This window comes from Promicromonospora noduliphila, from assembly GCF_056951025.1.
In genome coordinates, this window is sequence record NZ_CM167806.1 from 5,552,160 (window position 1) to 5,609,830 (window position 57,671).

A 57,671-nucleotide genomic window follows, 5' to 3' on the forward strand; every position below is an offset into this window, starting at 1 on the left:
CGCCGTCGAGCTCGTCGGGTTCGGCCCGGGGGACGGCATGCTGCTGCCGCTCGGAGACGCGGAACGCCACGGTGGCGACCACGCCGACGATCACACCAAAGATCCCGGCGGCCAGCACCGGTACCCCGGAGATGATTCCGTCCACATCTCCAGGGTAGGTCGACGTTTCAACCGCTGATCGACGCCAGCGGGCCGTCGAGCGATCGTGTCGTCTACTGTTCATGTCGGGGAGGAAGAGCGTTAACCTCCCAGTACATCGCGACGTCGAGCCTTGGCGGGTGCGGGCGGTAGCTGTGCCGTGCGCCGATCCCGGACGTGTCCGGGCGGGCGGCCCGGCCGCGCGTCGGTCCTCCCTGCCGGACGGCGGCGTGACAGCGGACGTGAGGCGTCCGTGCGCCCCGAGTGCGAGAGGAATCCGATGCGACAGATCTTCGAGGCCGAGCTCCAGCAGGTCGGAGACGACCTGACCGAGATGAGCAGGCTCGTCGAGTCCGCCATCACCCGTGCCGGTACGGCGCTGCTGGAGGCCGACCTCCAGCTCGCCCAGGAGGTGATCGCCTCCGACAAGACCATCGACGCCATCGAGGACTCGCTCGACGAGCGGTGCGTGCACATCCTGGCGCAGCAGGCCCCGGTCGCCACCGACCTGCGGATCGTGGTGAGCGCGCTGCGGATGAGCTCCTCCCTGGAGCGGATGGGCGACCTCGCCCGCCACGTCGCCCAGGTCGCGCGGGGCCGCTACCCCGCGCAGGCGATCGTGCCGGAGGCGCGGGACACCTTCGAGAAGATGAACGAGGCCGCCGTGCGCGTGGCCCAGCGCACCACCAAGCTGCTGGCGACCCGCGACCTCGAGGTGGCGGAGGCCATCGAGCGCGACGACGACCTGCTCGACGAGCTGCACCAGGAGACGTTCAACAAGCTCCTGGCGCCCGAGTGGCAGGGCACCGTCCAGGAGGCCGTCGACGTGACCCTCGTCGGCCGCTACTACGAGCGGTTCGGCGACCACGGCGTGTCGGTCGCGCGCCGCGTCACGTTCCTGGTCACCGGCGACTTCGGCGACGAGACGTCCACCGCGCGGTAACACCGCCGCGCGGAGCGCCGCACCCGCCTGTCAGGCGCTCAGGTCACCGCGGTGACCTGAGCGCCTGACACGTTTGTGGGTGGGTCAGCGGCCCTGGTTCGCCACGGCGGCGATGGCGTCCTTGGCGGCCTCGGGGTCGAGGTACGTGCCGCCCGGCTGCACCGGCGCCAGGGTCTCCTCGTCCAGCTCGTAGACCAGCGGGATGCCCGTCGGGATGTTGAGCCCCGCGATGGCCTCGTCGGAGATGCCGTCGAGGTGCTTGACGAGGGCGCGCAGCGAGTTGCCGTGCGCGGCGACCAGGACGGTCTTGCCCGCCTTGAGGTCAGGGACGATCTCGCTCTCCCAGTACGGCAGCGCGCGCTCCAGCACGAGCTTGAGGGCCTCCGTGCGGACGACGGGGGCGTCGGCATAGCGCGGGTCGGCGTCCTGGCTGAACTCGGAGCCCAACTCGATCTCCGGCGGCGGCACGTCGTACGAGCGGCGCCAGAGCATGAACTGCTCCTCGCCGAACTCCGCGAGCGTCTGCTTCTTGTCCTTGCCCTGCAGCGCGCCGTAGTGGCGCTCGTTGAGGCGCCAGCTCCGCTTGACCGGGATCCAGTGCCGGTCGGCGACGTCGAGCGCGAGGTTCGCCGTCATGATCGCGCGGCGCAGCAGCGACGTGTGCACGATCTCCGGCTCGACGCCGGCCTCCTTGAGGAGCTCGCCACCGCGCCTGGCCTCCTCGATGCCCTTCTCGGAGAGGGCAACATCCACCCAGCCGGTGAACAGGTTCTTCGCGTTCCACTCGCTCTCGCCGTGGCGGAGCAGCACGAGGGTGTAGGTCATGGTTCCCATCCTGCCGCACTTTCCGGCACGGGCCGACGGCGGTCCGGCGGGCGGGCAGCCGCTGCCCTACGTCCCGGCGTGGCGCTTCCGCGCGCGCTCGTAGACGTCCAGCATCTCGTCGGCCGCGCGGTCCCAGGCGAACCGGGCCGCCGACTCCCTGGCGCCGGCGGCGAGGCGGGCGCGGCACTCGTCGTCGTCCAGGAGGTTCTTGAGGATCAGGGCCCAGCTCTCCGGCTCGTGGTCCGGCACGAGCACGCCGGAGACGCCGTCCTCGACGACCGTGCGCAGCCCACCCACCGCCGCGGCGACCACCGGGGTGCCCGAGGCCTGGGCCTCGGCCGCGACCAGGCCGAACGACTCGCTGTGCGACGGAACGGCCACCAGGTCGACCGCCCGGAAGTAGCTCACCAGCGTCCGCTGCGGCACGGGGGGCCGCACGCGCACGTGGGCGGCCACACCCTCCTGGTGGGCGAGCGCCTCGAGCTCGCGGACGGCGGTCGGCCGCCCCGAGGCGCCGCCGAGCACGACGAGCAGCGGCGGCTGCCCGCCGTCCTGCTGCCACACCGGCTCCCCCAGCGCCCGCACCAGCACGTCCGGCCCCTTGAGGAGCTGCACCCGCCCGGCGAACAGCACGATCTTCCGGTCCACCGGGAGCGCGAGGCGTTCGCGCAGCTCGGCCACCTGCCGTTCGTGTTCGGCCGGGTCCGGCTCCGCGGCCTGCCGGTCCCGTTCGGTCGGATCCCGCTCCACGGCCTCACCCGGCGAGGTCCCCGCTCCCCCGCGGAACCTCGCGGAGTCCCCGAGCGGCAGCGGGGTGAACACCTCGAGGTCGACGCCGGGCTGCACCACGCGCACCAGGTCGGGGTCGGCGTGGTAGTCGCGCACCAGGTCGGCCGCCTCCTGGTCCGTGCTCGCGACCAGCGCGTCGGCCTCCGCGACCACCTGCTCCTCGCCGATGACCCGGCCCTGCGGCTCCGGCACGTCCCCCGGGGCGAGGGCGGCGTTCTTCACGCGCGCCATGGTGTGCATGGTGTGCACCAGCGGCACGTCCCAGCGCTCCGCCGCGATCCAGCCCACCTGGCCCGACAGCCAGTAGTGCGTGTGCAGCACGTCGTACCAGCCCTCCGGGCGGTGCGCCTCGGCGCGCAGCACGCCCGCCGCGAACGCGCAGAGCTGGCCCGGCAGGTCGTTCTTGTCCAGCCCCTCGTACGGCCCGGCGGGCACGTGGATCACGCGCACGCCCGGCTCGGCGTCGGTCACCTTGGGCTGGGCCGACGACGTCGCCCGGGTGTAGATCTCCACCTGCGCGCCCCGCCGGGCCAGTGCCCTGGACAGCTCCAGCACGTACACGTTCATGCCGCCGGCGTCGCCCGCGCCGGGCTGCTCCAGCGGCGAGGTGTGCACGGAGACCATCGCGATCCGGAGCGGACGGCGCGCGTCGGGCTCGCCGAGGTCGGGCGGCAGGCTGTCGCGCATCAGGCCGCCACGACGCAGGCCGGCGCGGGCAGCTCCAGTCGGTCGATGATCTCGCCGGCGCCCGTCGCGGGGTCGAGCCGGACGGCGAGCAGCTCGCCGGCGTCCTGCGCGGCCACGACGACGAGCTCGCCGCCCTGGCCCGCAGCCTCGCCCTGCCCCGTCTGCCCCGCGATCTCGCCCAGGACCGCGTGGTGGCGCGGCCAGGCGCCCGCGCCGAGGTCGACGTCGCCGACATTCTCGATCGTCAGGTGCCCGATGTCCTGAGGCCCCTGCGCAGCCCCGGGACGGGGCGACGACGCCTCGCCGGAGGCGGCGCGCACCCGGAGCACCGCCAGGACGTCGGGGCCGCGCACCCCCACGTGCACGAGGTCGCCCGAGACGGTGAGGTGCGAGGGGTACCCGGCGGCGCCGTCGGGCATGGTGCGGCCGGTGATCGCCACCGAGCCGACGTGGTCCAGCCGGCCCGGCCCCGACGGGACCAGGACGTGCAGGCGGCAGTCGAGCTCGCCGACCACGAGGACCGTGCCGTCGGGCAGCTCGACCAGGTGGCGCGGGCCCGTGCCGGGCGGCAGGACGGCGGCCACGTGGCCGCCGGACGCCTCCGACTCCGGCGCGTCCGCCGTACCGCCGCCGTCGAGCGGGTAGGTGCGCAGCTCGTCGGTGCCGAGGTCGGCCACCAGCACCCGGTCCCCCCACACGTGCGCGAAGTGCGCGTGCGAACCCTCCTGCCGGTCGACGACCGGGCCCGACCCCGTGTGCCCGAACGTGCGCGGCGCGCCGAGCGTGCCGTCGCCGGCCAGCGGCACCACGGCGGCCACGCCGTCGCCGTAGTTCGCGACCCAGGCCGCCGTGCCGGTGGTGACCACGTGGCACGGGCTCGAACCGCCCGAGGCGACGGTCCCGACGGACGCGAGCGACCCGGCGTCGGACACGCGGAAGGACGTGACGGCGCCCGGCTCGGTCTCGGTCACCGCGAGGAGCGTGCGCCCGGAGGGGTCCAGCGCGAGGAACGACGGCGACGCGACCCGCGTGACGAGCTCGCGGCCCGTGAACCTGCCGTCGGGGCCGATGCCGACGCGCCAGATGCCTTCACCGGTGCCCGGCCCCTCGCCCGACGTCGGATAGGTACCGATCCACAGGGCGGCGGCGGGGGTAGTCATGCGAACAGCCTAGTGACGTCCGGCCGGTGCTCCGGCCGGAACGCACGACGCCCCGGCTGCCCCTGTCCGGGGCGCCGGGGCGCACCATACGTCGTGATCGTCGCGGTCGGCACCGCCGGCGCGGCCGCGATCTGCTGACCGCGGCGAGGTCAGGCGTTGGCCTTCGCGTAGGCGTCCTGGACCTCTGCCGCGATGCGGCCGCGGTCGCTGACCGTGTAGCCGTTGGCCTTGGCCCATTCCCGGACCGCGGCGGTGTCGCTGCCGGAACGGGACCGGCGCGTGGTGGTGGCGGTACGTGCGGCAGGCGACTTCACCTTGCGCGCGTGGCCGACCCACGAGGCAAGTGCGTCACGCAGCTGAGCCGCGTGCTCGGCATTGAGGTCGATCTCGTAGGAGACGCCGTCGAGGCCGAAGTTCACGGTCTCGTTGGCGGCACCGCCATCGATGTCGTCTTCAAGAACGAGCTGAACCTTCTGAACCATACGGGTACTTCCCTTCCGCGCCACAAATTCCGGGGTTAGTTCGCGAGCATGCCGCACTCAATATTGACATGTCAATAATGGGCATGTGCCACCACTCACGAAAACTTCACCCCCTGCGGTGAAGTTCGCGGATTTGATCTGCGAAGGCCGGTACGGATAACCTCGGCGCGGCGGATCAGCGCGAAGGCGAATTCTCCGTGTTTTCTGCTGCCGCCGCCATGGCCTCGCGATCCATTCGCTCGAGAGCCTGGCGCTCGTCCCGGTCCGCCCGGACGATCTTGCGCATCGCAAACCAGAACAGCAGGCCGACACCCACCGAGGGCGTGAGCCCGGCGAGCACCGCGAGCGTCGTATCCATCACAAGATCCTCACAAACTCATCTGCACGGGGTTTGAATCGTCAGGCCTGCGGCTTCACCAGCGGGAAAAGGATCGTCTCCCGGATACCCTGGCCCGTCAGCGCCATGAGGAGGCGGTCGATGCCCATGCCCATTCCGCCCGAAGGGGGCATCGCGAATTCCATCGCGGTCAGGAAATCCTCGTCCAGCAGCATCGCCTCGTCGTCGCCGGCCGCGGCCATCCTGGCCTGCGCCTCGAAGCGCTGCCGCTGGATCACCGGGTCGACGAGCTCGGAATAGCCCGTGGCCAGCTCGAAGCCGCGCACGTACAGGTCCCACTTCTCGACCTGACCCTTTTCCGTGCGGTGGTCGCGCGTGAGCGGCGACGTCTCGACGGGAAAGTCGCGGACGAACGTCGGCGCCGTCAGGTGGTCGCCCACCCGGTGCTCCCAGAGCGTCTCGACGAGCTTTCCGTGATTCACGATCTTCTTGTTGCCGACCTCGACGTCGAGCCGCTCGGCGATCTTCTCGAGTTCCTCCGCCGAGGTGTCGGCGGTGATCTCCTCACCGAGGCTTTCGGAGAGCGAGTCGTACATGCGCAGGTTTGCCCATTCTCCGCCCAGCTCGTACTCGGAACCGTCCGGAAGCGTCACGAGCGTGCTGCCGAGAACGTCCAGCGCCGCAGTCTGCACCAGATCCTGGGTCAGGGCGCCGATGGTGTTGTAATCGCCGTACGCCTCGTACGACTCAAGCATCGCGAACTCCGGCGAGTGCGACGAGTCGGCACCCTCGTTACGGAAGTTCCGGTTGATCTCGAACACCTTCTCGACGCCGCCGACAACCGCCTTCTTCAGGAAGATCTCAGGCGCGATGCGGAGGAACAGCTCCAGGTCGTACGCATTCATGTGCGTCGAGAAAGGCCGAGCGGACGCGCCGGAGGCAATGGTCTGCAGCATCGGCGTCTCGACCTCGAGAAAGCCGCGCCGGTGGAAGTTCTCCCGCAGGGAGCGCACGACGCCGGCGCGCAGGCGCACCATGTCGCGCGCGGCGGGGCGCGCGATGAGGTCCACGTAGCGCTGCCGGACGCGCGCCTCCTCGGACAGGTCCTTGTGCAGCACCGGGAGCGGCCGCAGCGCCTTGGCCGCCATCTGCCACTCGTCGGCGAAGACGCTCAGCTCGCCCCGCCTGGACGCGCCGATGCGGCCGTGCAGGAACAGGTGGTCGCCGAGGTCGACGTCGGACTTGAAGGCGGCGAGCGCCTCCTCGCCGAGCACGGCGAGGCTCAGCATGCCCTGGAGGCGGTTGCCCTCGCCGTCCTGCAGCGTGACGAAGCACAGCTTGCCGCCGATGCGGATGAACACGACGCGGCCGGCGACGCCCACGACGTCGTCCGTCTCCTGGCCGGCCTCCAGGTGCTCGTACTTGGTGCGGATCTCCGCGATGGTGTGCGTGACCGGGACGGTGACCGGGTACGCCTCGGTGCCGCGCGCCAGGAGGCGCTCACGCTTCTCGCGCCGGACCCGCAGCTGCTCGGGCAGGTCGTCGGGCGGCGGGGCGGCGGCACTCTCGGCAGCCGGGTTCTCGGTGGTCACGGAGGCGATTCTATCGGGGGTACAAGCTCAAACTTTCCGGTGTGACGCACGGCGCTCGGCCGCGGGCGACGCGTGGCGCCCGGCTGAGCGAGCCGGGCGCGTGGCCGGGTGAAGGGCGGCGTCTCGCCGCGCGGGCCATATGGTTCAAGCCCGCAGGTCCAGGGCGAGGTCGAGGATCGGGGCGCTGTGCGTGAGGGCGCCGACCGACAGGAAGTCCACGCCCGTCGCCGCGATCTTCCGCGCCCGCTCCAGCGTGATCCGGCCGGTCGCCTCCAGCTCGACGTGCGCGGGGACGCCGTCGTGCCCCTCCCGCGCGCGGACGGCGGCGACGGTCTCGGCGAGGAGGTCCGGCTCCATGTTGTCCAGCAGGAGGAAGTCCGCGCCGGCGGTCAGGGCTTCGAGGGCCTGGGCGGTCGTGTCGGCCTCCACCTGGACCTGCACCTCGGGAAACCTCTCGCGCACGGAACGGATCGCCGCGGCGACCGACCCGGCGGCGACGACGTGGTTGTCCTTGACCATGGCGACGTCGTACAGGCCCATGCGCTTGTTGGTGCCGCCGCCGGCCCGCACCGCGTACTTCTGCAGGGCACGCAGGCCCGGCGTGGTCTTGCGGGTGTCGAGCACCTGCGCGCCCGTGCCCGCCAGCTCCCGGGCGAAGGCACAGGTGGCGGTGGCGACGCCGGACGCGCGGCTGGCCAGGTTGAGCAGGGTGCGCTCGGCCACGAGCAGCACCTGCGTGCGGCCCGCCAGGCCGGCCAGCACCTGGCCGGCCGCGACGGCGTCGCCGTCCTGGGCGTGGAAGGTCACGGACGGGGCCGCCAGGCCGAGCCGGGCCGCCACCTGGTCCAGGACCTCCTGCACCACCACGAGGCCCGCGACGACGCCGCCCTCGCGCGCCACGAGCTCCGCCACACCCGTGGCCGACGGCGGGATGGTCGCCTGCGAGGTCACGTCGCGGCCCGGGGCGGGGCCGAGGTCCTCGTCGAGGGCGGTCTCGACTACCCCGGCGACCCAGGCGGCGTCGAGGCCGGGGGTGACGGTCGAGGGGGTGGGGAAGACGGGGAGGGTGCTCACTGGGTCACCGTATCTGCGGGGGCGGTGGCGGGTGCCCTCGGCGTGGCGACCAGGCAGGTGTCCGTGACCGACCTAACCTTTCCGACGTGCGGATCGCGGTACTCGTCGACGGTCTGGAGTCCACCCGCCAATACCACGCCGACGACGGACGATCCATCCTGGAAGCGAGCGCGAAGCTCACGGCGATCGGCAAGCCGGTGTCCGTCAGCATCATCAGGGACCGGGAAAGCTCGGCCACCCTCGCCACGCTGCCGCAGTCGCCCTACGACGCGCTCGTCATCGCCTCGAACGCGATCCGTCACGCGGACGGGTATGTGGCCAGGGCCGTTCGCGAGCACGCGGAGCAGGTCACGTCCTTTCTCGACCAGGGTCGGGGCCTCATCCTGCTGCACCAGTACACGACGGCCGACACGCAGATCACGACGCCGGACGGCACGGCGCTGCAGTTCGCACGCCGACGCGACGAAGCGGCGCGCCCCCGGATCACGGCGCAGGACAGCCCGGTGGTCAACTACCCCTTTCCCGTCGACCTGACCGCCGAGCTCAGCGCGACCGGACAGCTCGGTCAGCTCGGGTCCTGGCTCTCGGTCCCCGAGTCGGTGCTCCCGGAGTTCGATCCGGTGATCGAGAGCGGCACCGGGGAGACCCTGCTCGCCGTCTCGGCGGCGCACCTGCGATGGCGAGTCGTGGCCTCCGCACTCCCGCTCGACTGGCACGAGGCCACCGGTCTCCTCGCGAACTGCATCGAGTACGCCTGCGTCGGTTCCCCTGAGCTCGTGATCTGGCCCTCCGGTGACGGCACAGCCCTCGGCACGGCCCTTGGACACCTCAGAACCGCCCACCGGATTCGTACGGCCGACCCCGCCGCCGGCTGGCTGCGCACCCGCCGCGTGCTGCACGTCGTCTCCCCGTCCGACGCCGCGGACACCGGTTCCTACCGGGAGGCGACTCGCGGAGGCGCGCTGCTGCTCGCGACCGACCAGACGGGCGAGGCCGGAACGGTCCGGCTGACCGGTCAGGTCGGCGCGCGCCAGTACGTGCTCGCGCGGGACTTCTTCGCCGCCGACCCCGCCTCCGTCGTCCGCCACGGCAGGCTGGACCCCTTCCCGACCCGCAACGTCGTGGTCGCCGCGCGGTACTTCTGCGAGAACGTCGCCGAGTCCGGCACCGAGCGGTGGGATCCCCGGCACGATCGCGAGCTTCGCGCTCGGCTGGGTTCCCTGTTCTACGACGGCATGACCCTCTCGTCGGTCCTGGCCGTGATACAGGTGCTCTGCGCGGCCGACGCTCCCCGGCCGATGGTGGAGGACGCTCTGGCGAGGGCCCGCCTGCTCAGCCCAGGAGACGCGCTGTCGGACGTGCTGCTCGCCGCCTGCGAGGCCGCGTCGGGCGACGGTACCGTGCAGTCCTTCGCCGACGGCCTCGAAGGCCTGGACCTCGACGAGCTCAGCGCGCCCGACCTGCTCCGCGTGCTCGACTGGGTCGGCTGTCTCGTCCTGGTCCTGAAGCTCGACTCGGCGACGCCAGACCTCAGGTCCCAGACGGCACGGCTCGTCAGTGCCCTCGCGCGGTTCGGTGACGACGACGTCTGGCTCAGCCACGAGGGAACGGCCACCGTCGCCCTGGCCATCGCCGCGGTGGCGGTGGCGCCGTCCGACCTCCGGCCGGCCGCGCGGGCCGTCGCCGTGCTGCGCTCGGAGTACGAGACGACGATGGCCTCCGGCACCAACGTCAGTGCCGCGGCGCGGTACGGCCACGCGCTGGCGGCCGTGGAGGAGCTCGCGCCGTTCGTCCTCGACACCCTTCTGGCAGCGACCGCGGGCGCGGCCAGGCACCCGTCGGCCGCTGCGCCCGTCGAGGACCACCGGCCCGCGGCCGCGCTGGCAGCCCGGAACCGCTCGCTCACCGCGGCACTCGAACAGGAGCGGAACAACCTCAGCCGGCTGACGCCGGTCTTCGTCGTCGGCGCCGTCGTCTGCTGGCTGGCCGCCCTCGCGGTCGTAGGCGCCGGGGCGAGCGTCCTCGTCCTCCTCTGGCGGTGGCCCGACATCGCTCAGCTCACGACCGTCCCCGGAGTCCTCGGCTGGCTCCTGCTCGTCGGCGGGGTCGCCTGGCTGCTGGACCGGATGGGCATCCTGCCCCAACGCCTCGGAGCACTCGGCTCACGGCTGCGGGCCGGCGTCCGGCGCCGGCTCCGCGGCTGAGTCCGCGCGCTCTCCGTAACCGCCGCCTCCGGGCGTCTCGATGACGAGGACGTCGCCCGCCCCGAGCCGGACGGTGTCCCGGCCGCCCAGCGCCTCGGCGCCGCCGTCGGCCCTGCGGACCAGGTTGCGCCCCAGCGCGCCAGGGCTGCCGCCGGCCATCCCGTACGGCGGGACGCTCCGGTGCCCGGTCAGCACGCTCGCCGTCATCGGCTCGCGGAACTCCAGCTCGCGGACCACGCCGTCGCCCCCGTGCCAGCGACCCGAGCCGCCGGAGCCGGTCCGGATACGGAACTCCCGCACCAGGACGGGGAACCGCGTCTCGAAGACCTCTGGATCCGTCAGACGGGAGTTCGTCATGTGCGTCTGCACCGCCGAGGCTCCGTCGAACCCCTCCCCGGCACCGGAGCCGGACGCGATCGTCTCGTAGTACTGCCGGGTCGCGTCGCCGAAGGTGAGGTTGTTCATGGTGCCGGAGCCCTCCGCCTGCACCCCGAGCGCCCCGTACAGGGCCCCTGTGATCGCCTGGCTCGTCTCGACGTTGCCCGCCACCACGGCCGCCGGGTAGTCCGGCGACAGCATGGTGCGCGGCGGAATCACGATCTCCAGCGGCCGCAGGCAGCCGTCGTTGAGCGGGATGTCGTCCGCCACGAGGGTGCGGAACACGTACAGCACCGCCGCCGTCGCCACCGACGACGGCGCGTTGAAGTTGGTCGCCAGCTGCGCAGACGTCCCGGTGAAGTCGATGGTGGCCGTCCGGGACGCCCGGTCGACACGCACGCGCACCGCGATGGTCGCGCCGTGGTCGGTCTCATAGACGAACTCCCCGTCGGTCAGGGTGTCGATCACCCGGCGGACCGCCTCCGCGGCGTTGTCCTGCACGTGCCGCATGTACGCCTGGACGACGTCGAGCCCGAACTGCGCCACCATCGCGCCGACCTCCTCGACCCCCTTGGCGTTGGCGGCGACCTGGGCCCTGAGGTCGGCGAGGTTGGTGTCGACGGCGCGGGACGGGTACCGGGCGGAGGCCAGGAGCGCCCTGGTCTCGTCCTCGCGCAGCCTGCCGTCGGCGACGAGCAGCCAGTTGTCGAACAGCACGCCCTCCTCGTGGATGTCCGTGCTGGTCGCGGGCATGGAGCCCGGCGCGATCCCACCGATCTCCGCGTGGTGGCCACGCGAGGCCACGTAGAACAGGATCTCCGTGCCGTCCGCCGAGAACACCGGCGTGATGACCGTGACGTCGGGCAGGTGGGTGCCCCCGTGGAACGGGTCGTTGACGGCGAACACGTCGCCAGGGCGCATCGAGCCGCGCCGGCGTGCGATCACCTCCTTCACCGACGTCCCCATGGACCCGAGGTGCACTGGGATGTGCGGCGCGTTCGCCACCAGGTTGCCGTCCGGGTCGAACAGTGCGCAGGAGAAGTCCAGCCGCTCCTTGATGTTCACGGACTGGGCTGTGGCCCCCAGCCGGGCCCCCATCTGCTCTGCGATCGACATGAACAGGTTGTTGAAGATCTCCAGCATCACCGGGTCCGCCGCGGCGGAGACGTCCGCGCCCGCGCGCGGCGCCGTCCGGCGCGCCAGAAGGTGGCCGGCGGCGGTGACCTCCGCCCGCCAGCCGCCGGCGACGAAGGTGGTCGCGTTCTCCTCCGTGATCAGCGCGGGCCCCGTCACCGTCTGCCCCGGCAGCATGCGCTCGCGGCGGAGCAGGGAGCACTCCCACCAGCCGCCGTCTGCGAACACCCGCACGGTCTCGGCGGTGCTCCCCCCGGCGTCGGGGCCGACGGCGGCCGCCCGGGGCCCGGCGTCGTCCGCTCTGGGCGGGACGAGCTCGGGCCGGCTGCCGCGGGAGACCGCCTCGACGGAGAGGGCTTCGACGACCAGCGGGCGGTCCAGCAGGAACGAGTAGATCGACCGATGGGTGCGTTCGAACTCTGCGGTCATCTCGGCGACGCCGGACAGGCGCACCGGCACCGTCGTGTCCGTCCCGTCGTACCGCAGGTGGGCGGTCACCCTGACCTCGATGCTCACGTCGGCCGCCGGGCCGTCGTCCGACGTCCGCCCGGCCTGCTGGAGGAGGTCGGCGCGGGCCGCCTCCTCCAGGGTGTGTGCGACCGCGCCCAGCCGTTCGACGGCCTCCGGTTCGAGCACCGCCCCGACCGACTGCTCGCGCATGACCGTCGTGTCGGCCAGCCCGATGCCCAGCGCGGACAGGACACCCGCCATGGGCGGTACCAGCACCGTCTCGATGCCCAGGGCGTCGGCCACCGCACAGGCGTGCTGCCCGCCCGCTCCGCCGAACGTGGTCAGCGCATAGCGGGTCACGTCGTGCCCCTTGCGGACGGTGATCTTCTTGACGGCACCGGCCATGTTCGCCACGGCGACGGCGAGAAAACCCTCCGCGACCTGCTCGGGGGTGCGGCCGTCACCGATCTCGGCGGCCAGCTGCGTGAACTCGCGCCGGACCACGTCCACGTCGAGCGGCTGGTCGCCGCCCGGCCCGAAGACCGAGGGGAAGTGCTCCGCCTGGATCCGGCCGAGCAGGAGGTTGGCGTCGGTGACGGTCAGCGGCCCGCCGCGCCGGTAGCAGGCCGGACCGGGCACGGCCCCCGCCGAGTCGGGACCCACCCGGTACCGGCTGCCGTCGAAGTGCAGCACCGAGCCGCCACCCGCTGCGACGGTGTGGATGTCGAGCATGGGCGCGCGCAGCCGCACGCCCGCCACCTGGGTGTCGAAGACCCGCTCCAGCGCGCCCGCATAGTGCGAGACGTCGGTCGACGTGCCGCCCATGTCGAATCCGATGACGTGGTCGAGACCGGCGAGCTCCGACATCCGCACCATGCCCACGATGCCGCCGGCCGGCCCCGACAGGATGGCGTCCTTGCCGCGGAACTGGTGAGCCTCCGTGAGGCCGCCGTTGGACTGCATGAACTGGAGCGGAACCCCGGTCAGGTCGCGCGCCACCCGGTCCACGTAACGGCGCAGCACGGGCGACAGGTAGGCGTCGACCACCGTGGTGTCCCCGCGGGGGACGAGCTTCACCAGCGGGCTGACCTCGGCCGAGCGGGAGACCTGCGTGAACCCGGTCCGCACGGCGAGGTCCGCGACGGCCCGCTCGTGCTCCGGGAAGAGGTGCGAGTGCAGGCAGACGACGGCGACCGCACGGAACCCGTCGTCGTAGGCGGACCGCAGCTCCCGGGACAGCGCGGCCAGGTCCGGGGTCCGGAGGACCTCGCCCGTCGCGCTGACGCGTTCGTCCACCTCGATCACGCGGGAGTACAGCGGTTCGGGCAGCACGATCCGGCGGTCGAAGATCCGCGGCCGGTTCTGGTAGGCAATCCGCAGGGCGTCGCGGAAACCGCGCGTGACCACCAGGACGGTGGGTTCCCCGGTGCGCTCCAGCAGGGCGTTGGTCGCTACGGTCGTCCCCATCCGGACCGCGGCGACCACCGCCGACGGCGCGTCGCCCGCCGCGCCGGCCGAAGCCGCGTCGGCCAGGATGCGCTGTATGCCGGCCACCGCCGCGTCGTCGTACCGCTCGGGATCCTCGGAGAGCAGCTTGTGCGTCGAGAGGGTGCCGTCGGGACGGCGCGCCACGATGTCGGTGAAGGTCCCGCCACGGTCGATCCAGAATTCCCAGGCCACCGCGCCGAGCCTAGACGATGAGCTCCGGTGCCCTGGGCTCCACCACGACTTCGGTCGCTTGCCTCGAGATCGGTCCATTAAACGACCGATCTCAGGACAGGCGACCGAAGTCACGCCAGAGCCGCAGGCAACTGACCGACCTGTGCAAAGGACCAAAGTCGCCCCAAGGTCCAGGCTTCCAGCCCAGTCAGCGCGCCTGCAGCACCCCGTCGTCGTCCAGCCAGACCTGAACCCGGCGCCGCCACGCGTCGTCCGGCCTGGGGAAGTCCGTGCGGTAGTGGCCGCCGCGGGTCTCCTCCCGCAGCCACGCCGCGCGGGTCAGGGCGCGCGCGACCAGGTGGACGTTGGTCGTCTCCCACTCGGCGGCCTGGGGCTCGGCCACCACCTCTGCCGCCAGGTGCGCATCGGCCCGGACGGCGCCGAGCCGCTCGTCCACCTCGGCCAGCGACCGCGCCGACCGGATCACGCCCGAGCCGGCGGAGGTCACCTTCTGGATCCGCGACCGGGCGGCGGCTGCCACCAGCGCGGAGCCGCCGGGACGGTCCTCCGGCTCCCCCGGCTTGAGCTCGCCGGCGTCGAACCGCTCCGCGACGTCGCGCGCCGCGCGCGAGGCGAACACAACGCCTTCGAGCAGCGAGTTCGACGCGAGCCGGTTCGCGCCGTGCACACCGGTGCACGCGACCTCGCCCACCGCGTACAGCCCGTCCACGGACGACCGCCCGTCGAGGTCGGTCACCACGCCGCCCGAGTGGTAGTGCTGCGCGGGTGCGACGGGCACCGGCTCCTCCGACCAGTCGATGCCCGCCTCCAGCAGCCGCTGGTTGATCGTCGGGAACCGCGTGCGCAGGAACTCCCGGCCGAGGCGGCGGGCGTCGAGCAGCACGTTGTCCGCGCCCGTGGCGGCCATCTGCCGCACTATCGCGTGCGCGACGACGTCGCGCGGCGCCAGCTCGGCCATCTCGTGCACGCCGGGCATGAACCGGCGGCCGTTGACGTCGAGCAGCAGCGCGCCCTCGCCGCGCACGGCCTCCGAGATGAGCGGGAGCTGCCCCTTGGCACCCGAGCCGAGCCACAGGACCGTCGGGTGGAACTGCACGAACTCCAGGTCGCCCAGCACCGCGCCGGCCCTCAGGGCCGCGGCGATGCCGTCGCCCGTCGCGCCGGCCGGATTGGTCGAGGACCGGAAGACCTGCCCGATCCCGCCCGTGGCCAGGACGACGGCGGGCGCAAGGACCGCGCCGACGCCGTCGCGCGAGCCCGTACCGCGCACGTGCAGGGTGACGCCGCAGGCGCGCGTCGTGCCGTCAGGCTCGGGGGCGGTGGTCAGCACGTCCAGCACCAGGGCGTTCTCCACCACCTCGATCCCCGGGTCGTGCCGCACCGCCTCGATCTGCGCGACCAGCGCGCGGGAGATCTCCGCGCCCGTGGCGTCCCCGCCGGCGTGCGCGATGCGGTCGGCGTGGTGGCCGCCCTCCCGGGTGAGCGCGATATCGCCGTCGGCCGCCTTGTCGAAGACCGCGCCCCGGGCCACCAGCTCGCGGACGCGCGCCGGACCCTCGGTGACCAGCACCTGCACGGCCTCCGGGTCGGACAGGCCGCCGCCCGCGGCGAGCGTGTCGGCCAGGTGCGCCTCGGGCGAGTCGGACGGGTCGAGCGCGGCGGCGATGCCGCCCTGGGCCCACACGGTGGACCCGGACGACAGCTCGCCCTTGGTCACGAGCACCACCCGCGGCACGCGGGTACGCAGCTCGAGCGCCGCCGTCAGGCCCGCGATCCCCGAGCCGACGACGACCGCGTCGGCCTCGGCGGTCCAGCCCGGCGCCGGCGCGGCGAGGGAACGTGCGACGCGCGGACCCGGACCAGGGGTCGGGCTCACGCGCGGCCCGACGCCGTGCGTACCAGCCCGGCGTGCTGGAACGGCTCGATCGGCAGGCCGCTCTCCTCCAGGCCGTACCCGTCCGGCACGTGCCCCGGCTCGTCGTTGATCTCGACGATGCGGTTCTTCTCGTCCACGAACACGACGTTCGGCAGGAAGGTCCGCGCGTCGTGGTCCGAGAGCATGCCGTACCCGATGAGGATGACGACGTCGCCCGGGCTGACCAGGTGGGCGGCGGCGCCGTTGATGCAGATCTGGCCGGAGCCGGGCTCGCCGGGGATCACGTAGGTGGTCAGCCGGGCGCCGTTGGTGACGTCGACGACGTCGACCTGCTGGCCGGGGACCAGGTCCGCCGCGTCGAGCAGGTCGGCGTCCACGGTGATGGACCCGACGTAGTGCAGGTCCGCCTGCGTGACGGTGGCGCGGTGGATCTTCGCGATCATCATGGGCCGCTGCAGCGAGGCGGGGCGGCCGACGGGCGGACGGTGCGGGGTGGAGCTCATGGTGCTACCTCTGGATCTCGGGCGAGACCTCGACGGCCTGGTTGTCGATCAGGCGGGTGCTACCCACCCGTGCGGCCACGAGCAGCAGCGCGCGGCCGGAGAAGTCGCCGGGGACCGCGTCCACGGTCACCGGGTCGACGAGCGCCAGATAGTCGATCACGACGCCTTCCGCCCCGTCCAGGACCTGCCGCGCGGCGTTGATCACACCCGTCGCACCCTGGCCCGCCGCGGCCGCCCCCGCGCGCAGTGCGCGCGACAGGGCAAGGGCCCGCTCGCGCTCGTCCGCCGACAGGTACGCGTTGCGCGAGGACAGGGCGAGCCCGTCGCTCTCACGCACGGTCGGCACCCCGACCACCTCGACCGGCACGTCCAGGTCCCGCACCATGCGGCGCACGGCAAGGAGCTGCTGCGCGTCCTTCTCGCCGAACAGCGCGACGTCGGGCCGCACCAGGTGCATCAGCTTGAGCACCACGGTGAGCACACCGTCCAGGTGCCCGGGCCGGTGCTCGCCCTCCAGCACCTCGCCGATCCGCCCGGCCGACACCCGCACCACGGGGTCGCCGTCCGGGTAGACGACGTCGGGCGTGGGCGCGAACACGACGTCGGCCCCGACGCCCGCGAGCTTGGCGACGTCGCCGTCCAGGTCGCGCGGGTAGGTGTCGAGGTCCTCGCCCGCACCGAACTGCAGCGGGTTCACGAAGATGGTGACGACCACCTGCCCGTTCGGGCCGGCCTCCGCGCGCGCCCTGCGCACGAGCTCCAGGTGGCCCTCGTGCAGCGCGCCCATGGTCATGACGACGGCGCGCTGCGCGGGCGCGGTCTCCGGTGCGGCCAGGGGGCCCGCGACGGCCCACCGCATCTGGGCGTCCCGCAGCTCGGCGCGGGTGCGGACCACCAGCGGGGTGCGCTGCGCCGCATCGGTAGTGATCTCGGTGGTCACTGCGTCTTCCTTCCTGCGCGCGACTCCCCGGTCGCGCCGTCCAGCGCGTCCAGCAGCGCCTGCGCCGCGGAGTCGTCGATGCGGTGGCTCGCCAGTGCGCGGCGTGTGGCCCCGCGGGCGAGCTCGGTGTAGCTGCCCGGCACGTCGGTGGCGCCGCTGGCCGCCGCGAACGTGCTCAGCTCGGTCAGGTGGCGGCGCACGGTGCCGACGTCGCCGCGGGACACCGGCCCGGTGAGCGCAGAGATCGCGCCGGGGCCGACGCCGTCGCGCACGTCCGCCGACCGCGTCGCCGACTCGAGGGCGGCCGTGAGCAGCGGGCCGAGCATCCGGCCGGGCGCCTCGACCCCCGCGGCCTCCAACGCCTCCGCGGCCTGCGCGACGAGCACCACGAGGTGGTTCGCGCCGTGCGCGAGGGCCGCGTGGTAGAGGCCGCGGGCCTGCTCGTCCACGACCACCGGCTCGCCGCCGATCTCGACCACGAGCGCCTGCCCGATGGGCAGCACGGGCGCCGGCGCCGTCACGGCGAACGTGCAGCCCTCCAGGCGCGCCAGGTCCAGGCTCGTCCCGGTGAAGGTCATGGCGGGATGGATGGCGAGCGGAATCGCGCCCCCCAGCCGGGCGGGCTCCAGGACGGCGGTCCCGTAGCGGCCGGACGTGTGGATCGCGAGCTGCCCCGGCTGCCAGGCCCCGGTGTCGGCGAGGCCGGCGACCAGGGGGCCAAGGGCGTCGTCGGGCACCGCGAGGAGGACCAGCTCGGCCCTCTCCACGACGTCGGGCACCTCCAGGTTGGGGACGCCCGGCAGGAGCGTCTCGATGCGTTCCCGCGAGTCCTCCGAGATGCCGCTCGCACCCACGACGGCGTGGCCCGCCGCGCGCAGCGCGTTGCCGAGTACCGCGCCGACGCGCCCGGCACCGACCACGCCGACGCCCAGCCGGCCGGGCCGGCTGCCCGGCTCGTCGGGATCACTCACCCTGTCTCTCCATCCAGCGTTCGGGCCCCGCCGTCGCGCGCGCCGTGCGGGCGCGCAGAGCCTGCTCCGCCATGAGGCGCGCGGCATCGGCGGTGTCGAGGTGCGGCACCTCAGGGTGCACCGGACCCTGCGTGGAGTGCACCTGGAACGAGGCGACGCCCAGCCGGCGCTGCCACGGGCCCTGGCTCAGGCCCAGCGACTGCGTCCGCTCGTGCGGCACCACGTCGAGGATCTTCACCAGGCGGCCCCTGCGCAGCAGGAGCGCGCGCCCGGTCACCGTGAAGCCGTTGCGCCGCCAGGCCACCGGATCGAGGATGCGTGTGCGCCGGGGTGCGGAGACGTAGGCGCTCTCCGCCCGCGAGTCGCCGTCGAGGCCCGCGTCGAGGACGCGCCGCGGCTCGTCGACGCCGAGGTCGGGCAGCACGAGGGACAGCACGGTCAGCGCCTCCTCGCGGGTGCCGACGGGCAGCAGCACGCTGCTCTTCTCCTCGCTCTCGCCGCCGTAGCCGGCGACGTTCACCTGCACCCGCCACCAGTCGCGGCCGCGCCACAGCACGCTCTGCACCAGGCGGACCGCCTGCACCCGGCCGGGCGGGATGGTCTGGGAGCGCGTCTCCAGCATGCCGTGCCGCAGGCGGACGCCGTCGGGCGAGATGGCGACGCGGAAGTCGAACTCGCCGGTCAGGCGGCTGAACAGGTACCCGCCCGCGCCCAGCACGGCGGGCAGCGACGCGGACATCACGGCGAACTCGCCGGTGACGACCATGATCACAAGGACCGCGAGGGCCCAGACCAAGAGCGTGATCGTCGCGCCGGAGCGCAGCACCGAGGCGATCAGGCGGCCGAGGGGCACCGTGAGGACGGGCACCTGCGGTGCTTCGAGGCTGGCCGCGGGGACCGGTTGGGCCGCGCCGGCCCCCGGCTGATCGGCCGGCACGACGGCGTCCTGCGGCCCGCCCGGCGCTCCGGCCTGCGGAGCGGACTCCGGCCTGTCGGAGCGGGCGTCGGCCGCCGGGCCCGCCGTAGCGACCTTGAGCCCCGCCGCACGGGCGAGGAGCTCCGCGCGCAGCGCGTCGGCGTCGGACCCCTTGAGGAAGCCGATGGCGACGCCGGAGTCCGTGCCGCCCGCCGTCTCCAGCGTGAGCTCGCACAGACCGAAGAACCGGGCCACGAGGGGCTGGCGGATGTCGACCGACTGCAGCCGGTCCAGGCGTGCGTGCCGCTGCTGGCGGAACAGGATGCCGCGCCGCAGGTGCACCGCCTCCTCGCCGATGGCGTAGGTGGTCATACGCCAGGCCAGCGTCGAGTAGCCCCAGCCGACGAGCGCGATGGCGGCGAGCGCGGCGAGCAGGGTCCACCAGTAGTCGCTGGACACGAGCGCGATCAGGCCGCCGCGCGGCCCGCCCTCCAGGCTCTGCTGGCCCAGGATCACGACGGCGGCGCCGACCACCGCCCAGCCCCGGACCAGCGGGGTGACCGGGTGGACGCGCCGCCACACGAGCTCCTCGTGCTCGGCCGGGCCGGCCTCGGGTGGCTGACCAGGTTCGCGCGGCTGGCCGGTCTCGGCCGGTCGGCCGGGCTCGGCCGGGCCGGTCTCGCCGAGACCCGGCTCCCGCTTGTCGAGGCCGTGCTCGGGCGTGCTCACAGCCCCGCCAGCCGGGCCTCACCGCGGGACGCGAGGCGGTCGCGCAGGCGCGCCGCCTCGTCCGGGGGCAGGCCGGGGATCTGGGCGTCCGTGCCGACGGAGGCCGTGTGGAGCTGCACCTTCGCCAGGCCCAGCCGGCGGTCCAGCGGCCCCGCCTCCACGTCCACGTACTGCATGCGGCCGTACGGCACCACGACCATCGACTTGAACATGACGCCCTTGCGGATGAGGAGGTCGTCGTCGCGCTCGGCGTAGCCGATGGCCCTGACCTGGCGCGGGACCAGGATGATCGACCACACCAGGAACACCGCGGGGACACCGGCGAGGATCCAGAACCACGGGCCGACGGTGAGGGCGAGCACGACACCGACGACCAGCGGTATCCCGAGGCTGATGCTGCCCGGGACCAGCCGGGCCGTCACGAGCCGCGGGGACACGCGGTTCCAGGTCACGTCGTGCGGTTCGAAAGGGCTGGTCATGATGGCCATTGTTCCGCAGTGGGCAAGTGCTGGGTAGCGAGGGCCTCAGGCCGGGGCCGGGGACTCGCCCTCGTCCGAGGTGGCGCGGTCCTTGTCCGACGGCGGCAGCTCGCAGAACTTCTCCACGATCAGGCCCACCACGGAGAGGACTATCGAGCACAGCACGGCGATCCCCGCCGCGATGGCGCGGTCACGGCGCGGCTCGATCGCGAGGTCGCCCAGCACCACCAGCACCTGCGCCAGGTACCAGCCGCCGAGCAGCGCACCGGTCAGCGCGGCGGCCTTGGCCAGGACGAGCGTGCGGGCGGCGCGGATGCCGTCGAGGGACGGCCGCTTGCCCTTCTGGTACGCGCGCACGGCCCACCCCGACCAGAACACCGCTCCGGCCAGCGCGAGGATCGCGACGTCGACCAGCCAGGGCACGACCGGCAGATAGACGCTTCGGGACTCCAGGGCGTGCAGCACGAGCCAGCCGACGATCGCGACGGCCACGAGGACTGCGATCAGGGACCCGACCGGAGTTCGGCGCATGTCAGACGTCGCGCCCCCGCTCGTCCCGGACCGGCCCCCACGCGGGGACCGAGTCGATCGGGCCGTCCGCCCCCTGCGCCTGCTGACCGTTGGCGTAGCCAGGCACGCGGATCACCGTGTGGTCGCTGTCGTAGGCGTTCGGGTGGCCGTTGGCCTGGCCGTTCTGGACCTGACCGTTCGGGGCGTGACCGTTCTGCGCCGAGCCGGGCACGCCGTTCGTCGGCGTGTTGACCGGGGCGAACACCGGGGTCGCCTGCTCCTGCTGGCCGCCGCCGTTCACCGGCGGGAACGGGTTCGCCTGTTGCTGGCGCGACGGGTTGACCGGCGCGAACACCGGCTTGGCCGGCGCGGCCGACGCCGGGGGCAGCGGCTCGTGCTCCGGCACCTCGTGCGCCGTGTCCCGGACCGCGCGGGGCGCGATGGGCCCGGGCGGGGCCGGCACGAGGGCCTCCTCGGGCGGCGGCACGGCCGACCCGGTGCCCGGCATCCCCGCCGACGGCGGCGTCCGGGACGTCAGCGGCGCCCCCTGTGCCGCCTGCTGCGGGATCGGCACGGAGCCGCCGCCCGAGCCGGGCAGCGACCCGCTCGTGTAGCCCTGCGGGTGGGCGGCACCCGGGAAGGCCTCCGGCTGCGGGCCTGCGCCTGCGCCCTGGGGCTGAGCCTCCATGCTCGCCTGGCCGCTGTGGTGCGTCTGCGGGTGACCACCGCCCGGCACCTCGACCACCGGACCGCCCGGTGAGGCCTGCGGGCGCCCGCTCGGCGGGAGGGACGGGGGCAGCGCGGGCGGCATCTCGGCCACGTGCGCGTCCTGCCCGCCGCCGTCCGGCACGGTCGGGTCGCTCGCGGGGGCGCCGCCGCCCTGCTCCGGCTCCGGGTCGGTCAGCCAGTCGAGGGCGAGCCAGCGGATGCCGGTCCGGTCGGGCGCCGTCGCCGCGAGCTGGGCCACCGGGCCGCCGCCCAGGCCGGGCAGCACGGCCTCCGGCGCGATCTGCGACCAGGGTTCCAGGACGAACGCGCGCTCGTGCGCGCGCGGGTGCGGGATCTCCAGGTCCTCCGCGGAGTCGGTCAGCGTGCCGTAGGTGATCAGGTCGACGTCGAGCGTCCGCGCACCCCAGCGCTCGTCACGGGTGCGGCCGTGCACGTTCTCGACCTCCAGGCAGGCCTGCAGCAGCTCGCGCGCGGAGAGCGTCGTGCGGCCCAGCAGCACCGCGTTCAGGTAGTCGGGCTGGTCCTCCGGACCGCCGACGGCGGCCGTGCGCGCCAGCGGCGACACGTCGGTGATCTGCAGGCCCGGCACCCGGTCCAGCTCGCCGACGGCGGACCGCATGGTCGCCTGGGGGTCACCGAGGTTGGCGCCGATCGCGATGACCACGTCGACGGACCCGGCGGGCACCTCGTCGAACCGGTCGCGCGGCTCGGGCTGGTACTGCTGCTCCTGTGCGTACTGCTCCGGCGCGTAGGCCTGCTCCGGCTGCCCGACGGCGGAGTCGGGCACCGCCGCGGTCACCCGAGTCGGCTCCAGGTCGCCCTGCTCGTACCGCTGCTGCTCGAACATCTGGTCGTACTGGTTCTGCTGCTGCTCGAACTGCTGCTGGTCGAAGCCCTGCTGGGCCTGGTCGAACGGCTGGTAGGGCTGCTCGGGCTGCTGCTCCGGCTGGCGCGCGAACTGGTCGTACGGCTGCTGCTCGAAGCCGGCCCGCTGATCCAGGCCGGTCCGCTGGTCGAGGCCTTGCCGCTGGTCCAAGCCCTGTCGCTGGTCCAGGCCCTGGGCCGACTCGTACTGCTGGACCGGCTCGAAGGCCGGCTCCGGCTGGAACTGCTCCGCGGGCTGGAACGGCTCCTCCGCCTGGAACTGCTCGGTCGGCTGGAACTGCTCCGTGGGCTGGAACTGCTCACCGGCCTGGAACTGCCCCTCAGGGGGAAACACGGGCTCCTTGCCGAGCTCCCGCAGCTCGGGCTGGGCCGGAGCCTCGGCCTGCAGCTCCCACGTCGCGGGGATCACCTGGAGCGGCTCGGGCGCGATGAGCTCGGGCGCCGGGAGCGGCTCCGGCTCCTCCGCCGCCGGGCGGGGAACGGGCTGGAAGTCCTGCGGCTCGGGCTGGGCGGCGAACGCCGCGCCGTCGGACCCGCCGCGCGGCTGCTCCGCCACGTCGTTCCACGGTTCGAGGGGCGGCGGCCCCGTCGGGAACACCTCGGCCTGCTCGGCCGGGGCGGGCTCCACCGGCGTGGCGAGCGCGGCGGCGGCCTGCGCCTCGCCACCGGGCGCCGTGACGACGGGCATCCGGAGGCGGTCGCGGCGGATCGCCACCTCGACGTCGGCGAACGGCACCGGGATGGGTGCCTGCGGCTTGTGCACGCGCACGTCGACGGCCTCGACCTGCGGCCGGGCCAGGATCGCCGCGGCGATGCGCTCCGCCACCGTCTCGACGAGGTCGGCGGGCTCACCCGTGAGGATGTCGTGCACGTCCTTGGCCACGTCCGCGTAGCTCACCGTCTGCGCCAGGTCGTCGCCGGCGGCCGCCGGGCGGGTGTCCAGGTACAGCACGACGTCGGCCCGGAACTCCTGGCCGGTCTGTCGCTCCGACGGCAGCGCACCGTGGTACCCCCGCGCGCTCACGCCGCTGAGCTGGATCTGGTCCAGCGAGCGGCCGTCCGGGCCTGTGACACCCGTTCCGAACGCTGTGGTCACCGTGGTCCTCCCCCGTCGTCTGTGCGTGCACCGGAATCCTGCCAGGTCGGCATGTCTTGTCCCCCGGCCGTCCACGATTCTGTGGTCAAGGCCACGGTGGAAGTCAATGCCCCCTGTGCGGATCGGGGAGAGGTCTGCGACGACCCTACCTGCGTCGCGCCGGCGGCGGCGCTCCACGCGGCGGCCACCTTGACGGCGTCGGCGCTCGCCCGGACGGTGTGCACGCGCACGCACCACGCGCCCGCGGCGGCCGACAGGGCCGAGATAGCGGCCGTCGCGTCGTCCCTGGCGCGCGGCGGCGCCGGATGCCCCGCCGGGTCGGCGAGCAGGTGGCCGAGGAACCGCTTGCGGGACGCACCGACGAGCACCGGGCGGCCCAGCCCGTGCAGCGCGTCGAGATGGGCCAGCAGCGGCCAGTTCAGCACCCCGGCCTTGCTGAAGCCGAGTCCCGGGTCGACGATCACCTGCTCGGGCCGCACCCCGCCGTCGTGCAGGGCGGCCAGGCGGGCGGCGAGCTCGTCGCGGACGTCGGCCACGACGTCGTCGTACACCTCAAGGTCGTCCATGACGTCCGCGTGCCCGCGCCAGTGCATCGCCACGTACGCCGCGCCCGTCTCGGCCACGACGCCGGCCATCTCGGGGTCGGCGAGGCCGCCGGAGACGTCGTTCACGATGCGCGCCCCCGCCGCCACCGCCCGCTCGGCGACGGCGGCACGCGTGGTGTCGACGCTCACGATGGCGCCGTGGCCGGCGAGCTGCTCGATCACGGGCAGCACGCGCGCCAGCTCCTGGTCCTGCGGCACGCGCACCGACCCGGGCCGGGTGGACTCGCCGCCCACGTCCAGGATGTCGGCGCCCTCGCCGAGCAGCTCCAGCCCGTGCGCGACGGCGGCCGACGGCTCGAACCACTCGCCGCCGTCCGAGAACGAGTCGGGGGTGACGTTCACGACGCCCATCACGAGGGTGCGGCCGACGCCGGAGAGCTCCGGCAGGCCGAGCACCGGGGCGTCCCTGGTGGGGTGGCGCACGGCAGAAGCCACGGTCACTTCCCGATGATGAGGCTCATCGCCTCGGCTCGCGTGGCGGCGTCCCGCATCACACCGCGCACCGCGGAGGTGACGGTGCGCGAGCCGGGCTTGCGCACGCCGCGCATGGACATGCACAGGTGCTCGCACTCGACCACCACGAGCACGCCGCGCGGCTCGAGCAGCTCCACCAGGGAGTCAGCGATCTGGGTGGTCATCCGCTCCTGGACCTGCGGGCGCCGGGCGTAGACCTCGACCAGGCGCGCCAGCTTGCTCAGCCCCGTGATCCGGCCGTCCACGTTCGGGATGTACCCCACGTGCGCGACGCCGTGGAACGGCACCAGGTGGTGCTCGCAGGTCGAGTACACCTCGATGTCCTTGACCAGCACCATCTCCTCGTGCCCGAGGTCGAAGGTGGTGGTCAGCACGTCCTCCGGCTCCTGCCGCAGCCCCGCGAAGATCTCCCGGTACGCGCGGGCCACGCGCGCGGGCGTCTCGCGCAGGCCCTCCCGTTCGGGATCCTCGCCGACGGCGAGGAGGAACTCGCGCACCGCGGCCTCTGCCCGTGCGGCGTCGTACGGCGGAACGTCCGCCGCGCGCCGCGCGGGCGTCGAAACGGGGATGGTGGACCTGTCGGTCATCGTGGTGCTCCGGTCCTCGTTGCTGCCCGGGCTCGGCACTGCCGACCCGGGCCGTGTCACTCAGTTCGGCGGGTCCGCCGGCCCGTTGTCCGACGGCGTGGCCGTGTCCAGCACCGCCTCGTCCTGCGGCACGACGGTGGTGTGCCCGTTCTGCTGCGCCGCCAGCTCCTTGGCCGTCATGACCGGCCCGCGCGTGTGCACGGTGCGCTGCTCGCTGGACAGCCAGACGTCGCGCGCGGGGCGCTTCTCGACGGGTCCGAAGACCTCCTCGAGCTCCTTCTGGTTCAGCGTCTCCTTGTCCAGCAGGCGCAGCACCAGGTCGTCGAGCACGTCGCGGTACTGGGTCAGCACCTCCCACGCCTCGTCGTGCGCCGCCTCGACGAGCTTGCGCACCTCCTCGTCGATCGTGCCTGCGACCGACTCGGAGTAGTCCCGCTCGTGGCCGTAGTCGCGGCCGAGGAACGGCTCGCCGTTGCTCGTACCGAGCTTGATGGCGCCGACGCGCTCGCTCATGCCGTACTCGGTGACCATCTTGCGCGCGATGGCGGAGGCCTTCTCGATGTCGTTCGAGGCGCCGGTGGTGGGGTCGTGGAACACGATCTCCTCGGCCACACGGCCGCCCATCGCGTACGCGAGCTGGTCCAGCAGCTCGTTGCGCGTCGTCGAGTACTTGTCCTCGAGCGGCATGACCATCGTGTAGCCCAGCGCCCGGCCGCGCGGCAGGATCGTCACCTTGGTGACGGGGTCCGTGTACCGCATCGCCGCGGCCACCAGGGCGTGCCCGCCCTCGTGGTACGCGGTGATCTTCTGCTCCTTGGACTGCATCACGCGGGTGCGCTTCTGCGGGCCGGCCACCACGCGGTCGATGGCCTCGTCCAGCGCACGGTCGTCGATGAGCTGGGCGCCGCTGCGCGCTGTGAGCAGGGCGGCCTCGTTGAGCACGTTCGCCAGGTCCGCACCGGTGAAGCCGGGCGTACGGCGCGCGACGGCCGCCAGGTCGACGGAGTCGACCATGGGCTTGCCCTGCGCGTGCACCTTCAGGATCGCCTCGCGGCCCTTCAGGTCCGGCGCCTCGACGGCGACCTGGCGGTCGAACCGGCCCGGACGCAGCAGCGCCGGGTCGAGAATGTCGGGGCGGTTCGTCGCGGCGATGAGGATGACGTTCGTCTTGACGTCGAACCCGTCCATCTCGACGAGCATCTGGTTCAGCGTCTGCTCGCGCTCGTCGTGCCCGCCGCCCATGCCGGCACCGCGGTGGCGGCCGACGGCGTCGATCTCGTCCACGAAGATGATCGCGGGCGCGTTCTGCTTGGCCTGCTCGAACAGGTCGCGCACGCGGCTGGCGCCCACGCCGACGAACATCTCGACGAAGTCGGAGCCGGAGATCGAGTAGAACGGCACGCCCGCCTCGCCGGCGACGGCGCGCGCGATGAGGGTCTTGCCGGTACCGGGCGGGCCGTACAGCAGCACGCCCTTGGGGATCTTGGCGCCGACGGCCTGGAACTTGGCCGGCTCGGCGAGGAACTCCTTGATCTCCTGGAGCTCCTCCACGGCCTCGTCCGCGCCAGCGACGTCGGCGAAGGTCACCTGCGGCGTGTCCTTGCTGACCAGCTTGGCCCGGGACTTGCCGAAGCCCATGACCCGGTTGCCGCCGCCCTGCGCCCGCGACAGCAGGAACCAGAACACGACGCCGATCAGGAGGAACGGGATCAGCACCGACAGCATGGAGGACCAGAAGCTGGGCTGCGGCACCTCCGAGTCGAACCCGTCCGCCGGGGCGGACCGCACGATGGCGTTCTCGACCCGCTCACCCTGGGGCAGGGTGTAGAAGAACTCGACCGTCGTGCCGTGGTCGACCTCCTCGGCCGCGTCGCCCTCACCCTCGGTCGACCGGTACGGCCTGGAGAGCTCCAGCTCGACCCGCTGCTCGCCGTCGACCATGAGAGCGTGTTCGACCGTGCTGCCGCGCAGCAGCTCGATGCCCTGTGATGTCTCGATTCGCGAGACATTGGGCTGGTTCAGGGCCGAGATGGCCAGCGTCACCACGACCAGGGCGACCAGGATCCAGATGACGGGCCCACTCAGAAGCTTCTTGATGTTCATCGGCGACGGGGACCAGGCCCCGTTTCCCTCCGCTCGCGCAGTATGTTTCCGTCGAAACTACATGGTCTCCCTGGGAGGAGCCCCGGGTGTTCGCCCAGAGCATGTGATGCCTGGGCCACACCACGCCCGGACGCGACGAACCGTCCGGGACGGGTACCCGCGGCGTCGGGCCGCTGACCGGGTCAGCCGCCGTAGACGTGCGGTGCCAGGGTGGCAACGAACGGCAGGTTCCGATAGTTCTCGGCGTAGTCGAGCCCGTAGCCCACGACGAACTCGTTCGGGATGTCGTAACCGAGGTACTTCACGTCGACGTCGGCCTGCGCGGCGTCCGGCTTGCGCAGCATCGCGGCGATCTCGACGGACTCGGGGCCCCGCGAGCGCAGGTTCGACACCAGCCACGACAGCGTGAGACCCGAGTCGATGATGTCCTCGACGATGACGACGTTGCGCCCCGTCAGGTCGGCGTCCAGGTCCTTGAGGATGCGCACCACGCCGGACGACTTGGTGCCGGAGCCGTACGACGACACCGCCATCCAGTCCATCTGGATCGGGTGGTGCAGCCGGCGGGCCAGGTCGGCCATGACCATGACGGCGCCCTTGAGCACGCCGACCAGGAGCAGGTCCTTGCCCGCGTAGTCCGCGTCGATCTGGGCCGCCAGCTCGTCGACCTTCTTGGCGAGCTGCTCCTCGGAGAGCAGGATCTCTGCGATGTCGGGTCCGACGTCGGACTGGTCCACGGTCACTCCTGAGTTGTGCTGGGCGGCAGTGCGCCGGTCCAGCCGTCCGAGGTACCGGTCGGCGCGGCGCGCAGGAAAAGCCTGCCACACGCGCGACGGGCCTGTGCGCCGCCCGGCAGGTGGGCGGGGCCTTGACCGCTCCATGACACGACCAGGGCGTCGAGCGCGTCGACGTGCCGTGCTGTGGTGTCCGTCGCCGCACAGCCGACGGCAAGCGCGGCCAGGCGCAGCGCACGACGCCGGAGCGCAGGGTGGGCGTGTTCGAGGACCTCGATGTCGAGGGCGAGATCGTCGGGCGCCGGGGGTTCCGGGGCGCCTGCGGGGGCCTGGCCCCGGGCTGCTTGGGCGTGTGCTCCGGGGTCCGGCGTCGCTTGGTCCTGCGCCGCTCGGTCCGGCGTCGCTCGGTCCTGCGCCGCTTGGTCATGCGTCGCTCGGGCCGGGGCTGCCTGGTCCTGGCTTGCTTGGTCCTGCTGGTCCTGGCTTGCTTGGCGCTGCGCTGCGGCATCCCGCGCCGCCTGATCCTCCGCCGCCGCCCGAGCCCGCGCGAACAGGTCATGGGCGAGACCGTCGAGCAGGTCGGCGTCGTCCCGAAGCTGGTCCGCACTACGCCCCAGCGCCTCGACGACCCCGGGCCCCAGCGTCTCCTCCAGCACGGGCAGCACACGCCCCCGCACCCGCGACCGCAGCGGCACAAAGCCCACACGAGATCGGCCCATTGCCTCGCCCTGACCCCGAGATCGGTCCGTTGCCTCGAGATCGGTCCATCGATCGACCGATCTCGAGACAACCGACCGATCTCGCGAAACGGCATTCCCAGGTGACCGATTTCGCGAAGGGGCAGTGTCGTCCGGGAGGAGGTTGGTGGGGTCAGTCCAGAACTGGAGGCCCGATGCCGCGCACACCGCCTCGGTCTGCGCGCGCCGCAGCCCCAAGAACGGCCGGCGGAAGATCCCCCGCTCGCGCGGCATCCCGGCGAGGGACCGGGCGCCGGCGCCCCGGGCGAGCCCGAGCAGCACCTGTTCCGCCTGGTCGTCCAGGGTGTGCCCGAGCAGCACCAGCGCGGCCCCGGTCTCCCGGGCGACCGCTTCCAGCGCGGCATACCGAACCTCCCGGGCGGCAGCTTCGGGCCCCCCGAACGCGGGAACAGTGGCGTTCTCACCGCCCTGAGAGCGACCAAGCCCGCGCTCGGCGGCCCGAGACCCTCCACCGCCACCGACCGGGCCAACGGAAGAGCCACCCGCTGTGCCCGCAGAAGAGCCACCACCGGCAGGGCCAGCGGAAGAGCCGACACTCGCCGGGCCCGCAGATGAGCCGCCACCCGGTGAGCCGGCCGAAGAACCACCACCCGCCATGCCGGCGGAAGAGCCGCCACCCGCCGAACCGACAGACGAGCCACCACCGGCCGGGCCAACAGAAAAGCCGCCCCCGGCCCGGCCGCCGGAAGACCAGTCCGCCCGCCGGACCACCACCGGGTCCAGCCCCAGGCCGCGGCACTGCTCGGCCGCCCGCTCTGCGACGTCGGCGGATCCGGCCTGGAGCCCGTGGTCCACCACCACGGCACCAGCGCGCACGGCGTACCCGCGCGAGCGGACCGAGCGTCCGACCCGGCGGGCCTCGAACGCCACGGACGCGGCAAGGGCGAGGCTGTCCGCCCCGCCCGAGCAAGCCACCAGCACCAGGTCGTCCGCCCCGAGCCCGGCCAGCACGGCCCGGACGGCGTTCCGCGCCGCCGCGAGGGCAGGATCGACGCGGGCCACGGTCAAGCGCCCCCGGCGCCGGGCAGCCTGGCCCGCGCCCGGCCAGCGTCGGGCAGCGCGCCCCGCGCCCCGCTGGCGTCGGACAGCGTGACCCGCACCCTGCTGGCATCGGCCAGCGCGCCCCGCGCCCCGCTGACGCCGGACAACGTGACCCGCACCCCACTCGCCGTCCTCATCCGAGCACCCACTCCGGTCCCCATCCGAACACCCGCCTCAGTCCCCATTCGTGCACCCGCCTCATCCGTGCACCCGGCGCACCCAAGCCCGCGCGTCGGCGATCTCCCGGGCGGTCGGCAGGTTCTCCGGCGCCGCCCACACGGCGTTGAGCCCCTCGCGGCCCACGGCTCGCTCCACGGTCCGCACGAACGCCGCGCCGTCGCGGTACTGCGCGAGCTTGGCCTCCATGCCGAGCAGCTTCTGCACCACGATGTCGAAGGCGTTACGCCCCTCGCCGTCGCGCCGCCGCTCGAACCGCGCCCTGATGCGCCGCACGGACGGCACCACCCGCGGCCCGACGGCGTCCATCATCACGTCCGCGTGCCCCTCCAGGAGGGCCATGACCGCCGTGATGTCGGCGAGCTCGGCCTTCTGCTCGTGCGTGAGCAGACCGTCGAGGACGGTGCCGCCGCTGCCGCGCAGGGTGTCGAGCACGCTCCGCCCGATCATGACGATCTTCCGGTCGAACCGGGCCTTCGCCAGCTCCGCCGACGTCCGGGCCATGCCCGCGACCAGGCCGCGCGTGCGGCCCCTGAGGTGCCCGGCCAGCCACGGCGCCGCGGCGAACTGCAGGGCGTGCGTCTGCTCGTGCAGGCAGACCCACAGCCGGAAGTCCCGCACCGGCACGTGCAGGGCGCGCTCGGCCTGCAGCACGTTGGGCGCCACCAGGAGCAGCCGGCCAGACCCGGAGTACGGGTCGAACTGCCCCAGCACCCGCCCGCTGAGCAGCGCGAGGACGGCCCCGATCTCGGCGGCGCCCGCCATCTGGGCGCCGGGCGACGTGGCCGCCTTCGACACCTCGGCCACGACCGCGCCGATCCCGTCCGTCATGGCGGCCATCGACCGCGTGTTCGCGCGGGCCCAGGTCGCGCGGTCCACCACGGCCACGGGGCTCAGCGTCGTGCCGCCCCTGAGCCACGGATTCTCCCCCGGCCCGCCGTCCCCGGCCCGCGGGGCCGGCACCATCCGCGTCGTCTCCAGCACGTGGCCGACGGCGTCGCCCGCCGCCGTCCGCAGACCGCTCACCAGGGCGTCGAGCTCGTCGCGCGGCGCCTGCGGCCCGGGCGGGGCAAGGCGCGCGGCGATCTGTGCTGCCGCCGACCAGTCGACGACCTGGGGGGCTGTGGAGGCCTGGGTCACCGGACCACGGTAACGGTCGGGGGTGACGGTGCGTCAGCCCTGCGTCGAGTACGCCGCGAGGTCGCCGACGAAGCCGTCGTAGATCGACGTCGCGCCGGCCGACTGGTTCGCCGGGATCGCGTCGGCCAGGACCGAGAAGACGAGCAGCCGGTCGTCGGCCGTGACCACCGTCCCGGCGAGCGCGCGCACCTTGGGCAGGCTGCCGGTCTTGGCGCGCGCGAGCCCCCTGGCCGCGTTGGTACCCGTGAACCGCCCGTGGCTGCTGGCGAGCGTGCCCGACAGGCCCGCGATCGGCATGCCGACGGCCTCGCTGCGCAGCTCCGGATGCTCGGGGTCGACCATGATCTCCAGCAGGTCCACGAGCTGCTGCGCGCTCAGGTACGAGCCGTCCCCGAGGCCCGAGCAGTCCCGCAGGCGCGCGCCGGTCATGTCGATACCGAGCCGCTTCGCGCTCGCGATCACGGCCTGCGTCGCGCCGTCGTTGGAGCCGGGCAGGCCGGCGTCCACCGCGACCAGGCGCCCGAGCACCTCGGTGATCGTGTTGTCGGAGTACTGCATCGCGAACCCGACGATGTCGGAGAGCGGGGCCGAGCTGACCTCGCCGAGCACCCGCGCGTCGTCGGGGGCGCTCCCGTCGATCACGGCGCCGGCGGTCTTGAGGCCCTGGGCCTCAAGGGCAGCGGAGAAGGCCTCCGCCGCGTACTTGCCGGGGTCGGACGCGCGGGGCCCGTTGTCGCTGTAGCCGTCGGACAGCAGGCCGACGTTGATCCCGACGGACGACACGGGCGCGACGTAGCCAGCGGCGATGTCCGGGCTCGCGACGGTCGGCGCGATGTCGTCGCCGGTGAAGAGCGTGTCGTCGAGCGCGACCCGCACCTCGGTGGTGCCGGTGACCTTCACCTTGGCGGCGACCTGCCGCGCGAGGTCGCCCAGCCCTGCCCTGCCGTTAACCGCGTTTGGGTCGCCCTTGCCCGCTGACAGCATCATGTCGCCGCCGCCCACCAGGACCACCGTGTTGTCGTCCAGGAGGACGGCCTTGGTCTGCAGGGTGGTGTCCGCGATGGACGACGAGAGCGCGGCGACCCCCGTGAACAGCTTCTGCGTCGACGCGGGGGTCATGAGCTTGTCCGGGCTCGACGAGCCGAGCACCTCGCCCGAGGCGCCGTCCGCCACCATGACGCCCACGCGGGACCCGAGCCGCTTGTCCTTGGCCAGGTCCGTCACCAGGCGCTGGATCTCCACGCTGTCCGGCACGGGCGCCTCGCCGGGCAGGCCCGACAGGAACGCGGCGGGCGCGGGCCCCTCGACGGCGCCGGGGGCGGACGGGAAGGGGTTGGGCTGCGGCCACGGCGCGGCGGTGGTGAGCGTGCCCGGCACGACGTCGTAGGCGTCCGCCACGAGGTACCCACCGAACAGTGCGACGATCGCGGCGACGGCGGCGCCGGAGCGCAACCCCCACTCCATGGGCATCCTCTCGATCGTCACGTGAAAGCCATAGCCAACTCTAGTGGCGGCAAACCACTCGACGCGCACGACGGCAGCGATTCACGCTGAATTTCACCCGCTCGCGTCACCCCGGCTCCGCGCGCACCGCGCACGCTGCGAATTATGCCGAACGCGGACAGTGGTCCTGACCACAGGCACCGGCCCGGACACAGGAGCCATGGCACACTGGACGGGCGCACGGCCGCCGCCGCGGTAAGACACTTCGGCGACCATCATTCGAGAACTGGAGCACATCGGCGTGGAGTTCGACGTCACGATCGAGATCCCCAAGGGTCAGCGGAACAAGTACGAGGTGGATCATGAGACCGGACGCATCCGCCTCGACCGCATGCTCTTCACCTCGACGCGCTACCCCGACGACTACGGCTTCATCGAGGGCACCCTCGGCGAGGACGGCGACCCGCTGGACGCGCTGGTCCTGCTGGAGGAGCCCACCTTCCCGGGCTGCCTGATCAAGTGCCGGGCGCTCGGCATGTTCCGCATGCGTGACGAGGCCGGCGGCGACGACAAGGTGCTGTGCGTGCCGACGGGCGACCAGCGCGCGGCGTGGCGCCAGGACATCGACGACGTCTCAGACTTCCACCGCCTGGAGATCCAGCACTTCTTCGAGGTCTACAAGGACCTCGAGCCGGGCAAGTCCGTCGAGGGCGCACACTGGGTGGGCCGGGCCGACGCCGAGGCCGAGATCGTCCGCTCGTTCCAGCGTGCCAAGGACACGGGCTACTACGACAAGCACTGACCCCCTACGGCCACCGACCGATCAGGGCCGGCCGGCGTAGGGCATCGCGTCGGTGAACCGCAGCGGGTGCTCCGCCACCGGCTGCCCGGGCAGCGTGGCCTCGATCATCATGCCGTCGCCCGTGTACATGGCGACGTGGTAGATCGACGACGGGTCGCTCGGGTCCGAGCCGTAGAAGATCAGGTCGCCGGCCCGCAGCGACCCGTAGTCCACCTTGCCGACGACGAGGTACTGCGACCGCGAGGACCGCGTGATGTGCACGCCCTGGCTCGCCCACGCCATCATCGTCAGGCCGGAGCAGTCGTAGAACAACGGGCCGGCCGCACCGAGCTGGTAGGGCGCCCCGAGCCTCGTCCGCGCCCAGGCCACCGCACCGATCCCCAACGCCTCCGACCCGACCTCGCCGGAGGACGGCGGGACGACGGGCGCCGGCGGGACCACCGGCGCGGGTTCGGGCGCCCAACCACCGAGCGGCGGGATGTCGCCGGCCCCGGAGCCACCGGCGTCGGCCTCGGAGTCGGCCTCTGCCGCCTCGGCACGCGCACGCGCCTCGAGCTCCGCCCTCGCAGCCGCCTCGCGCGCGGCAGCGGCGGCGGCGACCCGCGCGGCCTCGCGCGCCCGCTCGATCCGCACGCTGGTCTCCCGGAGCTGCGCGAGCCGCGCGACCAGGGCCTGCCGCTGCGCCTCGACCGCCCGGGTGCGCGCCGCGAGGCCGGCCGCAGCCGCCTGCGCGGCGCCGAACGCGGCCTCCGCCCGCTCGGCCACCGCGGAGAGCTCCTTCTTCGCGGCCGCCCACCGGGCGTTCGCAGACTCCCAGGAGGCGCGCGCCTCCTGGTACGCGGCGAGGGCCCCGCCGAGCTTGCGCTGCACCGCACGCTCCGCGGCACTGCGCCCCACCAGGTCGGGCACCGAGTCCGCCCCGAGGGCGACGCCCAGCGGCCCCAGGTCCGCATCGCGCGACGATGCCCGGTACACCTCGGCGAGGCCCGCCCGCGCCGTCTGCTCACCCCTGCGCGCCTCCGCGGCGGCGGAGCGGGCCGCCGACACCGCCCGCTCGGCCTGCGCGACGGCCTGCTGGGCCTCGGCGTAGTCGGCCGCCGCGACCTGAACCCGCACCTGGGCCGCTTCGAGCCCCGCGCGGAGTGCCACGAGGGCGGCCTCCGCCTGCCGGACGTCGAGGGTCCCTGCCGCCACCGCGTCCCGCGCGGCCTGGGCGTCCTCGGCCGTCGGCGGGTCCGCCTCTGCGCTCGGGCCCCACGGGAAGACCAGGGCGAACGCGAGGACCGCCGCGCCAAGGGCACGGAGGGCCAGCACGGTGCCGTGCGCGTGCCACCCGGAGCCGGCGACCGGGTGCCCGGCAACCCCGCCCGTGAGACCGGCCCACCGGCCGGCCGACTCGTCCAGACCTCGGATCCGCCGCATGATCCCCCTTTCGATCCGCGCACCTTCGGCGTGTCGCCTTGCGCAGATCCTGTGAATCACTCCGTTGTTACCCGTCCAAATGTGCCCCGGGCCTCCGACTCGCGCATCCGGAAGCGCTCCACCCGAGGCCCCAGCCCAGACCCAGGTGTCTCGCATCGTGGTCTCGCACTGCAAGACGCAGGTTCCCCCGACCCGCCACGCGGGTTACGGTCCCAGGCATGAGTCGTCGAATGTGTCGCTGATCCCAGCGCACGTTCGCCTGCCCACGACCGGCAAGAACCCATCGACGGATCCAGCCGCGTCCTGCGGACCACTGCGCACACGCCCACAAGGCAAGCCCGGTACCGAGCCCACCACCCCGAGCCGCAGGAGCGACATGGCCATCCACACCCCTTCGGCCGCCCAGAGCGCCCGCACCACGCCCTCCCCGGTCCGCGAGGCGCGCGTCCCCTTCCCGGCCGACGGCGGTGTCACCGCGCCGTCGCGCTCCCGGAGCAAGCCCCCGGTGCCCGCGAGCGGCGCCTGGCGTGAGGGCGACGACCCGGGGCAACGGCAGTTCGCCGACGTCGGCGACGTCGACCTGGAAGCCGGCGGGCGGCTGCCCGCCGTCCGCGTGGCCTACGAGACGTGGGGCACCCTGAACGCCGACCGGTCCAACGCCGTGCTGGTGCTGCACGCCCTGACCGGCGACTCGCACGTCACGGGCGAGGCCGGCCCCGGCCACGTGACCGCCGGGTGGTGGACGCAGATGGTGGGCCCGGGCCGGCCCATCGACACCGACCGGTACTTCGTGGTGGCGCCCAACGTGCTCGGCGGCTGTCAGGGCACCACGGGGCCGTCGTCGGCGGCGTGGGACGGGCGCCCGTGGGGCGGCCGGTTCCCCTACATCACCACCCGGGACCAGGTGGCCGTGGAGATCGCGCTGTCCCGCGAGCTCGGGATCCGGTCGTGGGGGCTCGTGATCGGCGCGTCCATGGGCGGGCTGCGCGTGCTGGAGTGGGCGCTGCTCGGGCCGGAGGCCGGCATCGACGTGCGGAACCTCGCGGCCATCGCGACGACCGCCCAGACCGGCGGGGACCAGATCGCGTGGGCGCACCCGCAGCTCGCCGCGATCCGCGTGGACCCGCGGTTCCGCGGCGGCGACTACTACGAGGCGGCCGACGACGACGGGCCGCACACCGGCCTCGGCATCGCGCGGCAGATCGCGCACACCACCTACCGCACGGGCTATGAGCTGGACCAGCGCTTCGGGCGCCTGCCGCAGGGCGGCGAGGACCCGTTCGCCGGCGGCCGGTTCGCCGTGCAGTCGTACCTGGACCACCACGGCGACAAGCTGGCGCGCCGGTTCGACGCGAACTCCTACCTCGTGCTCACCGAGTCGATGCTGTCGCACGACCTCGGCCGCGACCGCGGCGGCGTCGAGGCGGCCCTGAGCCAGATCACGGCCCGCACGCTCGTGGTGGCGGTGGACAGCGACCGGCTGTTCCCGCCCGAGCAGTCCGCGCGGCTCGCGCAGTGGATCCCGCGGGCGGAGCCGCTGCGCATCGTGACGAGCGACGTGGGGCACGACGGCTTCCTGGTCGAGGCGGACCAGATCGGCCCCATGGTCGGTGAGTTCCTCGGGTAACCATCGAGCGGGGGCCACGGCCCGGGGCTAGCGTGGCCGTATGGCAAAGCTCAACCCGTACCTCAGCTTCCGGTCCGAGGCGAAGGATGCCCTGGACTTCTACCAGTCGGTGCTCGGCGGTCAGCTCGACGTCAGCACGTTCGGTGGGAACCCGATGGAGGGTATGCCCACCCCCGACGAGGACAAGGACCTCGTCATGCACGGCCAGCTCGACACCCCGGGCGGCCTGACGATCATGGCGGCGGACACGCCGTCGTTCATGGAGTACGTGGCGCCGTCGGCCGGCGTGACGGTCGCCCTGACCGGCGGCCCGGACGACCACGACTACATCAGGGGCGCCTACGAGAAGCTGTCCGACGGCGGCACCATCGGCCAGCCGCTCGAGCTCGCCCCGTGGGGCGACCACTACGGCGCGCTGACCGACAAGTTCGGCATCTCGTGGATGTTCGACATCGGGACCGAGTGATCAGCGGGTGATCTTTCCTTACTGAACCTGGCTCCAGTAATCTTCGTCGGGCTGGTCGACGCGGACCAGCCCGACGAAGAGGAGCGTCCAGTGACCCAGCGCCGTGCACTCTCCATCCTGATCTCCCTCGGCCTCGTGACGTCAGGGGCCGCCGTCGTATCGGCCCCGGCCCAGGCCGACCCGCCACCCCGTGAGGTCCTGTTCGTCGCCAACAACTGGGACGGCACGGCGTCCGTGGTGTCGTCGGGCGCCGACCTCACGCCGGTCGGGCACGTGAACGTGATCCCCGACCGCGCCGAGCGGATGCGCGAGATCTACCGCGACCCGATCCGGCTGGCGGCGTTCCTGGTGATCCGGGAGACCGTCGGCGAGGGCAACGACCAGTTCGCCGACGACATGTACACCACCCCGGACGGCTCGTCGCTCGTGGTCTCGCGGCCGAGCTTCGCCGACGTCGTCTCGATCAGCCTCGCCACGGGCGAGGTCGAGTGGCGGTTCCCGGTGTCCGGCTTCCGCGCCGACCACATGGCCGTGTCGCCCGACGGGACGCAGGTCGCCGTCTCGGCGTCGACCAGGAACCGGGTGCACGTGCTGGACATCGAGACCGGCGTCGAGGCCGGCTCCTTCCCCACGGGCGACAAGCCGCACGAGAACATCTACACGGCCGACGGCCTCATTTGGAACATGTCGATCGGCGAGGTCAACAACGACCTCGACGACCCGGCGCTCGACTTCCTCAAGGGCGACCGCGTCATCACCGTCGCCGACGCCGAGACGTTCGAGGTGGTCCGCGAGATCGACATGCGCGACCGGCTCGACGACGCCGGTCTGGGCCACCTGTCCGACGCCGTCCGCCCCGCCGCCTTCAGCCCCGACGAGTCGAAGCTGTACTTCCAGGTGTCCTTCTTCGGCGGGTTCCTGGAGTACGACGTCGCGAGCGACCGGATCACGCGGGTCAAGACGCTGCCGAGCGTGTTCGACGGCCGCCGCTCCGACATGGTCAACGACTCGCGGCACCACGGCCTCACCATGGAGCCCTCGGGCGAGCACCTGTGCGTGGCGGGAACCATGGACGACTACGCCGTGGTCGTGGACCGGACCACGCTCGCGGAGGGGCCGCTGATCGAGGCCGCCAAGCCGTACTGGTCAACGGTGACCGGCGACGGCACGGCGTGCGTGGTGTCGGAGGCCGAGGCCGACCAGGTGACCTCCATCGACTTCGAGACCGGGCAGAAGATCACCTCGGTGGCCGTGGGCGACCACCCGCAGCGGGTACGCCTCGGCACCGTGCCCGCCGGCTGGTCCGGCACGGCCGCCGGGTAGGTTGAGGGCATGCTCGCCGCCTACGTGACCCGCTTCTCGCCCGACAGCCCGCTCGACGGCCTGGAGGTGGGTGACCGGCCGGAACCGGAGGCCGCGCAGCACTGGACCACCGTGGACGTCCGGGCGGCGAGCCTGAACCAGCACGACCTGTGGTCGCTGCGCGGCGTCGGCCTGCGGGAGCAGCAGCTCCCGATGATCCTCGGCACCGACGCCGCCGGCGTGGCCCCCGACGGGACCGAGGTGATCGTGCACGGCGTCATCGGGGCCGACGGCCACGGCGTCGGGCCGCAGGAGCGGCGCTCGCTCCTCTCGGAGCGCTACCCCGGGACGCTCGCCGAGCGGGTGGCGGTGCCGACGGCGAACCTCGTGCCCAAGCCCGCCGAGCTCTCGTTCGAGGAGGCAGCGTGCCTGCCGACGGCGTGGCTCACCGCGTACAGCATGCTGTTCACGCAGGGCGGCCTCGCCCCGGGCGACCGCGTGCTGGTGCAGGGCGCCGGCGGCGGGGTCGCGACGGCGGCGGTCGCGCTCGGCGCCGCGGCCGGGCTGGAGGTCTGGGTGACGTCGCGCTCGGCCGAGAAGCGGGAGCGTGCCGTCGCGGCGGGCGCCGCCGGCGCCGTCGAGGTGGGCGCCCGCCTGCCCGCACGGGTGGACGCCGTGCTGGAGTCGGTGGGCCAGGCGACGTGGGCGCACTCGATCCGCTCGGTCCGCCCGGGCGGCACGGTCCTGGTCTGCGGCGCGACGTCCGGCGACGCCTCGCCCGCCGAGCTGACCCGGATCTTCTTCCAGGAGATCCGGGTGCAGGGCGTCACCATGGGCTCGCGGGAGGACCTCGACGCACTCGCCCGGTTCTGCGCCCGCACCGGCGTCCGCCCGGTGATCGACGCCGAGGTGCCGCTCGCGAACGCCGCGGAGGGGCTGGCCCGGCTGGACGGGGGCCACCAGTTCGGCAAGGTCGTCGTCCGGCCGTAGCCTGGCCAGAGTTTGCTTACAACGCTGTCAGCGAATTCCGCCCAAACCCTTGACCGTGACCCCGCGGGTCCGCGACAGTGAGCCAGAGAGCGCTCTCTCACTCTCACCCCTGTGCACGTCCGACGTCCGAAGGAGCACGTCCATGCGCAAACATCTCCGTTCCCTCGCGGCCGCGGCGGCGGCAGCGTCCCTCCTCACCCTGGGCACGCTCACCCAGGTCACGACGGCGGCAGCCGCCGCAGCACCGCTCTCCCAGGGCCGGCCGGTCACCACCTCCAGCACCGAGTTCGACTGGAGCACCGGCGCCGCCGCCGTCGACGGCGACCCGGGCACCCGCTGGTCCAGCGCGGCCGCCGACAACCAGTGGATCCGCGTCGACCTGGGCTCCGTCCAGGCCATCGACCGGGTGGTCCTCGACTGGGAGACGGCGTACGCGTCCGGCTACCGCATCGAGACGTCGGCCGACGGCTCGGCCTGGTCCACCCTCTACTCGACCACCACCGGCCGGGGCGGCGACGAGAACCTCGACGTCGACGGCACCGGCCGCTACCTGCGCCTGTGGGCCACCCAGCGCGCCACGCAGTGGGGCGTCTCCCTGTGGGAGCTGCAGGTCTTCGGACCGGGCGGCTCCGCGCCCGGCGACACCCTCCTGTCGTACGGCAAGACCGGCACCGCCTCCAGCTCGCAGCACGACAGCGCGTGCTGGCTCTGCTCACCCGACAAGGCGTTCGACCTCGACCCGGCCAGCCGCTGGGCCGTGAGCCCTGACACGGGCTGGGTCGACGAGGGCTGGATCGCCGTCGACCTCGGCGCCGCCGCGCACGTCAGCAGCGTGGTGCTGCAGTGGGACCCGGCGTACGCGACCACGTTCGACATCGACGTGTCCGACAACGGCACCACCTGGCGCACCGTCTACACCACGACGAGCGGCACCGGCTTCAAGCAGACCATCCCGCTCGACGCCGACGGCAGGCACGTGCGCGTGCACCTGCGGGACCGGAGCGGCCCCTACGGCTACTCGCTGTGGGAGTTCCAGGTCTACGGCAGCGGCGGCGCGCCCACCACGCCGCCCGCCGAGCCCGCCGACCCGAACTTCGACGACCTCGACCTGGTCTGGAGCGACGAGTTCGACGGCGCGGCGGGCACCCCCGCCAACGCGTCCCGCTGGACCATCGACCCGGGTCTGCCCGCGAACAACGAGCTGGAGGTCTACACGCCGAGCGGCAACGGGTTCCACGACGGCCAGGGCAACTTCGTGCTGGAGGCACGCCGCGAGGACCGCGACGGGCGGCAGTACACCTCGCACCGGATGAACACCTCGAACAAGTTCCACGCGCAGTACGGCCGGTTCGAGGCGCGCGTCAAGGTCCCAGAGGGCCGCGGCCTGTGGCCGGCGTTCTGGATGATGGGCACCGACTTCCTCGACGGCCGGCCGTGGCCGTACAACGGCGAGATCGACATCATGGAGTTCATCGGCCAGAACCCGACCACCGCCCACTCCACGCTGCACGCGCCCGCGTACAACGGCGGCGGTGGCTACGGCGGCTCGTACACCCTGCCCGACGGCTCGAAGATCTCGGCCGGCTTCCACACCTGGGCCGCCGAGTGGGACAGCGAGGGCATCCAGTTCTCGCTCGACGGCCGCGACGTCTTCTACGCGGACCGCGACACCGTGGAGTCGACCCGCGGCCCGTGGGTCTACGACCACGAGTTCTACCTGATCCTCAACCTCGCGGTCGGCGGTGACTGGCCCGGCCCGCCGGACGCGAGCACCCCCTTCCCGTCCCGCATGCTCGTGGACTACGTGCGCGTCTACCAGTAGCGGCCCCGCCCCGCCCGCTGCCCGACGGCGGGTGGTCGCCTTCGCGGGAAGGCGACCACCCGCCGTCGGGCACCTCGGGTATAACTGGCGGTATGCCGCCCGCCCGCTCCGCGCGCCCGACCCTCGAGGCCGTCGCCTCCGTCGCCGGGGTCTCGCGCGCGACCGTGTCGCGGGTGATCAACGGGGTGCCGACCGTGGACCCCGAGATCGTCGAGGTCGTGAGCCGGGCGATCGAGAAGACCGGCTACGTGCCGAACCTCGCGGCCCGGTCGCTGGTGACGCGGCGCACCGGCTCGGTGGCGCTGGTGGTGTCGGAGCCGCCGGAGCACCGCTCACCGCTGCCGTTCCTCGAACGCCTCTTCACCGACCCGTACGTGGGGCGCGTCACCGCTGGGGCACAGGAGGTGCTCCGGCCGCGCGACATCCACCTCGCGATCATCCCCGCCGACCCGCCCGCCCACGACCAGGTGGTGCGGTACGTGCGCCAGGGGCACGTGGACGGCGTCCTGCTCATCACGTCGAGCTCCACAGACCCGCTGCCCGGCCGGCTGGCGGAGCTCGCGGTGCCGCTGGTGCTGTCCACCCGCACGACCGTGCCCGGCGTCGCCTGGGTCGACCTGGACCAGGCCGAGGGTGGCCGGCTCGCCGCCGCGCACCTCGCCGAGACCGGGCGCACGCGGCTCGCGGTGGTCGCCGGGCCGCCCGACGCGCCGTTCGGGCACGCCCGGCTGCAGGGCTTCCTGGACGGGGTGCGCGCGGCGGGGCTGCGGGAGCCCGAGGTGGTCACCGCCGACTTCACCCGCCCGGGCGGCGAGGCGGCGGCCCGGGAGCTGCTGGCCGCGCGGCCGGACGTGGACGGCGTCTTCGCGGCGAACGACCTCATGGCCGACGGCGTGTCGACGGCGCTCCGCACGGCCGGCCGGGACGTGCCGCGGGATGTCGCGGTGGTGGGGTTCGACGACTCGAGCGTCGCCGCGCAGGCGCACCCGCCGCTCACGACGGTGCGTCAGCCCGTCGAGGACATGGCGGCGGCCATGGCCCGGCTCCTGCTCGACGCGCTGCGCCAGGCCCAGGACCCGCACGGCGAGACCGTCGCCGGGTCGGAGACCTTCGTCCCGGAGCTCGTGGTGCGCGCCTCCGGCTGATTTGCTGGCCGATCAGGAGAACCGGCGGGAGAACTCCTCGACCAGCGTGGGGCCGGTGTCGCCGATGCGCCACACACTCCAGCCGTCGGCCGTGTACGAGCCGGAGGCCGCCGTCGCCGCCGAGTCGGGGTGCCGGTAGCGCGCGCCGTTGGCCAGCTCGATCGAGCCGTCCGGCAGGAGCATCGCCTCGAAGTGCTGGTTGCGCCGCGGCCGCGACCACACGATCCGCGTGGGCGTGCCGACGCTCCGGGCGAGCGCTTCGAGGTCGGGGTCGTCCTCCTCCTCGAACAGCATCGGGGTGCTCGCCCGGATGCTCTCGCCCGGGGGCACGGGCCGGGCCGGCGCCTCGGGAGCGCTCGACGGGTACGGGTCGGCGTCGAACGCCGTCTGCCCGTAGCCGTCGTCCGGCGCCGTCAGGTAGCCGCCGGACTCCCACGGGCTCTGCTCGGTCACGACCGGGGCCGCGCCGTCCGCGTACGACTCGTACGCCTGCTGCTCGCCGTAGCCGTACCCGCCCTGCCCGTCGTACCCGGGAGGCTCGGGGTTGTAGCCGTACGCGTCCGAGGTGGGCGCGAAGGACGACTCGGTGCTGTACGTGGGCTCCGGGTTGTAGCGGGGCTGCGTGACGTCGAAGTCGATCGGCTCGTTCGACGGCGTCGCCGCGTAGGCCGGCGCCTCCTCGTACGGCGCGGGCTGCCAGAGGTTCTCCTCGACCGGCGGCTGCGGCGCGGGCGGCGGCGGTGTGTAGGCCGGCTCGGCCGACGGCGTCGGACCGGACACCGGGTAGCCCGAGGTCGGCTCGTCCGGGGCCGAGGCCGCGAACCGGTCGGTGCGCGAGCGGCGCCGCACCGCCGGCGTCGGCTCGGCGGGGGTCTCGACGCGTGCCGGCTGGGCGCCGCCGAGCGAGGAGCGGCTCGCGGACAGGCGCGGCGGGGTGCTCGGCGTCGGGCGCGACTCCGAGCCGGGACGTACCCGGGAGACCGGGGAGCTCGGTGCGCTCTCGCTGCTCGGGCTCAGCGGGGCGTCCTGCGCGGGCGCGGTGTCGGACGCGGCGGCGGCCTGGGCACGGCGTCCGGCGCGGGTACCGGCCGGACGCTCCGGCGTGGCGCGCTGCGCGCCGGCGCGCAGGCTCGACCGCAGGCCGGTCGCGGCGTTGGTCGGGCCGGAGGGCAGGCTGCTGCCGGACGGCGACGCCTGCGGCGTGCGCTCGGACCGCTCGGTACGGGCCTGGGGCGCCTGCGCGACGACCGGCATCTTGCCCGTCAGGGCGTAGCCGACCTTGACGCCCTCCTCGAACGCGTCCTTCGGCGCGGCGGAGCCGCCGCCGGCCACCCCGCCGGTCACGCCCGTGTCCATCGACGTGCTGACCGAACCCTTGAGCGAGCTGGTGATGGTGCCGCCGATCGGCGCCGACTTCGGCGCGGGCAGGCCGGGCGGCAGGTGCACCACGAGCGGCGAGACGTCGAGGAACTTGCGGCCGTCGTCCGAGTTGACCACGCCCATCTTCAGCACCTCGACGGGCATGGTGGGCTGGCGCAGGAAGTCGACCGCGTTGAGGATCTCGTCGGGCGCGTTCTGGCAGATGATGATGAGCCGCGCGCCGTTGCCGCTGTTCTTCCCGGCCTGGGTGCGGGTGATGGGCACGCTGTCGTAGAACGCCGCGACGTCGTGCTGGAACGAGTTCGCCCCGCCGCTGTAGCGCGCCGCCAGCTCCGCACGGGTCAGCCGGCCGGCCGCGCCCGCGTGGTCGAGCGCCTTGGCGAGGTTCGCCCGGTCGAGGTCGGCGACGAGCTCGACCACCACGGGCGAGCCCGACGCGTCCAGCGCGAGGAGGTGCGGCTCGTCAGGGCCGGAACCCTGCGCGATCGGGAAGACCTCTTCGCCGAGGAGACCGTCGATGTGGGAGTCGACCACCTGGTTGGCCGTGGTCTTCAGGCCGGGCTCCGAGCCGTTGGCGCCGCCGGCGGACGTCACGAGAAGCGGCCGCTGGGTATCGACCTCGAACAATGGCATCTCGTGATCTCCCCGGGTCCTGCGGCATCGGTCCGCCTTAGCCTAAAGCCCGACGGCAGGCGAGCGGAAACACGCCGGTGAAGGTGTAGTGATACTTGTCCGACGCCCAGGGTCCATGTCATGACAACGATCCACGCCCCTGCGTCCCTGTCCCGGCGACCTCTCGTCGCGGGCCGGCAGGGTGCGCCCGGTCGTGGATGAAGGCCTCTGACGAGCAGGTCCGCTACCGACAAAGCGGACCTACTCGCGGGGAAGGCTCAGGAGTGCCCCGTCTCCGACTCGTCGGCCGCCAGCCGCTCCTCGACCCGGGCGATCTTGCTGTCGATCTGCCCGGCCGGGGCGCCCGGCCGGATGTCGGCCTTGATCACGAGGGACACGCGGTGCCCGCCGCGGGCGACCGACTCGGTGGCGCGCTGGATCACCGGCATCACCTCGTCCCACGACCCCTCGATCTCGGTGAACATCGAGGTGGTCCGGTTCGGGAGCCCGGACTCCCTGACGATGCGGACGGCCTCGGCGACCTGGTCGGCGACGGACTCGCCCGCGGTCATGGGGGCGACGGAGAACGCGAAGACAGCCATGTACCCATACTCCCCCGTTGCGCCGGGGACCCGCACCGGTGTTCGCCGCGCGTGTCCGGCGCGAGTGTTCGGGAGCAGGTGTCAGACGCTCGGGCCGCTCTCTGCCTGTGGCGGATCTGACACGTCGGCGCGGTTCCGACAGGTCCCGCGCACGTAGGCTCGACGCGTGAACGTCACCCTCCTCGCGGGCGGGGTCGGCGGTGCGCGGCTCGCGCACGGCCTCGACCTCGCGCTCGGTTCGGCGCCCACCGGTACCCCGGACGCGACGGCGCCTCACGGCGCGTCGGACGCCACGGCGCCCGACGCCGGCACCTCGGCCCTGACCGTCGTCGTGAACGTCGGCGACGACGTCGAGCTCCACGGCCTCGCCATCTCCCCCGACATCGACACGGTCCTGTACACCCTCGCCGGGCTCAACGACGAGGACCGCGGCTGGGGCCTGCGCGGCGAGTCGTACGCGACCCTCACCGCGCTGAAGGACCTGGGCGAGGACACCTGGTTCACCCTCGGCGACCGCGACCTCGCCACCCACATCGTGCGGACGGCGCGGCTGCGCCGGGGTGAGCCGCTGTCCGCCGTCACGGCGCACATCGCCCGCTCGATGGGGGTCCGCCCGCTGGTCCTGCCCGCCACCGACGACCACCTCGCCACCTTCGTCGACACCCCGGCGGGCCGGCTCGGGTTCCAGGAGTACTTCGTGGGACGGCGGCACGCGGACGCCGTCCTGGGCCTGCACTTCGCCGGGGCCGACGCCGCCCGCCCCGCCCCCGGCGTGCTCGATGCCCTGGCCGCCGAGCTGGTGGTCCTCGCGCCGTCGAACCCGTTCCTGTCGATCGAGCCGCTCCTCGCGGTGCGCGGGGTCCGCGAGGCCCTCGCGACCGCATCCGGCCGCCGCGTCGCGGTGAGCCCCATCGTGGGCGGACAGGCGATCAAGGGCCCGGCCGCGCAGATCCTGGAGTCCCTCGGGCACGAGGTGTCCGCCCTCGGCGTGGCCCGCATCTACGCGGACCTCGTGGACGTCATGGTCATCGACGAGCGGGACGCGGCCCTCGCCGACGCCGTCGCCGACCTCGGCCTGACGGTGCACGTCACCGACACGATCATGGGCGGCCCGCCCGGCCGCGAGCGCCTGGCCCGCGAGCTGCTGGCGTTCGCGTGACCCCAACGTCCGGCCCCCCGCAGCATGGCCGGCGCACGACGGCGGTGGTGCCGCTGCGCGACGGCGTCTCCGGCAAGTCCCGGCTGGCCGCGGTGCTGGACGCCGGGTCGCGGCGCCGGCTCATCCGCGTGCTGGCCCGGCACGTCGTGACCGCCCTCCTCGCCGCCGACGGGATCGAACGTGTGGTCGTGGTGACGGCGGACCCGGCCTTCGCCCGGGAGACGCTGGCCGGGCTCTCCGTCGAGATTCTGGAACAGCCCGCCGACCGGCCGGGGCTGAACGCCGCCCTGGAGTACGCCCGCGACGTCGTCCGGGCGCGCGAAGCGGACGCGCAGAGCGAGACGGATAAGGCGGGCGAGACGGATGCGCCGAGGGCTGCCGAAGGGGACACGGCCGGGACCGATGCTACCGAGGTGGGCGCGACCACATCGGGCGCTGCCGAAGGGGGCCCAGCCCAGACGGATGTCGCAGAGCCGGCACCCGGCGCCCGTCTCCTGGTAGCCCACGCCGACCTCCCCGCGCTGACCCCGACGGACGTCGAGGCGATCCTCGCCGAGGACGCCCCGGTCGTCGTCGCGACCGACCGCAACCGCTCGGGCACCAACCTCCTGCTCGTCCCCTTCGAGGCGCTTCGCCCCTTCGAGACGGCCGGATCGCGGTCGCGGTTCAGGTTTCGGTTCGGGGAGGGCTCGTTGGGGGCGCATCTTGCGGAGGCCGAGGCTTGGGGGTTGGAGGCGACGGTCGTGCACCGGCCGGGCACCGCCGTCGACCTGGACACCACGGACGACTGGTCGCAGCTTCCGGAGGAGGTGCGCGCCGCCGTCGGCCGGCAGGTGCCAGGACTGCGTCACTGAGAGTGCGCAGTGTCTACTGTCGGTGACACGGTCAGCGCAGCATCTCTTTCTCGGGCGGCCGCCGCCTCGACCGCCGCGCGCAGGCTCCGCAGCGCCTCCGGCAGGCGCGCGTCGGCCAGGTTTCCGTAGCCGACCACGAGCACGGTCGACCGGGCCGACGGCGCCGCCTGGTACCGCCGTAGGTCGACCAGCGAGACGTCCCGAGCGGCACCCTCCCGCACGACGGCGGCGGCGTCCAGCGCGGCCGGAACTGTCCCAGCCAGATCGAGCCCAGCCAGGTCCACCGTCACGTGCATCCCAGCGGCGATCCCGCCGATCCGCGCGCCGGGCAGCTCACGGTCCAGGCCGGCCAGGAGCGCGGCCCGGCGTCGGGCGTAGCGGGTCCTGGCCGCGCGCAGGTGCCGCGCGTACGCGCCGTCGGCGACGAACCGGGCGAGCGTGAGCTGGTCCAGCGTCGCCGGGCCGGGCGTGGGCCCGCGGCGGACGGACACCTCCAGCACGGCGGCGCGCCAGCGCTGCGGCACCACCATCCAGCCGATCCCGAACGCGGGCGACAGCGTCTTGCTCGTCGAGCCGAGCAGCAGCACCCGGTCCGGGTCGAGGCCCTGGAGGGCGGGCACCGGCCTGCGGTCGTAGCGGAACTCGGCGTCGTAGTCGTCCTCGATCACGAGCCCGTCCACCTCCCGGGCCCAGGCCAGCACGTCGGCGCGCCGGTCGTCGGACAGCGCGGCGCCGAGCGGGAACTGGTGGGCCGGGGTGAGCAGCACGGCCCGGGCGCTGGTGCGGGCGGCCTCCGCGCGCAGCCGGTCCGTGACGATCCCGGCGTCGTCCACGGGCACGGGGACGGGCGTGAGACCTGCGCCGACGGCGACGTCGCGCAGGGCGGCCCAGCTCGGGTCCTCGACGAGCAGGTGCGTGTGCCCGGCGTCGGACAGCGCGGCCGCGATCCGCGACATGCCGTCGGCGGCGCCCCGGGTGAGCACGACGGCGGCGTCGGGCGCCGACACGATCCGCGCCCGACGCAGGTGGGTCGCCACCGCCGTCCGCGCCGCCGGGTGCCCGGCGGGCGGCTGCCCGCCCAGGTCCAGGTTGGTGGCCTCGGCGAGGGCGTCGCGGGCCGCGCGCAGCCAGGCCTCGCGCGGGACGTGCCGCAGGTCGGGTACGCCGGGCGCGAGGTCGTGCGTCGCGCGGTCCGGCGCGCGCTCCAGTCCCACGTCGGACGGCGGCCGTTCCGGCCCTCGGCTCGACGGCGCACGCCCCGGCTCACCCGACGCCCGCCGTGCCCCCAGCGTCGAGCCTTCGCTGCCCGGGTGACCCGGGCCCGAAGGATCGGTACCCACCTGACCTGCCACGACGCCGTCGGGCACGGAGGAGGCGACCCGCGTGGCCGAACCCGTGCGCGCCTCGAGGATCCCCTTGCCCACCAGGTGCCCGTACGCCTCGGTGACCACCCAGCGGGAGATGCCGAGGGCGTCGGCGAGCGTCCGGCTGGGCGGCAGCGCCGTGCCGGGCGCGAGGCGGCCGGACGCGATGTCCTCGATGATCGCGCCCTCCAGCCGGTGCCGCAGCGCGCCCGGTCCGGGCGCGAGCGCGATGAGCACCTCGGCGGAATTGGTCTGGCCTGTCGCCATGGCATTGGACCGTACCACCAGACCGATCCCTGCCTAGCGTGGTGGGCACCGGGCGGGAGACACCCACCGGCCGAAGGAGCTGACATGCAGTACCGCACGCTGGACAACGGGCACACGTCGTTCGAGGTCTCGACGCTGTGCCTCGGCACGATGTTCATGGGAACGCGCACGGACGAGGAGACGTCGTTCGCGATCCTGGACCGGTTCGTCGAGGCCGGGGGCACGTTCCTCGACACGGCGAACAACTACAACGCGTGGGTCGGGGGCTACGGCCGCGACTCCGAGGACGTGCTCGGCCGCTGGCTCGCCGCGCGGGGCAACCGGGACGAGCTGCGGATCGCCACCAAGCTGGGCGCCGCGAAGAAGGACCCGAACCTGCCGCTGTCCACCACGCCGCCCACCAACTACCAGGGGCTGGCCGCCTCGACGATCGACCGCGAGGCGCACGAGAGCCTGCGCCACCTGGGCATCGACCACATCGACCTGCTCTACGGGCACGTCGACGACCGGGAGACGCCGCTGGAGGAGACCGTCGGCGCGTTCGGCAAGCTGGTCGACGAAGGGGTGGTCGGGATCCCCGGCATCTCGAACGTCACGGTGTGGCGGGTCGTCGAGGCGCGCGAGACGGCGGCCCGGCTGGGCGTGGCGCCGTACGGGGCCGTGCAGCAGAGCTACAGCTACGTGTACCCGCGTCCGCAGCCGATCCGGACCAACTGGGCCACGCCCGAGCTGCTGGACTACGCCCGGTCCACGGGTGTGCCCGGCCGGCCAGGGCTCACGGTGGTCGCGTACTCGCCGCTGCACCAGGGCATCTACGTGCGGGACGACAAGCCGATGTACGACGGTTCGGACCACGCGGGCTCGCGGGAGCGGGTCGCCGTGCTGCGGAAGGTCGCGTCCGAGCTCGGGGCGACGCCGAACCAGGTGGCCCTCGCGTGGCTCCTGGGCGGCGAGGTCCCGGTGGTCCCGGTGTTCGGGGCGAGTTCGGTGGCCCAGCTCGACGAGGCCCTCGCCGCCGTCGACCTGGTGCTGGACGACGACGTGCGGGCGCGGCTCGACGCCGCCTGACGGCCGCCGGGCACGGGGCGGCACGCTCGCCAAGCACGGGCCGGGCGCGTGGGCCCGGGCGCAGCGGGCCGCGCGCTTACCACCCGCCGCGGTGCACAACCTCCTCAAGGGGTTTGCGCTTGCGGCGGATGGGCGAGCCCTTCGCCCCACCTTCAGCAGGGTGCCCGACGGCGACGACCCCGGTGATCTCGAACTCGTCGGGGAGGCCGAACTCGGCCCGGACCGCCGGCACCTCGCCGGGCTGCACGCCGAAGAAGCATGCGCCCAGCCCCTCGTCGACGGCGGTCTGCAGCATGAGCAGCGAGGCCATGCCGACGTCGATGTGCCAGAACGGGGCCGGCCAGCGGGCCTCCGACTGGTCGGTCCAGCCCTTGTCCCGCTCCGCGTAACGGCGCAGGTAGGCGGCCTTGGACGCGAGCGCGAGGATGAGCACGGGCGCCGTCCGCATCCCCGCGAGCCAGGCCGACAGGTCGCGCTCGGAGGTCCCGGGCGTGGACGCCGCCCAGAACCGCTCCCGGTCCTCCGCCGTCTCCAGCACCACGAACGCCCAGCCCTGGCTGAACCCGGCGCTCGGGGCGCGGACGGCGTTGCGGGTGATCCGGTCGACGGCCTCGGCCGGGACGGGCTCGCCGGTGAACCTGCGATGCATGCGGCGCTTGCGGACGACGTCCTGGAACTCCATGAGGCTTATCATTCCCGCCGGGTCGATGGGAAAGACGAGCCGTCTCTTGGTCAGCAGTCTTCGAGGTCCGTCTCATCGGGCGAACACAGCACGATGCCGTAGGGGATCGGCACGACTCGCTCCGATCCCCCTTCCTCGGACGAGTAGCGCACGATCAGTTCGTCCGCTGACGCACTGTCGGCCGTCGACCGCGATCCTTCGATGATGAGCCAACCAGGCTCGTCATCGCAGCGCCGAGAGAGGCTATTGCTCGTCGGGTCGAATCCTGCGCCCTCAAGTGTCACGCGATCGTTCCCGAACCCGTCGGTCTCCTCAGCGATCGAGAACGCAGTGATCTCCAACGTGGATCCCGCAGGCACCCCTACCGACTCGATCTGGACCGGACCCGCCTCAGTATCATCGATGCACAGTGGAATGTCGCCGAACGTCATGGCCTCGCCGCGCTCCATGTCGGGAATCACCGACTTCACGGCCGTCCCGAGGTACTGCACCCGTGGCGCCAGCGGAGCCCCTTGGCAGCCAGAAAGAGCGCCTACGACCACAACGGCCGCGAGAGCCTGGCACCAGCGCCTCAATTGGGCCTCGCTACTACTTGCGGTGCCTCCACCCAACTCTTTCCATTGCTCCCGCAGAGGCGTGACGGGCCATCGAACTTGAATGCCAGTGATGCCCTCGACCCCCAGCCGGCCTGCGCGGTGAGCTCCGTGTGCACCGTCAGTGCGCCAGATATTGTCGCATTCTTTTCGCTCTCCTTGGTGTATGTCCCGCTGGATTTGGTGACACAGGTCGACCAATTCTTCCGTGATACGATTGTAACACCAGAGAATATATCGGTCACCGCTTCCGGTCTCGACCTGGTTGTATTTCCGGTGCAGGAGTTCTTGTAATCTCGATAGCGAACCGTATTCGTGTGGTAATAGACCGCACGGTACGGCCCATCGTCACCGCTGACGGTGGTCTTCCTCGCAAGAGTACCGCTCATCTTCCACCCGGATGACCCCTTAATGGCGACGCCCAACGTGTGGGAGAGATCCCGCGATTGCTTTGCAGTAACTCCCACATTGGTCGTACCTTGAGACAAGGCCCAGCGCTCCCGGGCCGAGTGCGTCGTTCCGGAACGAACAGTGTCACAGATCGGCTCGAGCGGAGCGGACCGGCCTGACACATACGCGGCGAGCATCTGGTCAAACGAGGCGCTTCGATCCTCAACCGCGGTTGTTGTTTGGGCCTGAGCGACATCGCTGCCTACTGGCTCGAACTCCGCGTCGACCATGGTTTCCACGTCTATTGAGCTGTCCTTGACTCGGCCAGAATCAAGGTCAACCGAAACATTCGACCCCGAACCCGCGTCGCTTGCAGCGGTAGTCCAGCCGACACCATCGCCAACAAGTGAGAAGGACCACGTTACCTCAGACCTGGCATCCGCTAGCAACAGATCTATATCCACCTGGCCCGAATCATCAATATAGTCGGCTGGGACCTTGTTGAAGTCGACAGGAATTGAGTAGTCACCGGTCGCCGTGGTCCGTCCCGCAGCAAGAGTGACCCTAGGGACAACGCCGTCTTCAGGAATGGCGTCAAGAACGGCACTCTCCGGCCATGCGACAACCAACAAGTCGGCGACCACAGGATTTCCAGCACGAGTTACGGTACCTGCAACAGCCACCTGACCCGATTCTTCGGGCAGGGCTGCGCGAGCCGCAGCCGAAATGGCGGGAACATCAGCAGACACGGGCACCGTACCCCCGGCCACTGTGAGGACAAGCGCCAACGCGCCGATCAAGGTATGGCTTCTCTTCAGACGCTGCACGGCATCTCCTCTATGCAATCGCCTTGCTCGGATACACCGCAGCCAGACGCTCCTCGGCCGCGTTACGCAATGTAGCGATCCGCCAAGGGCGCATCAACGAAAGTAGCCAGGTATGCGTCCGTGCACTACCACCCGGAGAGACGCCGTGCCGACGGCCGCGTCGTCGTCGTTCGGCGAACGACGAATTCGGTTGCCGCGTCGCACACCGCCCGCGAACCTGGGCGCATGACTCTCCAAGCGATCCAGCAGGCAACGCTGCCGCACGGCAACTTCGAGGGCTACCTCCACAACTCCGAGGTGTCCGTCATCTTAGAGCGGGTGGCGCAGGACGGCACCGGTCCCCGCCTGCACCGGCACCCCTACTCGGAGACGTTCGTGATCCGGTCCGGCCGGGCCCTGTTCACCGTGGCCGGCGAGGAGTTCGTGGCCGAGGGCGGCCAGATCCTCGTGATCGAAGCGATGGTGCCGCACAAGTTCAAGACCCTCGGCGCCGACCTCTACGAGGCGGTCCACATCCACGCGAACGACCGCTTCGAGACGGAGTGGCTGGAGTAAGCCGGTTCACCCGGGTGTAATCCTGCTCGACGGCGACTTCCGGCACGAGACCCGTGCCAAGATCCGGGCGTGAGCGAACCCACCCCCGACGTCTCGGCCCAGCGCGTCTTCAAGGCCGAGCTGCACCTGACGATGTCGAACTGCCGCGAGGGCCTGGGGCTCCTGCCCACGATCAAGGCGATCCGCTGGCTGTGCGTGATCACCGTGGTCGCCTTCACCGTGCTGGCGATCATCCGTGTCGAGTCCGCAGGGACCGATTACCTGGTTACGACGGTCTGGCTGCCGATCATCGTGCTGAGCTTCCTGCTCGGGTTCGTCCCTGATCTGCTCGCCTGGCACAACTGGCGGTCCGCGCCGCCAGACGGCTACCGGCTCCGGCTGGATGCCGAACACATTGCGTACACCGGGACCGAAGTCTCGACGTCGTACACGTGGCCGCTGGTCAGGAAGGCCGTCGAGACCGGCTCGGCTTTCCATCTCGTCATCCGGCTGGGCGGGACGACGGCGGTCTGCATCTTCCCCAAGAGCGCCTTCCCGCTCGAGGACCACGCCGCGGTTCGCGACCTCATCACGAGCAAGGTCGGCACGCTCCACAAGCGCTGATCTGAGCGCCGTCTGGATGGTGACACAAGGGATCGCCCGCCTCCGGGGGGTGTTGCGCACGGTAGGCAACGTCCACTCCCAGCAACACACTCCCGAGAGCAGAGTTCCCCGGGAGCCGACACAGGTGGGCTCCTCACCGGCAAGCGTGCAGCACTCGCATCAAAGCCCTACAGCCGCTCCGCGATGACCTCCAGCAGGGACTTGCCCTCCACGCCCACCAGGTCCAGCGCCTGGGTGCGGCACGAGAACCCGTCGGCCAGGTAGGTGGTCCCGGGAGCGGCCTCGCGCAGCGCGGGCAGCAGCGCGTTCTCCGCGACCGCCACCGACGTCTCGTAGTGCCCCTTCTGCATACCGAAGTTGCCAGCCAGGCCGCAGCAGCCGGCCAGCACCTCGACCTGCGCGCCGCCCTTCTCCAGCAGCGCCTGGTCGGCCTCGTAGCCCATCACCGAGTGCTGGTGGCAGTGCGGCTGCACCACTGCGGACACGTCCGCCAGGGAGGGCAGCTCCCACTCGTCCGGCACGTCGTCCGAGGTCAGCAGCTCCGCCGCTGTCCGCGTCATGCGAGCCACCGCGTGCGCGCGCGGGTCGTCGGGGAACAGGTCCAGCAGGTCGGAGCGCAGCACCGCCGTGCAGGACGGCTCGAGCCCCATGATCGGGATGCCGTTCACCGCGTACGGCCCCAGCACCTCCAGCAGCTTGAGCAGCCGACGCCGGGCGCCGTCGAGCTGGCCCGTCGAGATCCAGGTGAGGCCGCAGCAGGCCTGCTCGGATGGCACGATGACGTCGAACCCCGCGCTGGTCAGCACCTTGAGCGCCGCCTGCGGGACGGTGGGCGAGAGCGAGTCGCTGAACGAGTCGGTCCAGAGCACCACCTTCGGCTTGGTCGCGAGCCGGGCCGCCGTCGCCGCCTCGCGCCCCGGCACGCCGAGGCCGGGCTCCGTGACCACGGGCAGGCCGGGCACGCCGTGCGTCGCCCCGCCGCGCGCCCACCACTGCCGGAACGGCACCTCGGCGAACTTCGGCATCGACCGCCGGGTGTCCATGCCGCCCGCCCACAGCACCGCCTTACCGATCCACTTCACGCCCAGCAGCCCGTTGACCAGCCCCGGCACGTGCCCGGCGAGGCGGGCCCAGCGCGGCAGCCAGCCCAGGGCGTAGTGGTCGACGGGCCGCAGCCTGCCCCGGTAGGTCCGGTACAGCACCTCCGACTTGTACTGCGCCATGTCGACGCCCGCCGGGCAGTCGCTCGAGCACGCCTTGCAAGACAGGCACAGGTCCAGCGACTCCCGCACCTCCGGCGCCGAGAGGCCCCCCACGAGGGTCCCGTTCACCGCCTCCTGCAGCACGCGGGCGCGCCCGCGGGTCACGTCCTTCTCGTCCTTGGTCGCCTGGTAGCTGGGGCACATGAAGCCGCCCGACGCCGAGGTGTCCGCCCGGCACTTGCCCACCCCCACGCAGCGGTGCACCGCCGTCGTCAGGTCGTTGTGGTCGTGCGCGAACGAGAACCCCTCGTACCCGGCCTTGCGCCGGACGCCGTGCCCGGACCCCTTCCCGACCAGGGGCAGCTTCGCCCGCACGGGCGCGGCGGCCGGCCGCCGCAGGTCGACGTCGACGGCCTGCGGCTGCACGACGACGCCGGGGTTGAGCAGGTTCTTCGGGTCGAACAGCGCCTTGAACCGCTCCATCAGCGCGATCGCCTCTGGCGAGTACATGAGCGGCAGCAGCTCGGACCGGGCGCGGCCGTCGCCGTGCTCGCCGGACAGCGACCCGCCGTAGCTGGCGACGAGCTCGGCCGCCTCCATCATGAACGTGCGCAGCACCGACCCGGAGGTCTCCAGCGGGATGTCGATCCGCAGGTGCACGCACCCGTCACCGAAGTGCCCGTACGGCAGGCCGTCCACGCCGTACCGGTCCATGAGGGCCTGGAGGTCGCGCAGGTACGGGCCCAGCTTCTCGGGCGGGACCGCCGAGTCCTCCCAGCCGGGCCACGCCTGCTCGCCCGCCGGCGTACGGCCGGCGAGCCCGGCGCCGTCGGCCCGGATCTGCCACATCTTGGTGGCGTCCGGCCCGGCGGGCAGCACGAGGGAGTCCAGCGCCGTCGACGCGGCGGCTATCGCGTCCGCGCGGCCGAGGGCCTCGGCCTGCGACGAGCCGCCGACCTCGATCATGAGCCAGCCGGCCGCGGCCCGACCCGCACCGCGCAGGCCGGGCAGCTCCGGGACGGACTGCGCGCCCTTGGCGCGCCGCACGACCTCGACCAGGCGCGCGTCCAGCCCCTCGATCGCCAGCGGCTTGTGGTCCAGGAGCCGGGGGACGTCGTCGGCGGCTGTCGCCATGTCGGGGTAGGCGAGGACGGCGAGCGTCGGCGCGCTCGGCGTCTCGACCAGGCGGAGCTCCGCCTCCAGGACGGTGACGAGCGTGCCCTCCGTGCCCACGAGGGCGCGGGCGAGGTTCGAGCCGTTCTCCGGCAGCAGGTGCTCCAGCGAGTACCCGGACACCTGCCGGCCGAACCGGCCGAACTCGGTGCGGATCAGCGCGAGGTTCTCCCGGACGAGCTCCTTGAGCCCCGGCACTGCCGCGAACTCGGGGTCGCCCGAGCCCGCGGTGAACCGCCGCCCGGTGCCGTCCACGACGTCGAGCGAGACCACGTTGTCGGCGGTGCGCCCGTAGGCGACCGCGTGCGGGCCGCACGCGTTGTTGCCGATCATGCCGCCGAGCGTCGCCCGGTTCTGGGTGCTCGGGTCGGGGCCGAAGCGCAGACCGTGCGCCCTGGCCTCCGCCTGCAGCGTGGACATGACGGTGCCCGCCTGGACCCGCGCCGTCCGTGCGTCCGGGTCCACGCTCAGCACCCGGTTGAGGTTCCGCCCCAGGTCGATGACCATGCCGGGGCCCACGGAGTTGCCCGCGACCGACGTGCCGGCGCCCCGCGCCGTGACCGGGATCTCGAGCTCGCGCAGTACCCCGAGCGCGGCGACGACGTCGTCGGTGCTCTCCGGGAAGAGCACGCCGTCGGGGACCACGCGGTAGTTCGACGCGTCGGTGGAGTACTCGGCGCGGCGGCGGGTGCTGGTGTCGACGTCGCAGCCCACGACGGTGCGCAGCGCGTCGGCGACCGCCTCGCGCGCGGCGTCGGCGGCGTGGTCGGCCGCCCGGCGGGCGGCGGTGCGCCGCTCCTCGCTCTCCGCGCGGCGGCGTTCCGCCTCCTTGGCGGCGCGGGCCTCCGCCTTCTCGCGCGCGGTGCGGGCGGCCTCGGCGTCGTCAGCGGTGTGGTTCCGGTCGTTCATGCCGTTGCGGGGCGAGGCGTCGTGGGTCTGCGATGGCACTCCGCGATTCTCGCACCACCGGGGTGAGAAACGGCGCACCCGTCCAGGGTGGCCGCCCGGCAAGGGTCACCAGGCGACCGCCCCGGGCGGATCAGCCCTCGAAGATCAGCCCTCGAAGGTGACGTCCAGCGTGATCTCGCCCACGCCGGCCAGCGCCTTGGAGATCGGGCAGCCGACCTTCGCGGCCTCGGCCGCCGCCTTGAAGCCCGCCTCGTCGATGCCGGACGCGAACCCGCGCACGGTCAGCTCGCTCTTGCTGATGTAGAGACCGCCGGCCGGGTCCGGCCCGAGGGTCACCACCGCGGTGACCTCTATCTGCTCCGGCGTGGCGCCGGCCTGGCCCAGCTCGTTCGTGAACGCCATCGTGAAGCACGACGAGTGCGAGGCGGCGAGCAGCTCCTCGGGGCTGGTGACGCCGTTGGCCTCGTCGGCGGCGCGCGCCGGGAAGGACACGTCGTACGTGCCTACGCCCGACGACGAGAGCTCGACCTGGCCCGACCCCTCCTGGAAGGTGCCGTTCCAGGCGGTGCGGGCGGTACGTGCTGGCATGGTGCACTCCTTGCGACTCGGGGTGGAGATATCCGTGCGTGCCCGACCCTACGACGCCGGCGGACCGGTCGCGTCACGGCGTGAAGTCGAGCAGCTCCTCGTCCACCGCCATCACGGTCCAGCCGTTGCCCGTCGCGTCCGCGAGGTCGTAGGCGGGCACGTGGAGCACCGTGCCGTCGGGCAGGGTGTAGCGCACCTCGGTGAGGGCCGCCGACACGATGGTCACGTCCTGGACCGGCCAGGTGATCGCGCCCCCCGGCGCCGGCGCGGCCGCCCGTCCCGCCGGCTGCGCCTCGCTGGGCCCCAGCACCGTGCCCGCGAACCGCGGGTCGCTCAGCCGCTCGACGGCCTCCACCTCGCTGACCACCGGGTACGCCCCCAGGCTCTCGCTCCCGGAGCGCACCTCCGCCGTCCGCGGCGCGTCCGACAGCCCGACGCCCGCGTGGAACACGAGCCGCGTCGCCGTGGACAGCTCGCCGCCCGCGTCGAGCGGCTGCACGCCCTCGGCCTCGGTACCGGACTGGGTCTCGAGCTCGCCCTCCGCCCTGTCCGGTACGGCCAGGGGCGACGGCGACGCCGCGGACTCCGCCTCACCCTGGTCCGCCGCCACGGTGGGCGTTCCCGACCCGGACTCCCCGACCAGGTAGCCGCCACCGCCGGCCGCGACGATCCCCGCAACGGCAGCCGCCACGAGCCAC

Annotated in this window: 49 protein-coding genes and 2 pseudogenes (2 of these 51 cut by a window edge); 14 read left to right on the forward strand and 37 right to left on the reverse strand. The window is 73.0% G+C overall.

Annotation, left to right across the window (positions count from 1 at the left end):
* Positions 1–145 carry the 5' end (the start) of a sensor histidine kinase gene (locus AC0QU1_RS24170; protein ID WP_483573049.1) on the reverse strand. The gene continues 1,220 nt to the left of window position 1, outside the view, so 145 of the gene's 1,365 nt are visible here — the first part of the coding sequence; the start codon lies at positions 143–145; the stop codon falls past the left edge of the window.
* Positions 146–418: 273 nt separating this feature from the next.
* Between AC0QU1_RS24170 and phoU the strand changes: the two genes are divergently transcribed.
* Positions 419–1,081 (forward strand): phosphate signaling complex protein PhoU, encoded by a 663-nt coding sequence (phoU, locus tag AC0QU1_RS24175; RefSeq protein ID WP_483573050.1) that lies wholly within the window; start codon positions 419–421, stop codon positions 1,079–1,081.
* Between the two features lie 84 nt (positions 1,082–1,165).
* Here phoU and AC0QU1_RS24180 read toward each other — a convergent pair whose 3' ends face one another.
* The 7 genes from AC0QU1_RS24180 to nadC all read right to left on the reverse strand — a co-directional run bounded on the left by AC0QU1_RS24180 (position 1,166) and on the right by nadC (position 8,027).
* Positions 1,166–1,906: a phosphoglyceromutase gene (locus tag AC0QU1_RS24180; RefSeq protein ID WP_483573051.1), complete on the reverse strand. Its 741-nt coding sequence runs from the start codon at positions 1,904–1,906 to the stop codon at positions 1,166–1,168.
* A gap of 66 nt (positions 1,907–1,972) precedes the next feature.
* Positions 1,973–3,382 carry a glycosyltransferase gene (locus tag AC0QU1_RS24185; RefSeq protein ID WP_483573053.1) on the reverse strand — a complete coding sequence of 470 codons (1,410 nt, stop codon included), beginning with the start codon at positions 3,380–3,382 and terminating at the stop codon, positions 1,973–1,975.
* Entirely contained in the window at positions 3,382–4,542 is a 1,161-nt protein-coding gene (locus tag AC0QU1_RS24190; protein ID WP_483573054.1) for a lactonase family protein, read from the reverse strand. Before AC0QU1_RS24190 ends, AC0QU1_RS24185 begins: the two co-directional genes overlap by 1 nt.
* A 149-nt stretch (positions 4,543–4,691) precedes the next feature.
* On the reverse strand, positions 4,692–5,024 hold the full coding sequence (locus AC0QU1_RS24195; RefSeq protein WP_483573056.1) for a histone-like nucleoid-structuring protein Lsr2: 333 nt from the start codon (positions 5,022–5,024) through the stop codon (positions 4,692–4,694).
* 175 nt (positions 5,025–5,199) lie between these two features.
* Complete coding sequence (locus AC0QU1_RS24200) at positions 5,200–5,382, reverse strand: hypothetical protein (RefSeq protein WP_483573057.1); 183 nt, start codon at positions 5,380–5,382, stop codon at positions 5,200–5,202.
* Positions 5,383–5,423: 41 nt separating this feature from the next.
* A complete protein-coding gene (gene lysS, locus AC0QU1_RS24205) occupies positions 5,424–6,953 on the reverse strand; it encodes a lysine--tRNA ligase (RefSeq protein WP_483573058.1) in 1,530 nt (509 codons plus the stop codon).
* 144 nt (positions 6,954–7,097) lie between these two features.
* Positions 7,098–8,027: a carboxylating nicotinate-nucleotide diphosphorylase gene (gene nadC, locus AC0QU1_RS24210; RefSeq protein WP_483573060.1), complete on the reverse strand. Its 930-nt coding sequence runs from the start codon at positions 8,025–8,027 to the stop codon at positions 7,098–7,100.
* A gap of 86 nt (positions 8,028–8,113) precedes the next feature.
* On the opposite strand from nadC, the gene AC0QU1_RS24215 reads away from it, so the two are divergent.
* Positions 8,114–10,231: a hypothetical protein gene (locus AC0QU1_RS24215; protein WP_483573061.1), complete on the forward strand. Its 2,118-nt coding sequence runs from the start codon at positions 8,114–8,116 to the stop codon at positions 10,229–10,231.
* Here the strand turns inward: AC0QU1_RS24215 and AC0QU1_RS24220 are convergent.
* The 19 genes and pseudogenes from AC0QU1_RS24220 to dacB form a co-directional block, all read right to left on the reverse strand.
* Positions 10,190–13,873, reverse strand: coding sequence for a hydantoinase B/oxoprolinase family protein (locus AC0QU1_RS24220; protein ID WP_483573062.1), 3,684 nt, complete (start codon positions 13,871–13,873; stop codon positions 10,190–10,192). The two genes, AC0QU1_RS24215 and AC0QU1_RS24220, sit on opposite strands and share 42 nt — an antisense overlap.
* A 187-nt stretch (positions 13,874–14,060) precedes the next feature.
* The gene (locus AC0QU1_RS24225) at positions 14,061–15,749 is read right to left on the reverse strand and encodes an L-aspartate oxidase (protein WP_483573063.1); all 1,689 of its coding nucleotides are present in this window, start codon (positions 15,747–15,749) and stop codon (positions 14,061–14,063) included.
* Positions 15,746–16,252: an aspartate 1-decarboxylase gene (gene panD, locus AC0QU1_RS24230; RefSeq protein ID WP_483573065.1), complete on the reverse strand. Its 507-nt coding sequence runs from the start codon at positions 16,250–16,252 to the stop codon at positions 15,746–15,748. Before panD ends, AC0QU1_RS24225 begins: the two co-directional genes overlap by 4 nt.
* Before the next feature lie 4 nt (positions 16,253–16,256).
* Positions 16,257–17,192 carry a pantoate--beta-alanine ligase gene (gene panC, locus AC0QU1_RS24235; RefSeq protein WP_483573067.1) on the reverse strand — a complete coding sequence of 312 codons (936 nt, stop codon included), beginning with the start codon at positions 17,190–17,192 and terminating at the stop codon, positions 16,257–16,259.
* Positions 17,189–18,163 (reverse strand): Rossmann-like and DUF2520 domain-containing protein, encoded by a 975-nt coding sequence (locus AC0QU1_RS24240; protein ID WP_483573068.1) that lies wholly within the window; start codon positions 18,161–18,163, stop codon positions 17,189–17,191. Before AC0QU1_RS24240 ends, panC begins: the two co-directional genes overlap by 4 nt.
* A complete protein-coding gene (locus tag AC0QU1_RS24245) occupies positions 18,156–19,808 on the reverse strand; it encodes a PH domain-containing protein (RefSeq protein WP_483573069.1) in 1,653 nt (550 codons plus the stop codon). The genes AC0QU1_RS24240 and AC0QU1_RS24245 overlap by 8 nt, the downstream gene beginning before the upstream one ends.
* Entirely contained in the window at positions 19,805–20,296 is a 492-nt protein-coding gene (locus AC0QU1_RS24250) for a PH domain-containing protein (RefSeq protein WP_483573071.1), read from the reverse strand. Before AC0QU1_RS24250 ends, AC0QU1_RS24245 begins: the two co-directional genes overlap by 4 nt.
* Before the next feature lie 36 nt (positions 20,297–20,332).
* Positions 20,333–20,818 (reverse strand): DUF3180 domain-containing protein, encoded by a 486-nt coding sequence (locus tag AC0QU1_RS24255; protein WP_483573072.1) that lies wholly within the window; start codon positions 20,816–20,818, stop codon positions 20,333–20,335.
* A gap of 1 nt (position 20,819) precedes the next feature.
* Positions 20,820–23,507: a 2-amino-4-hydroxy-6-hydroxymethyldihydropteridine diphosphokinase gene (gene folK / locus AC0QU1_RS24260; RefSeq protein WP_483573074.1), complete on the reverse strand. Its 2,688-nt coding sequence runs from the start codon at positions 23,505–23,507 to the stop codon at positions 20,820–20,822.
* Entirely contained in the window at positions 23,504–24,463 is a 960-nt protein-coding gene (folP, locus tag AC0QU1_RS24265) for a dihydropteroate synthase (protein ID WP_483576799.1), read from the reverse strand. Before folP ends, folK begins: the two co-directional genes overlap by 4 nt.
* An 86-nt stretch (positions 24,464–24,549) precedes the next feature.
* Positions 24,550–25,173, reverse strand: coding sequence for a GTP cyclohydrolase I FolE (folE, locus tag AC0QU1_RS24270; RefSeq protein WP_483573075.1), 624 nt, complete (start codon positions 25,171–25,173; stop codon positions 24,550–24,552).
* A 60-nt stretch (positions 25,174–25,233) separates the two neighbouring features.
* Positions 25,234–27,276, reverse strand: a complete 2,043-nt coding sequence (gene ftsH, locus AC0QU1_RS24275; protein WP_483573076.1) for an ATP-dependent zinc metalloprotease FtsH — start codon at positions 27,274–27,276, stop codon at positions 25,234–25,236.
* A gap of 182 nt (positions 27,277–27,458) precedes the next feature.
* Positions 27,459–28,013, reverse strand: coding sequence for a hypoxanthine phosphoribosyltransferase (gene hpt / locus AC0QU1_RS24280; RefSeq protein ID WP_483573077.1), 555 nt, complete (start codon positions 28,011–28,013; stop codon positions 27,459–27,461).
* A gap of 2 nt (positions 28,014–28,015) precedes the next feature.
* Positions 28,016–28,588 carry a TilS substrate-binding domain-containing protein gene (locus tag AC0QU1_RS24285; RefSeq protein WP_483576800.1) on the reverse strand — a complete coding sequence of 191 codons (573 nt, stop codon included), beginning with the start codon at positions 28,586–28,588 and terminating at the stop codon, positions 28,016–28,018.
* Positions 28,582–29,146, reverse strand: a pseudogene (locus AC0QU1_RS24290) (tRNA lysidine(34) synthetase); the annotation flags it as partial. The gene AC0QU1_RS24285 and the pseudogene AC0QU1_RS24290, both read right to left, overlap by 7 nt.
* Positions 29,147–29,455: 309 nt before the next feature.
* A pseudogene (locus AC0QU1_RS24295) lies at positions 29,456–29,770 on the reverse strand (PP-loop family protein); the annotation flags it as partial.
* A gap of 2 nt (positions 29,771–29,772) precedes the next feature.
* Positions 29,773–29,946, reverse strand: a complete 174-nt coding sequence (locus AC0QU1_RS24300) for a hypothetical protein (RefSeq protein WP_483573079.1) — start codon at positions 29,944–29,946, stop codon at positions 29,773–29,775.
* 61 nt (positions 29,947–30,007) lie between these two features.
* A complete protein-coding gene (locus tag AC0QU1_RS24305) occupies positions 30,008–31,126 on the reverse strand; it encodes a zinc-dependent metalloprotease (RefSeq protein ID WP_483573081.1) in 1,119 nt (372 codons plus the stop codon).
* 33 nt (positions 31,127–31,159) lie between these two features.
* Positions 31,160–32,611, reverse strand: coding sequence for a D-alanyl-D-alanine carboxypeptidase/D-alanyl-D-alanine endopeptidase (gene dacB, locus AC0QU1_RS24310; RefSeq protein ID WP_483573083.1), 1,452 nt, complete (start codon positions 32,609–32,611; stop codon positions 31,160–31,162).
* Positions 32,612–32,870: 259 nt separating this feature from the next.
* Here dacB and AC0QU1_RS24315 point away from each other — a divergent pair, with 259 nt between their 5' ends.
* On the forward strand, positions 32,871–33,371 hold the full coding sequence (locus tag AC0QU1_RS24315; protein ID WP_483573085.1) for an inorganic diphosphatase: 501 nt from the start codon (positions 32,871–32,873) through the stop codon (positions 33,369–33,371).
* A gap of 21 nt (positions 33,372–33,392) precedes the next feature.
* Here the strand turns inward: AC0QU1_RS24315 and AC0QU1_RS24320 are convergent, their stop codons facing one another.
* Positions 33,393–34,793, reverse strand: coding sequence for a C40 family peptidase (locus AC0QU1_RS24320; RefSeq protein ID WP_483573086.1), 1,401 nt, complete (start codon positions 34,791–34,793; stop codon positions 33,393–33,395).
* A 376-nt stretch (positions 34,794–35,169) separates the two neighbouring features.
* Between AC0QU1_RS24320 and metX the strand changes: the two genes are divergently transcribed.
* From metX to AC0QU1_RS24350, 6 genes are all read left to right on the forward strand, one after another.
* Entirely contained in the window at positions 35,170–36,420 is a 1,251-nt protein-coding gene (gene metX / locus AC0QU1_RS24325) for a homoserine O-acetyltransferase MetX (protein WP_483573087.1), read from the forward strand.
* 40 nt (positions 36,421–36,460) lie between these two features.
* A complete protein-coding gene (locus AC0QU1_RS24330; protein WP_483573089.1) occupies positions 36,461–36,886 on the forward strand; it encodes a VOC family protein in 426 nt (141 codons plus the stop codon).
* A 90-nt stretch (positions 36,887–36,976) separates the two neighbouring features.
* A complete protein-coding gene (locus AC0QU1_RS24335) occupies positions 36,977–38,209 on the forward strand; it encodes a YncE family protein (RefSeq protein WP_483573091.1) in 1,233 nt (410 codons plus the stop codon).
* Between the two features lie 9 nt (positions 38,210–38,218).
* The gene (locus AC0QU1_RS24340; RefSeq protein WP_483573093.1) at positions 38,219–39,178 is read left to right on the forward strand and encodes a zinc-binding dehydrogenase; all 960 of its coding nucleotides are present in this window, start codon (positions 38,219–38,221) and stop codon (positions 39,176–39,178) included.
* A gap of 142 nt (positions 39,179–39,320) precedes the next feature.
* On the forward strand, positions 39,321–41,000 hold the full coding sequence (locus tag AC0QU1_RS24345; RefSeq protein ID WP_483573095.1) for a discoidin domain-containing protein: 1,680 nt from the start codon (positions 39,321–39,323) through the stop codon (positions 40,998–41,000).
* A gap of 92 nt (positions 41,001–41,092) precedes the next feature.
* A complete protein-coding gene (locus AC0QU1_RS24350) occupies positions 41,093–42,145 on the forward strand; it encodes a LacI family DNA-binding transcriptional regulator (protein WP_483573097.1) in 1,053 nt (350 codons plus the stop codon).
* 12 nt (positions 42,146–42,157) lie between these two features.
* On the opposite strand, the gene AC0QU1_RS24355 is transcribed toward AC0QU1_RS24350, so the two are convergent.
* Complete coding sequence (locus tag AC0QU1_RS24355; protein ID WP_483573099.1) at positions 42,158–44,158, reverse strand: restriction system modified-DNA reader domain-containing protein; 2,001 nt, start codon at positions 44,156–44,158, stop codon at positions 42,158–42,160.
* Between the two features lie 257 nt (positions 44,159–44,415).
* A complete protein-coding gene (locus AC0QU1_RS24360) occupies positions 44,416–44,739 on the reverse strand; it encodes a thiamine-binding protein (protein ID WP_483573101.1) in 324 nt (107 codons plus the stop codon).
* Between the two features lie 166 nt (positions 44,740–44,905).
* Between AC0QU1_RS24360 and cofD the strand changes: the two genes are divergently transcribed.
* On the forward strand, positions 44,906–45,898 hold the full coding sequence (gene cofD / locus AC0QU1_RS24365) for a 2-phospho-L-lactate transferase (RefSeq protein ID WP_483573103.1): 993 nt from the start codon (positions 44,906–44,908) through the stop codon (positions 45,896–45,898).
* Positions 45,895–46,752 (forward strand): CofC family guanylyltransferase, encoded by an 858-nt coding sequence (locus AC0QU1_RS24370; protein ID WP_483573105.1) that lies wholly within the window; start codon positions 45,895–45,897, stop codon positions 46,750–46,752. The genes cofD and AC0QU1_RS24370 overlap by 4 nt, the downstream gene beginning before the upstream one ends.
* Here AC0QU1_RS24370 and pdxR read toward each other — a convergent pair.
* Positions 46,746–48,383: a MocR-like pyridoxine biosynthesis transcription factor PdxR gene (pdxR, locus tag AC0QU1_RS24375; protein WP_483573107.1), complete on the reverse strand. Its 1,638-nt coding sequence runs from the start codon at positions 48,381–48,383 to the stop codon at positions 46,746–46,748. The two genes, AC0QU1_RS24370 and pdxR, sit on opposite strands and share 7 nt — an antisense overlap.
* 84 nt (positions 48,384–48,467) lie before the next feature.
* On the opposite strand from pdxR, the gene AC0QU1_RS24380 reads away from it, so the two are divergent.
* Positions 48,468–49,451: an aldo/keto reductase gene (locus AC0QU1_RS24380; protein WP_483573109.1), complete on the forward strand. Its 984-nt coding sequence runs from the start codon at positions 48,468–48,470 to the stop codon at positions 49,449–49,451.
* Positions 49,452–49,527: 76 nt separating this feature from the next.
* Here AC0QU1_RS24380 and AC0QU1_RS24385 read toward each other — a convergent pair whose 3' ends face one another.
* The 3 genes from AC0QU1_RS24385 to AC0QU1_RS24395 form a co-directional block, all read right to left on the reverse strand.
* Entirely contained in the window at positions 49,528–50,133 is a 606-nt protein-coding gene (locus AC0QU1_RS24385) for a nitroreductase family protein (protein ID WP_483573111.1), read from the reverse strand.
* Between the two features lie 50 nt (positions 50,134–50,183).
* On the reverse strand, positions 50,184–50,624 hold the full coding sequence (locus tag AC0QU1_RS24390) for a hypothetical protein (RefSeq protein WP_483573113.1): 441 nt from the start codon (positions 50,622–50,624) through the stop codon (positions 50,184–50,186).
* An 80-nt stretch (positions 50,625–50,704) separates the two neighbouring features.
* Positions 50,705–51,943, reverse strand: coding sequence for a hypothetical protein (locus tag AC0QU1_RS24395; RefSeq protein WP_483573115.1), 1,239 nt, complete (start codon positions 51,941–51,943; stop codon positions 50,705–50,707).
* A 225-nt stretch (positions 51,944–52,168) separates the two neighbouring features.
* Here AC0QU1_RS24395 and AC0QU1_RS24400 point away from each other — a divergent pair, with 225 nt between their 5' ends.
* Together AC0QU1_RS24400 and AC0QU1_RS24405 are read left to right on the forward strand one after the other, a co-directional pair.
* Positions 52,169–52,498, forward strand: a complete 330-nt coding sequence (locus AC0QU1_RS24400) for a cupin domain-containing protein (RefSeq protein ID WP_483573117.1) — start codon at positions 52,169–52,171, stop codon at positions 52,496–52,498.
* 69 nt (positions 52,499–52,567) lie between these two features.
* Positions 52,568–53,101: a YcxB family protein gene (locus AC0QU1_RS24405; RefSeq protein ID WP_483573119.1), complete on the forward strand. Its 534-nt coding sequence runs from the start codon at positions 52,568–52,570 to the stop codon at positions 53,099–53,101.
* A 167-nt stretch (positions 53,102–53,268) separates the two neighbouring features.
* Here the strand turns inward: AC0QU1_RS24405 and AC0QU1_RS24410 are convergent, their stop codons facing one another.
* From AC0QU1_RS24410 to AC0QU1_RS24420, 3 genes are all read right to left on the reverse strand, one after another.
* Complete coding sequence (locus AC0QU1_RS24410) at positions 53,269–56,385, reverse strand: FAD-binding and (Fe-S)-binding domain-containing protein (protein ID WP_483576802.1); 3,117 nt, start codon at positions 56,383–56,385, stop codon at positions 53,269–53,271.
* Positions 56,386–56,529: 144 nt separating this feature from the next.
* Positions 56,530–56,973 (reverse strand): OsmC family peroxiredoxin, encoded by a 444-nt coding sequence (locus AC0QU1_RS24415; protein WP_483573121.1) that lies wholly within the window; start codon positions 56,971–56,973, stop codon positions 56,530–56,532.
* Between the two features lie 73 nt (positions 56,974–57,046).
* On the reverse strand, positions 57,047–57,671 hold the 3' portion of the coding sequence (locus tag AC0QU1_RS24420; RefSeq protein ID WP_483573123.1) for a hypothetical protein. 227 nt of this gene lie beyond the right edge of the window; the window shows 625 of its 852 coding nt (coding positions 228–852); its start codon lies beyond the right edge, outside the window; it ends in the stop codon at positions 57,047–57,049.

Coding starts and splice junctions, on each gene's coding strand:
- phoU (WP_483573050.1), top strand. CDS start 419: ATGCGACAGATCTTCGAGGCCGAGCTCCAGCAGGTCGGAGACGACCTG.
- AC0QU1_RS24180 (WP_483573051.1), bottom strand. CDS start 1,906: ATGACCTACACCCTCGTGCTGCTCCGCCACGGCGAGAGCGAGTGGAAC.
- AC0QU1_RS24185 (WP_483573053.1), bottom strand. CDS start 3,382: ATGCGCGACAGCCTGCCGCCCGACCTCGGCGAGCCCGACGCGCGCCGT.
- AC0QU1_RS24190 (WP_483573054.1), bottom strand. CDS start 4,542: ATGACTACCCCCGCCGCCGCCCTGTGGATCGGTACCTATCCGACGTCG.
- AC0QU1_RS24195 (WP_483573056.1), bottom strand. CDS start 5,024: ATGGTTCAGAAGGTTCAGCTCGTTCTTGAAGACGACATCGATGGCGGT.
- AC0QU1_RS24200 (WP_483573057.1), bottom strand. CDS start 5,382: ATGGATACGACGCTCGCGGTGCTCGCCGGGCTCACGCCCTCGGTGGGT.
- panD (WP_483573065.1), bottom strand. CDS start 16,252: ATGAGCTCCACCCCGCACCGTCCGCCCGTCGGCCGCCCCGCCTCGCTG.
- AC0QU1_RS24250 (WP_483573071.1), bottom strand. CDS start 20,296: ATGGCCATCATGACCAGCCCTTTCGAACCGCACGACGTGACCTGGAAC.
- AC0QU1_RS24255 (WP_483573072.1), bottom strand. CDS start 20,818: ATGCGCCGAACTCCGGTCGGGTCCCTGATCGCAGTCCTCGTGGCCGTC.
- folP (WP_483576799.1), bottom strand. CDS start 24,463: ATGGGCGTCGTGAACGTCACCCCCGACTCGTTCTCGGACGGCGGCGAG.
- folE (WP_483573075.1), bottom strand. CDS start 25,173: ATGACCGACAGGTCCACCATCCCCGTTTCGACGCCCGCGCGGCGCGCG.
- ftsH (WP_483573076.1), bottom strand. CDS start 27,276: ATGAACATCAAGAAGCTTCTGAGTGGGCCCGTCATCTGGATCCTGGTC.
- AC0QU1_RS24300 (WP_483573079.1), bottom strand. CDS start 29,946: ATGAGGACGGCGAGTGGGGTGCGGGTCACGTTGTCCGGCGTCAGCGGG.
- AC0QU1_RS24320 (WP_483573086.1), bottom strand. CDS start 34,793: ATGCGGCGGATCCGAGGTCTGGACGAGTCGGCCGGCCGGTGGGCCGGT.
- metX (WP_483573087.1), top strand. CDS start 35,170: ATGGCCATCCACACCCCTTCGGCCGCCCAGAGCGCCCGCACCACGCCC.
- AC0QU1_RS24330 (WP_483573089.1), top strand. CDS start 36,461: ATGGCAAAGCTCAACCCGTACCTCAGCTTCCGGTCCGAGGCGAAGGAT.
- AC0QU1_RS24340 (WP_483573093.1), top strand. CDS start 38,219: ATGCTCGCCGCCTACGTGACCCGCTTCTCGCCCGACAGCCCGCTCGAC.
- AC0QU1_RS24345 (WP_483573095.1), top strand. CDS start 39,321: ATGCGCAAACATCTCCGTTCCCTCGCGGCCGCGGCGGCGGCAGCGTCC.
- AC0QU1_RS24350 (WP_483573097.1), top strand. CDS start 41,093: ATGCCGCCCGCCCGCTCCGCGCGCCCGACCCTCGAGGCCGTCGCCTCC.
- AC0QU1_RS24355 (WP_483573099.1), bottom strand. CDS start 44,158: ATGCCATTGTTCGAGGTCGATACCCAGCGGCCGCTTCTCGTGACGTCC.
- AC0QU1_RS24360 (WP_483573101.1), bottom strand. CDS start 44,739: ATGGCTGTCTTCGCGTTCTCCGTCGCCCCCATGACCGCGGGCGAGTCC.
- pdxR (WP_483573107.1), bottom strand. CDS start 48,383: ATGGCGACAGGCCAGACCAATTCCGCCGAGGTGCTCATCGCGCTCGCG.
- AC0QU1_RS24380 (WP_483573109.1), top strand. CDS start 48,468: ATGCAGTACCGCACGCTGGACAACGGGCACACGTCGTTCGAGGTCTCG.
- AC0QU1_RS24385 (WP_483573111.1), bottom strand. CDS start 50,133: ATGGAGTTCCAGGACGTCGTCCGCAAGCGCCGCATGCATCGCAGGTTC.
- AC0QU1_RS24400 (WP_483573117.1), top strand. CDS start 52,169: ATGACTCTCCAAGCGATCCAGCAGGCAACGCTGCCGCACGGCAACTTC.
- AC0QU1_RS24410 (WP_483576802.1), bottom strand. CDS start 56,385: ATGAACGACCGGAACCACACCGCTGACGACGCCGAGGCCGCCCGCACC.
- AC0QU1_RS24415 (WP_483573121.1), bottom strand. CDS start 56,973: ATGCCAGCACGTACCGCCCGCACCGCCTGGAACGGCACCTTCCAGGAG.